The following is a 57,051-nucleotide window of genomic DNA, read 5'->3' on the forward strand; positions in this document are numbered from 1 at the left end:
GTTGACGGTGAGGATGCGCCCGTCGTGCGAGAGACGGGCGATGCCGGTGTCGACGCCGTTGAGGATCTCGTTGGTGCGGCGCTCCTGGTCGGAGCGCCGGGCGAGCGTGGCGGTGAGCCGGTTCGCCTGGCGGCGCAGCAGACGCCGGAGCGCCCGCGTCCGTCGCAGCGCGATGTGCGCGGTGATCCCGATGAAGGTCAGCGAGAGCAGGATCATGAACACGCGCAGGACGGAGGCGTTGCCCGGTACGAGGCTGGCGTCGACCAGCAGCACGGCGCCGACGGTCGCCAGCACGGCGGCCAGGGCGCGCGGGCTGAAGTGCATCCCGACCCACATGACGGGGAAGACCCAGAAGAAGCTGAAACGCGCTTCCGTGTTGGTCGCCATGACCCCGATCGCCAGGGTGTCGGCGAAGATCACCGCCAGAGGTGCCCAGGAGGGCAGTCGTGACCACGGCACCGCGAGCGTCACGATCGTGATGACGAGCAGGGCGAAGGCGCTCGCAAGGTACGTCCAGCGCGCGAAGAGCTGCGGCTGCAGGGCGAGCACCACCACGTTGATCGTGACGACGCTCGCGCCCAGCACGAGCTGGGTGAGCCAGATCGAGCGCGTCCGCGCATCGGGGGTCGGCACGTCGAGCACCGCTTCCACCGGGCCCCCGACTGCCATGGTGGGAGTCTATTGGGGTCGCGTCCCCGGTGCGGCGCGCCCGGACCGGCGGCGCGGCGCGCCCGCACGGGTCGGCGGAGCCTGCGGGTTGAGGGAGCCTTGCGCAAACCTTGCGGCGGTGTCCATCCGCTGCAGACGTCCTCTTGCGAGCGGTCGACGAGGCTTGTCCATGTCGCCGATCGGCGGCACCACCTGGTCCCAGAAGGCGACGACCGTGATCGATCCTGCAACGCTCCCGAGCATCGGCTGCGTCATCCCGGTGTGCGAGGCCCAGGACTCGATCTCACAGGTCATCGAGTCGCTCCTGCGGCAGTCGCGCGTGCCCGGTGTGATCCACGTCGTCGCGACCGGCGCATCGGATGCCACGGCGCGGGCCGCGTCGCGGTACGCCGGAGCGCACACGCCGGTGACGGAGCTCGGGGCGCAGCCGACCGAGGTGTTCGTGCATCACCTGAACGAGGACCCCGAGGAGAAGGCGGGCGCCCTCAACTACGGCTACGCCCTGGTCGAGGGCCACGACTTCCTCCTCCATGTCGACGGCGACACGACGGCAGCCGCCGATGCGGTGGAGCGACTCCGAGCGGATGCGGTCGCGGACCGGCTCATCGGCGTGGTCTCGTCGGTCGCCGCGACCCACGGTGCCGCCACCGCACCAGGCGGCTCGTTCGCGCTGTACTCGATGCGGGCGCTGCGCGACGTCATGGCGCAGAACCGCCGGACGACCCCGTGGCTCGCGGGCAGCGGAGACCAGAACGCGATGCGGGCGCAGATCGAGCACGCGGGCTACGCAGCCACGATCAATCCGTTCGTGCACGCCATGCACGCCGGTCACACTCCGCCGATGACCGTCGCATTCGGCGAGCGCGCCCGGAAGAGCTGGGGGGATGCCGGTCTGGGGAACCGGTAGAAGGAGGAGGCGAGGGCGCCCGTCGGGGAAGCGGGCGCCTTCGCATCCCGACCTCAGGTCTCTGACGTGAGGCGGTAGCCCACGCCGCGCACCGTTTCGATGTACCGGGGGCTGGCGGCGCTCTCGCCGAGTTTGCGTCGCAGGTTCGTCATGTGCGCCTCGACGGCGCGCTTGTCGGCGTCGCCGACGTAGTAGCTGGTCACGTACGACTCGCCGCGCAGCACGAGCGCGAGGTCGGCTTTGCTGCGCACCCGTCGCTGGGATTCCAGCAGTGTCGCCAGGAGGTCGAACTCGGTACGGGTCAGGTCCAGTTCCCGATCGCCCACCAGCGCGAGGCGGTTCTCCGCGTGCAGACGCAGGTCCCGGTGCGCGAGCCAGTCGCCGTCGACGCCCGGATCGTCGGGCGCGGCCGAGGGAGCAGCGCTCGGGACTGTCGGCGCCGCGACGGACGCGACGGCGGGCTCAGGCGTCGTCGTCGTCGCGGATGAGCCCTCCGGCGGTGCGCCGGCACGTGAGCGCCGCAGGAGCGCCTCGACCCGCGCGCGGAGCTCGCGCGGGCGGAACGGCTTGTTGAGGTACTCGTCGGCACCGGCTCCCAGGCCCGCGATGACGTCCGCCTCGTCGTTCGAGCCGGTCAGCATGACGATGAGCGTGTCCGACTGCGCGCGGATGCGCTTGGCCGTCTCGATGCCGTCGATTCCCGGCATGTTCACGTCGATCGTCGTCAGCTGCGGTGAGTACGCCTGCACGGCTCGCACGCCGTCGACGCCGTTGCCCACAGAGACGGTGGAGAAGCCGGCCGATTCGAGCACTTCGGCCAGGATGTGCCGGATCTCGGCGTCGTCTTCGATAATGACGGCGGTTCTGGGCTCGTCGGCCGGGGTGCTCATGCGGCGTTCGTCCTCCTCGGACGTCGATGGCTACGCCGGACCGCGACCCCAGAAAAGCGACCCCCGACGCAAGCGAATTCATCCCGATGCTACACAAGCGAACCGGCGGCACCGCGGGGCCGTCGTCGCCCGTATGTTGCTGTGAGTCAGCGACGCATCCACCCGGTGGTCGCCTCCACGACATCTGGCGCCCCTAGGCTGGGCGCGAAATGAAGGTCATCTCGTACAACCTGCGCAAGCATCGCGCTGCCGGCGAGCTCGTTCAGCTGGTGGACCGTCACGGCGCCGACGTGCTGTGTCTTCAGGAAGTCGACACGTCCGACATCCCGCCCGAGATCTCGGGCCTGCGCCTGGCGGAGTCCACCCAGCGCAACCGCCTCGGGCTGGCCGTCTACTATCGCGAGAACACCTACCGTGCGGTGGACGTGCGGGCGCTGGCGCTGAAGAAGTCCCTCCATGACAGGGTCCTCAAGCCGGCCGAGGAGAGGATGCTCGGGGTGAGACTCCACGACATCGATGCGAACCTCGACTTCATCGTGGCCTCCTTCCACGCGGCCCCGCTCACGGCGCTCAACTCCCTGCGCCGTCATCAGATCCGCACGGCCCTGGCTGAGCTCCAGCAGCTCGGCGAGGGACTGCCCCTGCTCATGGTCGGCGATTACAACTACCCCGTCTTCAAGGAGCATCTCGGCCAGCACGTGCGGGCGCAGGGATACGAGCTGAACCTCAGCGATTCCCGCACGTACACGCGCTACCGCTTCTTCCGCGGTCATTACGATTTCGCCACATCGGTCGGCTTCGAGATCGACCGGGTTCGCACGCTCCCGCAGGGACTGAGCGATCACCTCCCGATCCTGGTGACGGCGCATCCCGTGTCCGGCTCCCGGCGTGCGGAGGAGCCGGAGTCGGGCGTCGCCTGAGCCCCTCCCGGCGTCTCACGGCGCGGCGGCCGGCGAGGGGCGCCCGACCGGGAGCAGCGTCGGGTCCGCGTTGTTCCACTTCTCGACGCCCTGGACGACCCAGAACGCGAAGAACAGCGCCAGCGCGGCGGATTCGGCGACGAGCACGAGCGGGAAGCCCAGGTCGTCGGCGTGCGGCATCAGTGCGACGTACACGATGAGCACCATGATCAGCCCGGCGGCGATCGCGACGTAGAGCACGCGGTGCACCGGGGCCGGTGGCGGGCTGCGCCGCGGGAAGGCGTTCAGCACGGCGACCGCGGCGAACAGTGCGAAGAAGGCGACCGTCGCGACGACGTGCCCGTACTGCAGGAACTCCTCGCGCGCGAACGCCCATGTGAGGGCGACGGTTGCGAGCATCATCACCGTGACGGCGAGCGAGAAACCGATCGCCGCGAGCGACAGCTGTCTCAGCGCCGCCAGAAGGAGCGCGACCAGCACGACGAGCCCGCCGACGATGAGATACGTGAGCACGCCGCTTGCGGCATCCGGGATGTACTCCGACGGGAAGCATGACGGCTCGCACATCACCTCGACCTCGGGGACGGAGCCGGGCACCACCGTCGTGGGCACCAGGGCGATGAGCGGTGCGAAGAGGGCGGCGGCGTCCAGCAGAGCGCGATCGACGCCGCGTCCGGACAGCGCGATGAGCCCGAGCGATGCGGCGATGAGGGAACCGACGAAGGCGTTGCGGGCAGGCGTGTAGAAGTAGTCGCTCACCGAGGGAAGCCAGCCGACGGATGCCGCGGCCAGCCCGACTGCGACGAAGATGACGACGACCGACCCGGCCAAGCCGATCCGGAGATAGCGGTACGTGCGCTCGAGCGAGGTCGAGAGCGCATCGTCCACCATGCCTGTCACCCTATCGGCGAGTCCGAACACCCACGCGCCGCGCACGTCGCCGCGGCCGCACTTTCGGCCATCGCCGATGACGCGGCGGAGGTGGCTGGGCGGAGGGTGCCGCTCAGAACGGCGGTGGATCAGCGCTCGGGAGGAACACGACGCGCCGGGGCGGGTCGTCCATGTACCGCGCGCCCGCCGGGCTCGTCCACTCCAGGGTGCCGCCCGGCAGCTGCCGGACAGTCCAGTCGGTCGCGTGCTTGAGGGTGTGGTGCCGTCTGCAGAAGCACGCGAGATTGCCGATGGCGGTGCGGCCGCCCAACGCATGGTCATGGGTGTGATCGTGGTCGCACTGCCGGGCCGGTCTGCGGCACCCGGGGAAACGACAGTGCTGGTCTCGCGCACGCAGGAAGCGCCGCTGCTCGGCGCTCGGCTGGTACCGATCAACGGCCAGCACGAGGCCGGTGACCGGATGGGTCATGACCCGGTCCCACCCGGGAGCATCGCCTGCGAGACGGCGCGCGGTCTCCGGGTCGACCGGCGCCACTCCGTCGAGTTCGGCGCCTGCCGTCGTCGTGCCGGTCATCGTGGTCACGGGCACCGTGATCTGGACGGACGCACGGATCGCGCCCAGGCCGCCGGGTGACGAGTCGACGGTCGGGTCGATGGCGGGTGCGCCGGTGAGCAGCATGTCCGCCAGGAGGTCGGCGCGGACCTGGTCGATCGTGCGCTCGTCGACCCAGAGCTCGTCGGGGCCGGCACCCCTCGGTGCCTCACCGGCACCCGGATCGCGCTCGGCGCCGACATCCGGATCGCCCTCGGCGCCGGCATCCGTCGACGCGCCGCCGCCGCCGGGACCACGCTGCGCGGACGCGCGGGCGGCATCGTCGACGCGCTTGATGAGCTTGGCCTGTCGGGTCACACGATCGTGGATGCCGTGGGCGAGCGCTGCCGGCAGAAGCGCGCTCAGCACCGACATGCTGTCGCCGGCGTCCGTCACCCACACCCGTCGTCCCTGTGCGGCGAGCTCGTGTCGCTCCTGCAGCGGGCGCGGGTCGTGAAGATCGGCCTGCTGCTGCGCGAAGGATCGAGTTCGGGCCGATGTCGTGGACCGCGCGAACTCGAGCACGACACGCTCGTACGCGGCGCGGGCCTCGGCATCGTCGATGCCGGCGCCCGCGTCGAGGATCGCGCCCGCGTGCGCGCGAGAGATCGCACCGGACTCGAGTGCAGCGAGGGTCGTCGAGAAGTCCGTCACGAGCCGGTGCGCGTCCCACAGGTGCGACTGCATCGTGCGGTCGTTCATGCGCACCGCGAGGCCGAGTTCTGCGGCGAGTGAACGCAGCGGCATGTCGCGCTCGCGGGACCGCGCGGACGGGATGCGCGCCTTCTGCGTCTCGGCGAGTGCGAACGCCCCGGCCAGCACCCGCATCTTGCGAGCGTGCAGCGCCGCCTCCTCCGCTTGGATCCGCCGCAGCTCGTCGGCGAACGCACCGGCGCGCTGCGCCTCGGTGAGCTCTGCCTCTGCGTCGTCCACGATGTGCCCTTCCCGCCGTGCGGTGTGACGCACGGCTGTATCCCCCTCGGGGTACTCATCGACCCGGCGAACCGGAGGGCACTCGATGGCTTGTTGAGAACATCATCTCAGGGGCCTCCGACATCGCGCGCGAAGCGCCCAGGATCCAGCGGCCCGCGCGAACTCGCGGCCCGCGCGAACTCGCGGCCCGCGCGAACTCGCGGCCCGCGCGAACCCTCGACCCGCACCGGCCGAGCGGCCCGGACCGCGCGGAACGGACCCGCACGAAGCCCCCGGCGCCACAGGCACCGGGGGCTTCGTGACCCTGCGGATCAGGCCGCGTCGCGACCACTCACGCGTCGCCGACGCCGCCACTCGAGCAGCCACCCGAGCGCCGCCGCGGCCAGCGCGACACCGGCCGTCCACGCGATCGGGATCCCGTCGGCACCGGTCGCCGCGAGGTCGCCGTCCGAACCGCCCGGACCCGCACCGGCATCCGCCGAGCCGTCGCCGCCGTCCGAGCCGCCCGCACCATCGCCGTTGCCGGGTCCCCCCGGCTGTCCGGGCCCGCCGGGCTCACCCGGTCCTCCGGGCTCGCCGGGGCCGCCGGGCTCGCCCGGGGCAGCGACCACCGTCACCGATGCGGTCCGGGTGACGCCGTTCACCGTCACTGAAAGGGATGCCTCCCCGGGGGCGATCGCGGTCAGCTCCCCGGTCGCCGGGTTCAGTCGCAGCACGCCGGCCGCAGCCGCCTCGAGCCGGGCCGAGCCCCCGGTCGAGCCGGAAGCCGACACCACGTCGACCCCGTCTCCTGCCCAGTCGGCGCTGACCGGCCACCGCACGGGCACGACGCGACCGCCGTCCTGCTCGATGGACGCCGAGACCGGCACCGTCTCGCCGACCTCGAGCACCGTCGCCGTGGACAGGGCCAGCGAAGAGACCCGCGGCTTCGTCTCCGCCTGCATCCACCGCACCCGGTCCTCGACCACCGTCGGCGACGAACCGACCACGCCGGCACCGGGGTTCAGCCCGAGCATCGTCCAGCCGGTGAAGCCGCCGCCGTCCGGCGTGCCCGACGGGCCCTTGCCCGAGTTGCCGTTGATCAGGCGCGAGACACCGTCGTAGCTCGTGGCGTCGAAGACGCCGACGTGCCCGTTGATCATCGCCGCCGACTTGCCCGAGTCCGCGCGGAACTCCGTGAGGGTCGAGACGAACTGGGCTGCCTCGTACCGGTCGCTCAGCTGGCTGGCCTTGTTCGGCAGCGGGTCGTCGGCGGGGTGGTGCGAGAAGACGAGGACACCGGTCACCGAGGAGTCCGAAGCCGCGTCAGCCAGCTCCGACTCCAGGAATCGCAGCTGCTCCATGCCCGACGCGCGGAACGAGCCGGCCGAGCTGTTGAGCGTGATCATCCGCGTACCGCCCAGATCGACGGAGCGGTAGGTGTCGCCGAACGCGGCTTCGAAGTTCGAGATCGCCCCGCCCATGATCTCGTGGTTGCCCGGCACGTAGATGTACGGGATCCGCTCGCCCACTTCCTCTTCCAGCACACGCGCCGCGAGCTCGAAGTCGGCCTCGGATGCCTCGTCCACCAGGTCGCCGTTGATGACGAGGTAGTCCGGCTCGGCGGCGACGATCTCGCGCAGCGTCTCACGTGCGGCCGCGACCAGCTCGCTGTCGGGGTTGCGTGCGACGAACTGCGCGTCGCTCATCACGGCGATGCGCTGCGCGCGGCCTTCGACGGTGCCGTCGGTCACGATCACCGGGTCGAAGACCTTCGGCGCCACGGGCTGCTCGACGTCCGGCGCGACGACCGACTCGAGTGCCGCGAGCGTCACCTCGCCGTGATAGCTGACGGTGGAGCGCGTCTCCATCATGCGCACACGCTGGAACGTCAGGGGATAGGCCGTGCCTGCCGGCACGGTGAAGCGCGCCTGCCTCCAGCCGGTCCAATCGACCATCGGTCCGTCGAGGTTGATCGTGGTGCCCGCGCCGGTGCGCAGCTGCAGGCGCGGCCACGCCCCCGAGCCGTCGCCGTGCATCCACATGGTGAGCGCCTGCGGCTGGCCCTCGAGCACCCGCCCCGTCGTCGTCGAGACCTCCTCGGGGACGATCGCGTAGTACCCGCGTGTACCGGTCGAGGTCGTGAAGTCGTAGTTCAGCTTCAGCGCCGGCTCGCCGTTCGGCCCCGTCGCCGGCGCCATGCTGCCGGTCGCGCGGGCGACGCCCGCCTTCCAGGCCGAGGCATCCGCGAAGTCCGCGACGGTGAGCGTGCGATACCCGATCGTGACCGCCACGTCGACGCTGCGCCCGCCGGCGGTGAAGGTGACTGTGGCCGAGCCGCTCTCGGTCGTGGGCGTCACCGTGAACTCGCTGAGACCCGTGGGTTCCACCGTCACATCCGCACCGTGCGACACCGACACGTCGGCCGTCTCGACAGGAGCGGTGAAGCCGTCGGCGTCGAGACCCGTCAGGGTCAGCGTCGCCGTCTGGCCCGGCTGCGGAAGAGCCACCACCGTCGACGACGGCCGGATCCGTTCGAGAGGCCCGAGCACGCGCAGCTGCGTGGTGGACGTCTTGCCCTCCGCGGTGAAGGCCACCGTCGCGGTGCCCGGCTCCACCCCCTGGACGAGGGCGCTCGCGTTGCCGGACGGCACGACCGTGACCGCGGCATCCGCCGTGGTGAACTCGCCGGTCACGTCGACGCCGGTGAGGTTCGCGTCCAGGCCCGTGCCGACGACCGTGCGGTGCAGGCCCGGGAAGACGGCGTCGGCGTCGGCGACGTCGAGGGCAGGCGCGATCTGCACATCCTCGACGACCCCGACCGGAGCCGATGAGAAGAAGGCCAGGCTGTTGGCCACGACGCGCTCGGATCCGTCCGAGGGACGGTTGTGGATGGATGCCTCCGCCTCGCCCGGCTCGCGCACGGCGAGCATCGTCGAGCCGCCGCCGTCGAGGTTGACGGCGTTGTGCACGCCGAGGTCGAGCATCAGGTCGCCGAGCTCCTGGATCGTCATCCCGCGGCTGTCGCCGGCCCGCCCGTCGATCGTCACGACCGTGATCTCGGTGCCGTCGCGGTTGACGCCGATGGCGGTGCGGGATGCCTCGACCTGGTCGGCGTCGGTCTGCACGCCGTCGATGATCATCCGCTGCGACCCGCTGACGGCGAGGTCGACGTCGGCGGAGGCCGCGACCTCGATGTCGACGGTGTCGCCGACCTCGAGCGCCGCCAGAGTGGCGGCGCCGGCGTCGCGGCCGATGAGCACGCCCGTTCCGTCGACGATGGCGGTCTCGCCCGCGACGGACGCGGGATCGGTGGTGACCTCGGTGACGACGCCTTCCTGCACGGTGACCTTGGCGATCGAGGCGGCCAGGGCGTCGGGTCCGCCGAGGGGACGGCTGAGCGGGTGGGCGCCCCAGGCTGCGGTGTACCAGCCGATGCCGCCGGCGCCGACGGAGGGGCTGTTCACGGCGGCGACCCGGTGCTGGACTCCGTCGATCGTGACGGTGGCGGCCGAGCTGAGAGCCTGCACCGCGGCCAGGCCGTCGGTGATCGTGAACGCCTGACGCTCGCCGGGAGCTGCACTGCGCACGCCCTGCGTCGGCGACACGTTGGTGCCGACCGGTGCGGTCGAGAAGTTCATGTCGAAGTAGTCGCCGTTGACAGCCGCGACCGCGCCGGTGCCGGCGATCTGCTCGCTGAGCGTCGCACCACCCGACACGGTCCCTGCGTCGAGGACGTCGAGCGAGAGCGTCGGCGTCGTGAGGTCGGCGCGCATCACGTGCCCGGTCACCCAGCCGGCCGGCTGCAGGCGGCGGAAGTCGGTGAGCTCGAGACCCGGCGCCAGCGTCTGCGTGTCGGCGCTGAGCAGCGACGATCCACCGCCGCCGAGGTCCAGGCCACCGGTGTCGGGCGCGGCGATGGCCGGCGCGGCGCTCATCGCGCCGATGCCCACCGTGCCGGCCGCGACGACCGCGGCGAGCGTGGCGGCGATGCCGCGACGCGCCCGGCGAGAGGGATGGGGGAGACGTGTTGCAGACGCAGGCACGCGAAGACACCTTCCGGTTCGGGTCGGGGATGCCGGCTCACGGAACGGGGTGCGCCCGGCCGGCTCGGCGACCCTACGGACCTGCGGGTCGGCTTCGGTGATGGCTCGGTTGCGGGGCGATGGCATCGAGGTGAACCGGCGGTGACCCGGCGTGTCGCCCACGACAGGCCCACCAGCGCCCTCCGGCGGGGCAGCCGGCGCTCTGACACGTCGCGTTCGCTCGATCGTGATAGACCGAGGGCATGAATGCGCGTTTCGCGGATCCGCCCGTGGGGGGAACGATCGATCACATCATGTCGGTCCTTCCGTCCCTCAATCCCGGAGCGCAGCGAGCGGCGCTCATCTGCGTGGATCGGCCGGACGAGGTCGTGGAGATGTCGGGTGCCGACCTCGCCGAGGCGGCCGAGACCTCACCGGCGACCGTCAGCCGCATGAGCAAGGCTCTCGGCTTCCGCAGCTTCCAGCATCTGCGGCTGCTCCTCGTGCGCGATCTCGGCGCGGCCGCCCAGAGCGACTCTTCGACGCCGCAGGGCACTGCGGGGCGACTGCAGCAGCTCGCCGAGCGGGCGGGAAGCATGATCCAGAGTTCGCTGGCGTCCGTCGACGCCGATTCCTTCGAAGCGGCCGCCGACGCGATCGCCGCCACGCCGCGGCTGCTCGTGGTCGGCACCGGCGCCTCGGCGCCGCCCGCTCAGTCGGCAGCGCTCGCGTTCGTCATGAACGGACGTGCGTGTGAGGCACCGGCTGATGGAGTGGCTCAACAGCTGGCGGCGAGCACGCTGCGGCAGGGAGATGTCTGCCTCGTCGTCAGCTCCAGCGGCGCCAACGCGGTGACGCTGGCGGCGGCGACGGCAGCGGGGGATGCCGGGGCCACCGTCGTGGGGATCACGAGCTTCGCGAAGTCGCCGCTTGCCGATCGCGCCGATCTTCTGCTCGTCACGGGAGCGCGGTTCCGCGCGTGGGACCCCGGTGCCCTGGGCAGCAGCCTCGCGCAGACGCTCCTGGTATCAGCGCTGCAGATGGCGGTCGCCGATCGCATGGCCGACGTCGCCGAGCGGGCTCGCGCGGCGGTGCGCGATGAAGTCCTGGGGATCGTCACGGACGCCGACTCGGACACGGACCCGGATGAAGCCGAGAGCCCTGTGAGCGCCGAGCGTTCCCGTGGGCAGTGACCGCCGTTGACGATCCGTTAGCCCGCAATTTACTTTCGCCCTCTTACATTGCCGCGCAAGCAGCTTTCACGGGAAGGTCCCGTGACCTGCTGTTCGCGGGAGGCGACTCATGGGCACGATCCAGCTCTCCGGTATCGGTCGCTCGTTCAAGAGCACCGCTGCCGTCCGTGACATCGATCTGACCATCGGCGACGGGGAGTTCGTCGTCCTGCTCGGTCCGTCCGGCTGCGGCAAGACGACGCTGCTGCGCATGATCGCCGGCCTGCTCGAGCCGACGACCGGTCGCATCCTCCTCGACGGGGTCGACATCACCGAGCAGCCCTCGAAGAAGCGCGACCTCGCCATGGTGTTCCAGAGCTACGCCCTCTACCCGCACCTCAGCGTGCGCAGGAACCTCGCCTTCCCGCTGAAGGTGCAGAAGCTCGCGAAGCACGACATCGAGCGCCGGGTGCGCGAGGTGGCCGACGTGCTGGAGATCGGGCACCTCCTCGACCGCAAGCCGAGAGAGCTCTCTGGGGGTCAGCGCCAGCGCGTCGCGGTGGGACGCGCTCTGGTGCGCGATCCCAAGGCGTTCCTCATGGACGAACCGCTGTCCAATCTCGACGCGAAGCTGCGGACGCAGACCCGTCATGAACTCACGGCCCTGCACCGCCGACTCGGCGCGACGTTCGTCTACGTCACCCATGACCAGGTCGAGGCCATGACGATGGCGACCAAGATCGTGGTGCTCGATTCCGGCCGGATCGAGCAGGCCGGCACTCCTGAGGAGGTCTACGACCGGCCGGAGTCCGTCTTCGTCGCCGGCTTCCTCGGCAGCCCCGCCATGAACCTGCTCGACGCCACGGTCGTCGGCCTCGACGGCACGGTGGCCGTGACCGCCGACGGCGTCGCCGGAGACCTGTGGCGAGGCGACACGGATGACATCGACGTGGTCCTCGGTGTCCGCCCGGAGCAGCTCGTCGTCTCGGCGACCGCGCCGTCCGGAACCGGTGTCAACCTCCTCGGCCGCGTCGAGATCGTCGAGAACCTGGGCGGCGAGCAGATCGTCACCTGCCTCGTCGGTGCGAGCAGCGTGCACGTGCGGACGTCTCGCGACCTGCGCGTCTCGGCCGGCGACGACGTCGTGCTGCACGCCGAGCCCGACCACGTGCACCTGTTCGAGCGCGCGTCGGGGCGCCGTCTCGAATGGGTCGCCGACACCGAGATCGCGCACGCCGCGGCACCGACCTGCCGAGCGTCGAGCTCGCGCCCCGTCAGCGTCTGATTCGTCCGAACACCCCGAGCCAGCCCGAACACCCGAAACACCCGAAACAACAGGAGACTTCGATGAACACCCGTGCCCGTCTCGCCGGGATCGCCTCGCTGGCGGCCCTCGGCGTCGCCCTCGCCGGCTGCTCCGGCGCCGCGTCCGGATCGGATGCCACCGCTTCCGGCCGTCTGACCGAGCTCGCCGACGACCAGCAGGTCGAGATCGTCTTCGAGTCGTACAACCTCGCCAACGTCGGAACCTGGGCCGACGCGATCAACGGTCTGCTCGATGAGTTCATGGCCGAGCACCCCAACATCACCGTCGTCGGTCAGCCCAGCTCGTCGGCCGGCACGGCCGCGAGCGTGCAGCAGCAGGTTCTCGCCGGGGACCCGCCCGATGTCGCGCAGCTGACCTTCAACGAGCTCGACTTCGCCGCCACCACGCTCGGCGCCCAGAACCTCACCGACCTCGTCGGGCAGGACGGTCTCGACGAGCAGTTCGCCGGAGACTACCCGTATCACGAGCGTGCTCGGGTGCTCGCCGACTGGAACGATGCCACCTACGGTCTGCCCTATGTCTTCTCGACGCCGGTGCTGTGGGTGAACGAGACGGCGTTCGAGGCGGCCGGTCTGGACCCCGAGACCGTCGACCTGTCGACGTGGGACGCCGTCGCGGAGGCCGCCGCGCAGATCACGCGCTCCACCGGCAAGCCCTCGATGAGCATCTCGTGCATCATCACCGGCGGCAGCTGGTGCATGCAGGGCCTGTTCCGGTCCAACGGCGCGCAGGTCCTGAGCGATGACCGCACCACCATCGAGTTCGGCTCCGACGCCGCGGTCGAGACCGTCGAGACCTTCACCGCGATGTATGAGGACGGGCTGCTCACCAACGAGGACGCCACGTCGCAGTACGAGTCGTTCGCGCAGGGCGCCACCGCCATCCACGTCAACACGTCGGCGCTGCAGGGCGCCTTCATGATGGGCGCTGAGGCGGCGGGCTGGACGCTGGACGCCCACACCCTGCCGGCATTCGGCGACCAGGCGGTCGTGCCGACGAACTCCGGCTCGTTCCTGGCGATGTTCGCGTCCGAGCCCGAGAAGCAGGCGGCCGCATGGGAGCTGATGCAGTGGATGACGAGCCCCCGCGCGTACGAGGTCATCTCCACCCAGATCGGCTACCTGCCGCTGCGGAACACGATGACCGAGGAGGGCGGCCCGCTGTACGGGTGGGTGCAGCAGAACCCGCTGGTGACGCCGAACCTCGAGCAGCTCGATGCCCTCGAGCCGTGGGTGTCGTATCCCGGTGACAGCTACGCGCAGGTCGACCAGGTGCTGGCGACCGCGATCGAGGAGTCGATCTTCTACGGGGCCGACCCCGCCGCCGCGATGACAGAGGCCGCCGACCGTGCCCAGGGGCTGATCCGATGACGACCGATCTGACCGCCTCCGGCACTGCCGAGGCATCCGTCAGCCACGTCGAAGACCTCCCCGTGCGTCGTCACGTCGTGCCGGGTCTCTACAACCTGCGCGACACCGGCGGCTACCGGGCGGCGACCGGGACGTCGCGGTGGGGCAAGCTGTTCCGCTCCGACGCGCTGCACCGCATCGACGACACCGGGCGTGCGCGGCTCGCCGAGCTGGGCGTGACGCACGTGATCGACCTGCGAGGGTCCGGCGAGCGGCTCGCCGCCCCGAGCGCGCTGGAGGGGATCGACGCGACGGTCCATCACCTGCCCGTGTTCGACGATGCCTCGCCCGACGCGCAGGTCGCCAAGCTCACGGCGCTGGAACCGGTGTACGCCCACATGGTCGATGAGCGCGGTCCCCAGCTGGCTCGAGCGATCAAGGTCATCGCGGACGCGGGCGCCGACGATGCGGTGCTGGTGCACTGCACGGCGGGGAAGGACCGCACCGGACTGGTCGTCGCCTTCGCGCTGCGCGCAGCCGGTGTGGATCGTGACGAGGTGGTCGCCGACTATGCGGCCACCGCCGACAACCTGCGGGGCGAGTGGGCCGACGCCATGCTGCAAGGCCTCGTCGAGCGGGGCTACGAGCTGACGCCGGCCATGGTGGAGCTCATCGTCGACAGTCCTGCAGCGATCATCGAGGCGCTCCTGGGCCGCATCGACGCGGAGTACGGCTCCATGGCCGCATATCTGCAGGCGCAAGGGCTCACCGCATCCGATCTGGACCGGCTGACCGCCGCTCTCATCGCACCACATCCGACAACCCGCACAACGCAACCCGAGGAGTGACGCATGGCCCGCATCGAGGGGCAGTACCCCGCACCCGAGCACTTCATCCTGCACGTCTCCGACACCCACTTCGTGGGCGATGGACAGCTGCTGCACGACAGAATCGACTCCGACCGCAATCTCGCCGAGCTCTTCCAGGGCTTCGCGAAGGCGAACGCGCGTCCCGAGGCGATCGTGTTCACCGGCGACCTGGCCGACACCGGCCGCCCGGATGCCTACGAGCGCCTGCGGGCAATCGTCGAGCCGGCGGCCGAGAGGCTGGGCGCGCAGATCATCTGGGTGATGGGCAATCACGACGAGCGCACCGCGTTCCGCCGCGGTCTGCTCGACCAGGAGGGCGACCCCGCAGAGCCGATCGATCGCGTGTTCGACGTGAACGGCCTGCGCATCATCGCACTCGACTCCACGGTTCCCGGGCTGCACCACGGCGAACTCACCGACGCGCAGCTGGAATGGCTCGCGAACGAGCTCGCAGTGCCCGCGCCCGACGGCACGCTGCTGGCCCTGCATCACCCTCCGGTGCCGAGCCCGCTCGGCCTGCTCGCGCTGGTCGAGCTGAGGGATCAGGAGCGTCTGGCCGAGGTGATCCGCGGCACGGACGTGCGCGGCATCCTGGGCGGTCACCTGCACTACTCGACGAACACCACCTTCGCAGGCATCCCCGTCTCGGTCGCCTCGGCCACCTGCTACACGCAGGATCTCGCCGTCGCCTATCCCGCTGCGCGCGGCCAGGACGGCGGCCAGTCCTACAACCTCGTGCACGTGTACGGCGACCGGGTGCTGCACTCGGTCGTGCCGATCGGGCAGTTCCCCACCGTGTACGAGATGACGCCGGCGATGCTGGAGTCGTTCATGGCGATGAGCGCCGACGAGCAGCTCGCCGCGGTCAACGCGTCAGTGGGGGAGTAGTCCGCCGTGTTCGTCACCGTCTCGGCCTCCTCGGCGGCTCCGGCAGCCGCCGAGGAGGCTGCGGCGCCGAAGCCCCGGCGTCGCTTCCGATCCGGGATGCTCCCGCCCTACCTCTACGTGCTTCCGGGCGTCGCCTTCCTCATCGTGTGGACGTACAGTCCGCTCGTGCAGACCTTCGGTCTGTCGTTCTACGACTGGAACCTGCTGCCGACCAGCCCGCAGACGTTCGTCGGCTTCGACAACTACGCCGAGGTCGTCGCGCTGCCCGAGATGCACACGGCGCTGATCAACACCGTCGTCTACATCGCGGCCTTCTTCGTCTTCTCCCTGGTGCTGCCCGTCGCGATCGCGATCATGGCCCGGCAGGTACGCGGGAAGCTGCGGACCTTCTACCAGGCGATGATCTTCGTGCCGTTCCTGATCACGCCCGTGGCCACCAGTGCCGTATGGCGGTGGCTGTTCGCCGATCAGGGAGCGATCGCCGGCGTGCTCGCCGGTCTCGGGATCGATATGCCCAACGTCTTCCGCGACGCGGATCTGGCCATCTGGGCGGTGATCGTCATCGTCGGCTGGCAGATGCTCGGCTTCGGCGTACTGGTCGTCGCGGCCGGGTTCGCCGGCATCAGCCCGGAGTACGGTCAGGCGGCTGCGCTCGACGGCGCCGGCGACGGCCGCATCCTGAGGAGGATCACGCTGCCGCTGCTGTCGCCGACGATCGTGTTCCTGTCGCTCATGACGATCCTGCTCGCGGCGCAGTGGACGTACCCGATCATCGATCTGCTCACCCAGGGCGGGCCGACGAACTCGACGACGAACATCTACTACCTGCTCTACCAGTTCGGGTTCCAGAACTTCGACGCCGGCATCTCTTCGGCAGCCGGCGTGCTGTTCTTCCTCGGATTCGGCGTCATCGCCTTCATCTTCATCGAGCTGCAGGAGCGGCTCAGCTTCTACGACAACTGAGGTCGAGGATTCCCATGTCTTTCGTCACCGTCTCCGCTCCGGCCGTCGCCGCGGCCGCGCCCGAGCAGATCAGAGCGCGCGGCAAGGATGACGCCGCGGTCGCGTCGCGCACGCCTGCGGGCGTCACGGTCGGGCACATCGTGCTCATCCTGCTTGCGCTGTTCAGCGTGTTCCCCGTGTACTGGATGTTCGCGACCGCCCTGCGCGCACCGGAGAACGCGCTGGATCAGACCCTGCTTCCCTGGCCGCTGAGCTTCGAGAACTTCGCCTATGTGTGGGACACCATCCCGATCGGCGGCATGCTCCTGAACACGTTCGTCATGTCGCTGATCCTCGCCGTGGCGCAGCTGTTCATCGCGCTGCTCGCCGCGTACGGGTTCGCGGTGTGGAGCTTCGCGGGCCGCAGAGCGCTGATGTTCCTCTTCATCGGCTCGTGGCTCGTGCCCTTCCAGGTGACGATGATCCCCAACTACGTCCTCGTCTCGCAGCTCGGGCTGCTCGGCACGGTCGGCGGCGTGATCATCCCGCAGCTGGCCGGCGCCTTCGCGGTGCTGCTGATGGTGCAGCACATGCGCGCCTTCCCCCGCGAGCTGCTGGAAGCGGCAGAGCTCGACGGCCGGTCGAGCTGGTCGACGCTGTGGACGGTCGTGGTGCCGAACATGAAGCCGGCACTTGCCGCACTGGGCATCATGGCGTTCATCTCGGCGTGGAACGAGTACCTGTGGCCGACCCTCATCATGCGGCAGGGCGACGCGCTCATCCAGGTCGGCGTCCGCAGCTTCCTCTCGGCGGAGGGCAACAACTGGGGCGCCACGATGGCGGCCGCCGGCTTCGCGTGCATCCCCGTGCTGCTGATCTACATCTTCCTGCAGCGTTACGTCGTGGACGCGTTCGTGCGGTCAGGCCTGAAATAGCACCCGGCTGGAACACTCGACCGGCTACGACCCGAAGTACTCCCGCGCACGCGGCGTGTACAGCAGGATCAGGCCGATGATCGAGAGAGCCGATCCGAGGAGCGCCGACCACAGGGTCTCGCCGTTGAACATGCCGAGCACCTCGAGCGCGATGTTGATCACGAAGACGATCGTCGCGATCGTTCGTGCGGTGGGGTTGCCCCGCCACAGTCCGACTCCGACGGCCAGCACGACGGCCCCGATGATGAGGCTGATCCACCCGATGATGGCGTGACCGGTGACGACGGCGCCCGCCAGGATCACGATGAGCGAGCCGACGGTCTGGAGCAGGCCCGACAGCCAGGCGATGATCGCGACGAGGGTCACGCCGAGCGGACGTCGTGTCATGGTTGCCTCCACTCCGAGACGGCCGATGCCGGTCGCGTTCACCATAGCGAGACGGGCGGATGCCGCAACAGCACCTGGCCGTCCGGCTGCGAGCGGCGGGAGAGGCGCGAGGCTCGTGATCTGGTAGGCTTGACGTTTGGTGTCCGGCTCAGCTGACCCGGCATCGCGAACGTGAGCCCTCCACTGGCGTGTTCCTGACGTCTCGTCTCGCCTCGCTCGCTCGACGAGCCAGGCAGGAACCACCCCGGAGTGGGATTCACGAACCTCTCCGTTCGATACAGAAAGCAGCACTACTGTGACGCGCACGTACACCCCGAAGGCTGGCGAGACCCAGCGCGAGTGGCTGGTCATCGACGCGACCGACGTCGTCCTCGGCCGCCTCGCCTCCCACGCCGCCGCCCTCCTCCGCGGCAAGCACAAGGCTACCTTCGCCAACCACATCGACACCGGCGACTTCGTCATCATCGTCAACGCCGACAAGGTGGCTCTCACCGGTCAGAAGGCCCAGAAGAAGATGGCCTACCGCCACTCGGGCTACCCGGGCGGCCTGAAGGCGGTCACCTACGCCGAGCTCCTCGAGAAGAACCCCGTCCGCGCCGTGGAGAAGGCCGTGCGCGGCATGCTCCCGAAGAACACCCTGGGCCGCCAGCAGCTGTCGAAGCTGAAGGTGTACGCCGGTGGCGAGCACCCGCACGCCGCGCAGCAGCCCAAGACGTACACCCTCGACCAGGTCGCCCAGTAAGCGCCGCACAGGATTAAGGACACACTCGTGGCGAAGATCGAAGACACCACCAGCTACTCGACCGAGACCCAGGTCGACGAGACCGCCGCCGTCGCCGCCGAGCGCCCCGTGCTCTCGGTGCCCGGCTCGGCCGTCGGCCGCCGCAAGGAGGCCATCGCGCGCGTGCGCCTGGTCCCGGGCTCCGGCACCATCACCATCAACGGCCGCGCGTTCGAGGACTACTTCCCGAACAAGCTCCACCAGCAGCTCGTCACCGACCCGTTCACGGTGCTGAACCTCACGGGTGCGTACGACGTCATCGCGCGCATCCAGGGTGGCGGCCCCTCGGGCCAGGCCGGCGCGCTGCGTCTGGGCATCGCCCGCGCGCTCAACGAGATCGACGTCGAGAACAACCGCCCGGCCCTGAAGAAGGCCGGCTTCCTCTCGCGCGACGCTCGTGTGAAGGAGCGCAAGAAGGCCGGTCTCAAGAAGGCCCGCAAGGCGCCGCAGTACTCGAAGCGCTGATCGGCTTCTCGTCCGCATGCCGCTCTTTGGCACGGATGGCGTGAGGGGGCTGGCCAACGGTCCCCTCACCGCCGATCTCGCACTGTCCCTGGCCCAGGCCACCGCGGTGGTCCTGGGCCAGGGCCGTACGGCCGAGGCGCGCCGCGCCGCCGGCCGACGCCTCACCGCCGTGGTCGCCCGCGACCCGCGGGTGTCGGGCGAGTTCCTGTCCGCCGCAGTCGAGGCGGGACTCGCCTCCTCCGGCGTCGACGTCCTCGATGCGGGGGTCCTCCCCACTCCTGCGGCCGCGTTCCTGGTCGCCGACATGGATGCCGACTTCGGCGTCATGGTGTCGGCATCCCACAATCCCGCGCCGGACAACGGCATCAAGATCTTCGCCCGCGGCGGGGTCAAGCTCCCCGACATCGTGGAGCAGCGCATCGAAGCCGCCATGTCGGGCCCGAAGCTGCAGCCGACAGGAGCCGACGTCGGACGCATCCGCCGGTTCGCCGACGCCGAGGACCGCTACGTCGTGCACCTGCTCGGGTCGCTGCCTCACCGCCTGGACGGGCTGCACGTCGTCCTCGACTGCGCACACGGCGCGGCATCCGGCGTCTCGCCTGAGACGTTCCGGGATGCCGGTGCCCGCGTGACCGTCATCGGAGCGGACCCCGACGGGCTGAACATCAACGACGGGGTCGGCTCGACGCACCTCGATCAGCTGGCGCGCGCCGTGCTCGATGCCGGCGCCGACGTCGGCATCGCGCACGACGGCGACGCCGACCGCTGCCTGGCGGTGGATGCGGCGGGCCGCATCGTCGACGGCGATCAGATCATGGCGATCCTCGCCGTGGCGATGAAGAACCGTGGCGCGCTCGTGGACGACACCCTCGTGGCGACCGTCATGAGCAATCTGGGCCTGCATCGGGCGATGGAGCAGCACGGCATCCGGGTGGAGACGACCGCGGTCGGCGACCGCTACGTGCTCGAGCGGATGAACGAGCGCGGCTACTCGCTCGGCGGCGAGCAGTCCGGACACGTCATCATGAGCGACTACGCCACGACGGGCGACGGTCTCCTCACGGGACTGCACCTCGTCGCCGAGATGGCGCGCACCGGTCGGTCGCTGGCCGACCTCGCTTCGATCATGACCGTGTACCCGCAGGTGCTCGTCAACGTCAGGGACGTCGACCGCTCGCGGGCGGCGACGGACGGGGGAGTGGCAGAGGCCGTCGCCTCCGTCACGGCCGAGCTCGGGGCCACCGGCCGCGTGCTGCTGCGTCCGTCGGGCACCGAACCGCTCGTGCGGGTCATGGTGGAAGCCGCGTCCGAGGAGGATGCGCACCGGCACGCCGAGACGCTCGCCGCCGTCGTCCGGGAGCGCCTCGCGCTCTAGGTCCTCGGGAACGGGGCACGGCGAAGACGGCGCCGGTTCGTCTCGCACCACAGCGTGAACGCGCCGTAGACGACGAGTGCGACGACGATGAGGGCGACGAACATCGCCGTCATCGGCCGCTCCCACAGCAGGTCGTCGCGTCGCGCCAGAAGCGATATCGCGATCGCGGCAAGGCTCAGCAGCTGCGCCTGGAACAGGACCCGGAACGCGCTCCACCGGGCGTCCCACAGCAGCGCCACGCCGACGACGCCCGTGAGCGTCAGCACCGCGCCGGTCACGCGAGCGGTCAGCGGTGTCAGCGTCCACGCCCAGTGCTCGACGCCCAGCTGCGGCGCGACGAAGAGCCCCGCGCCGAAGACGAGCGCGGCCACGCCGATCAGCGCGACGGTCCACCGGGGACCTCTCGGCACCGACGGCTCCGCGGCGTCCGGCACGCGCGGGTCCTGCCGCGCCTGCACTCCCGCGAGCGCCGCGATGACGAACGGCGTCGTGGCGTAGAGGACGATCCACGTGAAGAACGACAGATTCTGCGAGAACCGGTCGAGGTGCAGCAGCGTCGCGGCCAGCAGCGCGGCGGCGAACACGACGACGGCGGGGAACCCGTGGCGGATGCGGTGCCACTGCCGGGCAGCGGCGACGGCGACGAAGTACCAGATGCCGCCCACGTAGGCGCTCGCGAGGAGGTACGCCGACAGCGGCGGGTCGATCGGCCAGGCGAAGAGCTCGCCGGTGCGGGTGGGGAAGACGTAGAGCAGGAACGCGGCGATCACCAGGAACGGCAGGATCGCGATCGCGACCACGCGTGTCGCGAGGAGGACGCGGTCGCCGCCGACCGCCGCCGGTGCGCGCGGCCGCTCACCGGGGGCGGCGTCGCGGTCACTCGCGGACGGCATCGAGCACCTCCGCGACCGACATCGTGGCGGCGCGCGCGGCGGCCTCGTCGAAGGCGTCACCGCCGCCGGCGTCGCGCAGGGCCGCGACAGCCGGGTCGTAGAGCGCGAACTGGGCGAGGTTGACGATCCCCGTCCGCCGGCGCAGGGTCGCCGCCGCTCCGAGCAGCAGCCCCGCCGCCGCGGCGCGTCCGCGCACGGCGGCCACGCCGCCGAGGCCCTCCAGCCCGTACGCGATGCCTTCGTCGTGCGCCATCGCGATCGAGGCGTCCAGGCCCTCCGAGAAGTCGGCGTCCGCGGGGTCCACCTCGCCCTGGAGCAGCCGTGCCCACCCGCGATGGTGCTGTGCGATGACCACAGCGAGCCGTTCATGCTGAGCACGCGCGTGGGCGAGGGCCTGCTCGAAGCGCTCGCGGGCGACGTCGACGGCTCCGAGCACGAGGTCCAGCCGCCCGCGGGTGACGAGCGCCATCGCCTGCCCCCAGTCGTCGCCCGCCGACCGGTATCCCTCGATCGCCGCATCGAGCGCGGCCGTCGCGCCGGGCACGTCGGGGCCCTCGGTGCGGGCGAGCATCGCGAGCGCGAGGGAGAGGCGCGTGAGCGCCGCCGCCGAGACATCGCCCTCGTCCTCGAAGAGGGCGGCGGCACGGCGAAGGCCCGGGACGACGTCGAGGTCGGGGTTCTGCCAGAACGAGATCGCGTTGGCGTAGTACAGCGCGACCGCCTCGGCGCGTGGGCGGATCTCGATCCGTTCCCGGTCGCGGGACTCGAGCAGGTCCGTCATCCAGGACTGCACGACGCCGAGGTATCCGTGCAGCCAGAGCGTCAGATACAGCGACCACGCGAAATCCGCCGCTTCGTCGAATCGGCGTGCGTCGAGCAGATGGCGCATGACCGCGACGATGTTCTCGGCCTGCGCATCCAGCAGCGCCAGCCACCACAGCTCCTCGGGGCCGCGGACGCCGGTGGCCGATTCCGCGCCCAGCCGGACGTAGTGCGCGATCCAGCGCTCGCGCGCGGCATCCGCCTGCTCCCGATCCAGTTGCGCGGTGCCGTAGGCGCGGACGAGGGCGAGCAGGGTGAACAGCTCGACGCCGCCGCGCTCTCGCAGCTGCAGGAGGCTCGTGTCGACGAGGGCGTCGATCGCGCGCTCGCGGTCGATGCCGGCGTCCTGCTCCGCACCGGACGCCACGTCGAGCACGTCCTCCGCGGCGTCCCGCGTGAAGGGCCCCGCGAACACGGACAGGACCGCGAGCGCTTCCCGCGCGGGCTCGTCGAGGAGGCGCGCGCTCCACTCGATCGTGCTGCGGATCGTCCGCTGCCGTGACGGCAGGTCGCGCGCCCCGTCCACGAGGACCGTCAAGGCCGAGCCGAGTCGCGCGAGCAGCTGCTGCGGCGTGTAGCTGCGGACCCGTGCGGCGGCCAGCTCGATGGCCAGCGGAACACCCTCGAGCGCGCGGCAGATCCCCACCACCGCGGCGGTGTTCTCGGCGGTGAGACGGAAACCCGGCCGGACGGCGGCGGCCCGTTCGACGAAGAGCCGGATCGCGGATGCCTCGGAGGAGGCGTGCGCCGAGTCATCGGTCCCGGGCACGCTCAGCGGCAGGACCGCGAAGGTGTGCTCCGCGCGCACCCGCAGCGGCGACCGGCTCGTCACGAGGATCGTCAGACGCGGTGACTGGGTCAGCAGGTCCACCAGGACGCCGACGGCGTCGATGATGTGCTCCATGTTGTCGACGATGAGGAGGTAGTCGCGGTCGGCGAACGCGGCGAGCACCGCCGACTCCAGCGGCACGTCGCCGGTGTCGCGCACCCCCACGCCGCGCGCGATCGCGGGAAGAACCTGCTCCGGTGAGTTCAGCGACTCCAGCAGGGCGAATCCGACATCGCCGCCGGCATCCGAGATCGCCTTTCCCACTTCGATCGCGAGCCGCGACTTGCCGATGCCGCCCGGGCCGAGGAGTGTGACCATCCGCACGTCGGGCCGCTGCAGCAGGCGCGAGACCTCCGCGACCTCCCTCTCGCGTCCGATGATGTCGGTGTACGGGGCCGGGTACCGCGTGGTGCCCGCCGGCCGCCGGGGGTCCGCGATGGCCGAGGCGGCGTCGAACCGGTCGGCGAGGAGCGTCGCGAGATCCGCCACGAGCAGGTCTCCGAGCTCTTCGGGCGTGCGGAAGGACTTGTACGACGTCCGGTCGTCGGCACGGACGTCGTCCAGCAGCGCATGCAGACGCTCCTCGCGGTGCGGGGCGGGCTCCTTGATGTAGATCAGCGACGGACGCCCGTCCGAGAGGCGGTACTCGTCCTCGAGTCCGGAGATTTCCTCGTCGGGCGCCACCCATCCGTAGCGCTCCCAGTACAGCCCCACGAAGATGTCGCTCTGCTCGAGGTAGGACCGGTACAGCGACCGAGGAGGATGCGGTCGTGCGCCGAGCTCGAACATCACCGGGGCCAGATGCAGCCGCTCGATCGCGGCGCGCGCCGCCCGACGCTCCGGCTCCAGCTCCTTCAGCGTGGAGCTGACGAAGACCCGGATGCGCTGGTCGGGTGTGCGGATCGGCGCGCGCGCCTCCATACGGAGAGTGTGGCGCACCCGTTCCCGCCGGTCTAGGTCACCCGAGCGGGCCTACCAGCCCATCTCCTCGATGTAGCGCAGGAGCACGCCCTCGCGCAGCGCCCAGGGCGACACCTCGAGCTCTCCGACGCCCAGAGCGCGCATCGCCTCGTCGAGGACGACGGCGCCGGCGACGATCTGGAAGGTGCGGTCCGCCGTGATGCCCGGCAGCTCCTGCCGTGCGGAGGCTGGGATGCGCGCGAGCCGCGGGATCCACGAGCTCAGCGCGGCGCGGGGGAGCAGCATCCGTTCGATGCCCGACCAGCCGGGCATCGGGTAGCCGACGAGCTTCGCGAGGGAGCGGATCGCCTTGGACGAGCCCACGACGTGATCCGGTCGCGGAAGCTCACGGAAGGTCGCCGCGACGGGCGCGATCGTCTCGCGCGCGTGAAGCCGCAGGCGCTCGACCGCATCCTCGCCGGGCGGGTCGTCGGGCAGGAAGCGCACCGTCATGCGGCCCGCCCCGAGGGGCACCGAGGCCGCGGCATCCGGCAGCTCGTCGGCGCCCGCCGCGATCTCGAGGGAGCCGCCGCCGATGTCGAACAGCAGGATCTGCCCGGCCGACCAGCCCAGCCAGCGGCGCACCGCCAGGAAGGTGTAGCGGGCCTCGCTCTCGCCGCCGAGAACCTGCAGCGGCTGGCCGAGGGCGTCTTCGATGCGCGCGATCACCTCCACGCCGTTGGCCGCCTCGCGCACCGCCGACGTCGCGGTCGCCAGCAGCTCCTCCACGTTCTCGGCAGCGGCCACCGCGCGGGCCTCGCTGACGGCGGACACCAGAGCGGCGACGCCCTCCTCGGTGATGGCGCCGTCGGGATCGAGGTACCGCATGAGACGCAGCACCGTCCGCCGGCTCGTCGTCGCCAGCGGCCTGCCCCCGGGGTGGACGTCGGCGATGAGCAGGTGGACGGTGTTCGAGCCGATGTCGAGGACTCCGAGACGCACTCGAAAAACAGTAGTGGCGCGCGAGGGTCGCTCCGGACCGGCGGGCCTGGTTCGGGCGACGTGTGGATACGATGAGCGGGATGTCCGCCGACGAAGCGACCGCCTACGAGGTAGGCACCGTCACGCCCGCCCTCTCGCTGTACCGCCGGATCGACCGTGCCGACTGGGCGCGTCTGGCGGCAGGCGTGACCCAGCCGCTCACCGAGACCGAGATCGTGCAGATCCGGGGCCTGGGCGACCGGCTCGACATGGCCGAGGTCGCAGAGGTCTATGTGCCGCTGTCGCGACTGCTCTCGCTCTACGCCGAATCGACCAAGCGGCTCGGCGCCGACACGTCGCACTTCCTCGGCGAGCCGGACTCCACGACGCCCTTCATCGTCGGCGTCGCCGGGTCGGTGGCGGTCGGCAAGTCCACGATCGCGCGTCTGCTGCGCGAGCTCACCAGTCGCTGGCCGAGCACGCCGCGCGTGGAGCTCGTCACGACCGACGGGTTCCTGTACCCCAACGCCGAGCTCGCGCGACGGGGTCTCATGGAGCGCAAGGGCTTCCCCGAGTCGTATGACCGCCGCGCGCTGGTGTCCTTCCTCACCGAGGTCAAGAGCGGGGCGCCCGAGGTCCGGGCGCCGTTCTACTCCCACATGCGGTACGACATCGTGCCGGATGCCGTCGTCACGGTGCGCCGGCCCGACATCGTCATCGTCGAAGGCCTGAACGTGCTGCAGCCGCCCCCCACGCCGAACGACGTGGCCGTGAGCGACCTGTTCGACTTCTCGATCTACGTCGACGCCGGCGCCGACGACATCGCGCAGTGGTACGTCGACCGGTTCCTGGCGCTCCGGCGCGCCGCGTTCAGCAACCCGAACTCGTTCTTCAACGTCTTCGCGCAGCTCAGCGACGAGGAGGCCGTCGAGCGGGCGCTGCACTACTGGAACACGATCAACCTGCCCAACCTCGAGGAGAACGTGCTGCCCACGCGGCACCGCGCGAACCTCGTGCTGCAGAAGGCGGCCGACCACACCGTCGAGACGGTTCTGCTGCGCAAGCTCTGACGCGTGCCGGTGCCCGGCGCGAGGCATCCGATTCCCTTGCTGACCGGGTGGTACGGGTTTCGTTCAGGGTCCTTGCGAAACCCCCGGCTTACCATTGACCGCATGTGTGGAATCGTCGGATACGTCGGCCCCCGGCAGAGCCAGGCCATCCTCATCTCGGGTCTGTCGCGCCTGGAGTACCGGGGCTACGACTCCGCCGGCATCGCGGTCATCGACGGCGACGGCGGCCTCGGCATGCGCAAGCGCGCGGGCAAGCTGAGCGTCCTGCGCGACGACCTCGCCGAGCACCCGCTGCCCGACGGCACCACCGGCATCGGGCACACGCGCTGGGCCACGCACGGCGGACCCACCGACGGCAACGCGCACCCGCACCTCGCCGACGACGACAAGCTCGCCGTGATCCACAACGGCATCATCGAGAACTTCGCCGAGCTCAAGGCCGAGCTGCTCGACGAGGGCTACACCTTCCGCAGCGAGACCGACACCGAGGTCGCCGCCGTTCTGCTGGGGCGCGAGTACCGGCGCGCCGGCGACCTCACGACCGCGTTCCGCAACGTCGTGTCGCGCCTCGAGGGCGCCTTCACGCTCCTGGCGATGCACGAGGAGCAGCCGGGGCTCGTCGTCGGCGCCCGTCGCAACTCGCCGCTGGTGATCGGACTGGGCGAGGGCGAGAACTTCCTCGGCTCCGACGTCGCCGCGTTCGTCGAGCACACCCGCAACGCGCTCGCCATCGGCCAGGACCAGATCGTCGCCATCACGCCCTCCGGCGTCGAGGTGACCGACTTCGGCGGCGCGCCTGTCGAGGTCGAGCCGTTCGAGGTCACCTGGGACGCCGCCGCCGCCGAGAAGGGCGGCTGGTCGTCGTTCATGGCCAAGGAGGTCTCCGAAGAGCCCGAGGCGGTCGCCAACACCCTGCGCGGCCGGGTGCGCGACGGGGAGGTCGTGATCCCCGAGCTCGACGGCATGGACGAGCTGTTCGCCGGCATCTCGCGCATCATCGTGATCGCGTGCGGCACGGCCGCGTACGCCGGCCAGGTCGGGAAGTACGCGATCGAGCAGTGGACCCGCATCCCGGTCGACGTCGAGCTCGCCCACGAGTTCCGCTACCGCGACCCGGTGATCGGGCCCGACACGCTCGTGGTGTCCATCAGCCAGTCCGGCGAGACCATGGACACGCTGATGGCGGTGAAGTACGCCCGCGAGCGCGGCGCGAAGACGCTGTCGATCTGCAACACGCAGGGCGCCACGATCCCGCGCGAGTCCGACGCGATCGTCTACACCCACGCCGGTCCCGAGGTCGCCGTGGCCTCGACGAAGGCTTTCGTCGCGCAGATCACCGCGCTGTACCTCATGGGCCTGCACATCGGCCGCGTCCGCGGAGCGGTGTCTCCCGCGGATGCTGCCGCGCACGTCGCCGAGCTCGAGGCCGTGCCCGAGAAGATCTCGCAGATCCTCGAGCGCGAGCAGCCGCGCATCGAGCAGCTCGCCCACTGGATGGCCGACACCCGCTCGGTGCTCTTCCTCGGCCGTCACGTCGGCTACCCGATCGCGCTGGAGGGCGCGCTCAAGCTCAAGGAGCTCGCGTACATCCACGCCGAGGGCTTCGCCGCCGGCGAGCTCAAGCACGGCCCCATCGCGCTCATCGAGCCCGGTCAGCCCGTGTTCGTGATCGTGCCCTCGCCGCGGGAGTCGGCCGAGATGCACAAGAAGGTCGTCTCGAGCATCGAAGAGATCCGAGCCCGCGGCGCCCGCGTCATCGCGATCGCCGAGGAGGGCGACGTCGCGGTGCTGCCGAAGGCTGACGAGGTGCTGCGCATCCCGCTCGCCGGGCCGTTCTTCGAGCCGCTGCTGGGCGTGGTCCCGCTGCACATCTTCGCGATGGGCCTCGCCACGGCGAAGGGCCTCGACGTCGACCAGCCCCGGAACCTCGCCAAGTCCGTCACGGTGGAGTGACCTCGACCGCCTCGCCGGGACGGTGTCTCCCCGCCCGGGTTCGCGCGAGCGGGGGAGGCTCAGAGCGGCGCGATAGGGTGACGGATGCCGCGCGCCGCGGCAGCGGGAGGGCACCATGATCGTGGGAATCGGCGTCGACCTCGTCGACATCGCACGGTTCGAGCGCACGATCGCGCGCACGCCGCGCCTGGTCGACCGGCTGTTCTCCGGCGGTGAGCGCGCACTCAAACCCCACTCGCTCGCGGCACGCTACGCCGCGAAGGAAGCGCTCATCAAGGCGCTCGGCGGCTCGGACGGCGTGCACTGGACCGAGATCGAGATCACCGCCGAGGCATCCGGCCGCCCCGTCTTCACCCTGACAGGCTCCACCGCGACGGTCGTCGCCGAGCGCGGGATCACGGGGCTGCACCTGTCGCTCTCGCACGACGCCGGTCTTGCGACCGCGTACGTCGTCGCCGAGGCGGCCGGAGATCCTGACGATGATGAGGTGACCCGATGACCCGGCTGCGTCCCGGCGTGCTGCGCGAGGCGACGGTCGATGTCGGCGCCATCGAGGACAACGTGCGCCACCTGCGCCGCCTCACCGAGTCCGAGGTCATCGCCGTGGTCAAGGCCGACGGCTACGGCCACGGCGCCGTCCGGTCGGCGGCGGCCGCCCTCGCCGGTGGAGCGACGCGCATCGGGGTGTCCGACATCACCGAGGCGCTCGCGCTGCGCCGCGGCGGCATCGACGCGCCGATCGTGGCGTGGCTGCACGCGCCGGGCGTCGACTTCACGGAGGCGGCCGCGCACGGCATCGAGCTCGGGATCTCCAGCTACGACCAGCTGCAGCGGGCGGCGGCCGCGGCGTCTGCGGACCGCCCGGTCGCCGTGCACCTCAAGCTCGAGACCGGGCTCTCGCGCAACGGCATCCCGCCGCAGGACTACCGGATGGTGTTCGCCGAAGCGGCGCGCCTCGAGCGCATCGGGCGGCTCCGGGTCATCGCGCTGTTCAGCCACCTGTCCAACGCCTCGGCCGACGACGACCGCGCGGCGCTGCGCGCCTTCGAGGACGGCGTCGCGGTCGCCGCCTCGGTCGGCCTCGCGCCGCCGCTGCGCCACCTCGCGGCGACGAACGCCGCGATCGACCTGCCCGAGACGCGTCTGGGATGCGTGCGCATCGGCATCGGGATCTACGGACTCTCGCCGTTCGACGACCGGTCCTCGGCCGACCTGGGGCTGCGGCCCGCGATGACGCTGCGCGGTGCGGTCGCCGCCGTCCGGCGCGTCCCGGCCGGCAAGGGCGTCTCGTACGGCTACGACTACCGCACCGACCGCGAGACGACCCTCGCGCTGATCCCGCTCGGATATGCGGACGGCGTGCCGCGCCAGGCATCCGGCGGCGGGCCGGTCACGATCAACGGTCGGCGCCACCGCGTCGTCGGGCGGATCGCGATGGATCAGTTCGTCGTCGACGTCGGCGACGCCCCCGTCTCGGTGGGAGACGAGGTGGTGCTGTTCGGCGATCCGACGCTCGGCGAGCCCTCGGCGACCGAATGGGCCGATGCCGCCGGCACGATCAACTACGAGATCGTCACTCGCGTCGGGCCTCGCGTTCCCCGCCGGCAGGTCTCGCAGTGAGCGGGAACGCGCCGGACGCCGGCGGCGTTGCATCTGACGTGGATACCAACGTGCACACGCCCTCCGCAGGCCTGGACCCGCTGATCGGGCGCCAGGAGATCGCCTCGCCGTCCGAGATGGAGGCGCTCGGCCGCAGGATCGGCGGGATGCTGCGCGCCGGCGACCTCGTCGTGCTGACGGGCCCCCTCGGGGCGGGCAAGACGACGCTGACGCGCGGCATCGCCGAGGGTCTCGGCGTCCGCGGCCCCGTGCAGAGCCCGACCTTCGTGATCGCCCGCACCCACCCGTCACTCGTCGGCGGCGCGCCCCTCGTGCATGTCGACGCATACCGCCTGGGGTCGCCCGCCGAGCTGGACGACCTCGACATCGACGTCGACGGCTCCGTCGTCATCGTCGAGTGGGGCCGCGGCATGGTCGAGGGCATCCGCGAGAGCTGGTGGGAGATCGAGCTGGAACGCGAGTGGCACGGTCACGGGGTGGACAACGCGTGCGGCACCACGGCGCGTGAGGCCGAACTCGACGCCGACGCACCGCGCCTCGTCACCATCTCGCGGCGGCCGTAGGGCCGGCCCGGTCGCGGGACGTCGAGGGCCAGGGGCCGGACCGCGCAGGAAAGCTGACGTGCCGCGACTACCCTGGAAGGCGTGATCCTCGGCATCGACACCTCGCTCGGCTCCGCGGTGGCGGTGATCGAGCCCGACGGCGTCGTCCGCTCCCAGGTCGACAGCGTCGATCCGCGTGGCCACGCAGAGGTCATCGGCACCCTCATCGAGCAGGCGCTCGCCGAGGCATCCGCGTCGCCCTCACAGGTGACGCACGTGGCCGCCGGCATGGGGCCCGGCCCCTTCACCGGGCTGCGGGTGGGCATCGCCGCGGCACGGGCGTTCGCGATGGGACGCGGCATCCCGGTGCTTCCGGTGGTCAGCCACGACGCCGTCGCGCTGGAGCTGCTGCTGCATGAGGCGCTCACCGGCGGGTACGAGGACGGGAGCCTCGAGACCTTCGCGGTCGTCACCGACGCCCGTCGTCGCGAGTTCGCCTACACCGTCTACCGCGGGCTCGACGACGACGGGCTGCCGGTCCGCGTCAGCGAGCCGGCGCTCGCGCCGCGTGACGAGCTGGAGGACGTGCTCGCCGGCGCGGGAGCCCGGCGCCGCGATGCCGAGCGCATCCCCGCGGCGCTCCTCGCGATCGCGGGCGCGCGGGCGCTCGCCGCACGGCGGGTCATCGGCCCCGCCGACGCGCTGTACCTGCGCTCGCCCGACGTGACCCTCCCGTCCGCACCGAAGCGGGTCGTCGCGTGACCGTGCGACGGGCGGCAGCCGAGGACCTCGACGCGATCATGCGCCTCGAGCGGACCTCCTTCCCGACCGACGCGTGGTCGGAGGCCATGATGCGCGAAGAGCTGTCCTCGCAGCACGGGTGGTACATCGTCGACGAGGAGGCCGGCCGCCTCGTCGGCTACGCGGGACTGCGAGCCGTCGCGGGAGCGGGGGATGCCGACGTGCAGACCATCACCGTCGCCGAGGGGTCGCGCGGCCACGGGCGAGGGCGCGGGCTGCTGCGCGCGCTCCTGGAGGAGGCGAACCGTCGCGCCGCGCACAGCGTGTTCCTGGAGGTGCGCGCGGACAACCCGGTCGCCCAGGCGCTGTACGCCTCGGAGGGCTTCATCGAGATCGGCCGCAAGCCGCGCTACTACCAGCCGGATGACGTGGACGCCGTCGTGATGAGACTCGACCTGCGCGGGTGGCAGGGCGCTCGCGCGGCCGAGCCGGAGGACGCGGGGGCCTGCACATGAACCGCACCGCACCGCTGGTGCTGGGCATCGAGACCAGCTGCGACGAGACCGGAGTGGGCATCGTCCGCGGACGGACGCTGCTGTCGAACACCATCGCCAGCTCGATGGACGACCACGCCCGCTACGGCGGTGTCGTCCCCGAGGTCGCGGCGCGCGCGCATCTGGAGGCGCTCGAGCCTGCCATCCGCGCCGCGCTCGACGAGTCCGGCGTGACGCTCGCCGACGTCGACGCCGTCGCCGTGACGTCCGGTCCCGGCCTCGCGGGTGCCCTCATGGTGGGCGTGGGTGCGGCCAAGGCGCTCGCCGTGTCGCTGCAGAAGCCGCTGTACGCCGTGAACCACCTCGTCGGGCACATCGCCGCCGACATCCTGGATGCCGACGCTCCGCCGCTGGAGTACCCGACCGTGGCGCTGCTGGTCAGCGGCGGCCACACGTCGCTGCTGCTGGTGCGGGATCTCACCGGCGACGTCGAGCTGCTCGGCGAGACGATGGACGATGCGGCGGGGGAGGCCTTCGACAAGGTCGCGCGCCTGCTGGGTCTTCCCTATCCCGGGGGGCCCGAGATCGATCGCGCCGCGGCATCCGGGGATCCGAACGCCATCGCGTTCCCCCGTGGACTCTCGAGAGCCTCCGACATGGCCGACCACCGATACGACTTCTCGTTCTCGGGCCTGAAGACGGCGGTCGCGCGCTGGACCGAGCAGCGCCAGGCCGCGGGCGAGCCGATCCCGGTCGCCGACGTGGCGGCGAGCTTCCGCGAGGCGGTCGTGGACGTGCTGGTGACCAAGGCGCTCGCGGCGTGCCGCGACCACGGGGTGCCGCGACTGCTGCTGGGCGGCGGGGTCATCGCCAACCGCCGGCTGCGGGATGTCGCCCTGGAGCGCGCGGCGGCCGAGGGGGTCACCGTGCGCATCCCTCCGCTGTCGCTGTGCACGGACAACGGGGCGATGATCGCGGCGCTCGCGTCGGAGCTCATCATGTCGGGGCGACCGGCGTCGACACTGCGGTTCGGAGCGGACTCCACCCTTCCGGTCACCGAGATCCAGGTCGCGGAGGAGGCATGAGCGAGGACCCGCGGATGCCTCGGCCGGCCGACGCCGTCCGCTCCGATGACCCGGGCGCGACGGGCGGGTCGACGCGGTCCGCCGCTGCTGCGAACGCGTCGCGACCTCCGGCGCCGGGTATGCCGATCATCGACCGTCCCACACCCGATGTCTCGCCCACGCAGGAGCCGTCGACGATCCCCGGTGCCCACCGTGGTGGCTTCCATCGCCTGCCCACCGGACCGGTCGATGTCACCGTCGAGTCGGCGCCCGCCGAACCGGGCACCGAGAACATCCCGCTCACGGAACGGTGGCAGCCGCAGGACGCATCGGCGCTCGCGCGCGCTCTGGGCGGGTGGGCGCTGGCCTTCGCGATCCTGGGCCTGCTCGTCTCGCTCTTCGTGGGATGGGGCTTCCCGATCGGCATCCTCGCGATCGTGGCGGCGATCTTCGCGCTGCGCCGTCCTGTCGCCAGCCGAGCGGTCGCGGTATGGGCGATCGCCATCGGCGGCGTCTCCCTGGTCTACAGCGCGGGGTGGCTGCTCTTCGCGGCGAGCCAGGCGAACCTGCTGCGCTGATCGAGCCGCCGCGGGCCCGTCGAGTCAGATCCTGTCGGCGAGGATCGCGGTGCGCCGTGTGCCGATGCGGGTGACGAAAAGCGTCGCCGATTCGCTGCCGGTGAGCTTCAGACGCGTGCGCAGCACGGCGGGGTCGATGTCGACACCGCGCTTCTTGATCTCGAGGCGCCCGATGCCGCGTTCGCGGAGCGCCTTCGACAGCGCCTTGACGTCGGCCGGCAGCACCTCGCGCACCCGGAACGACGACACGAAGGGCGAGGTGAGGGCGGCATCCGAGGTCAGGTAGGCGATGCGCTCGTCCAGCATCCCGGCCTCGAGCGCGCGGGCGACGTCGCCGATGAGCCGCGCCCGGATGACGGCGCCGTCGGGCTCGTGCAGGAACGCCCCCAGCGCCCGCACCGGCGCGTCGGCTGCGTCGGCATCGGCGGTCAGCTCGTGCGCGGCATCGCCGCGGATGACCAGCGCGGCCCGCCGGACACCGTCCCGCGCCAGCGACTTCGACCACAGCACGAGCTCGACCGTCGACCCGTCGGCGCTGACCCACTGGGCCTCCATGTCGGCGGGGATGAGGTCGCGGTCGAGGGCCGGCCCCAGCTTGACGCCGACCGGCATGCGCGCGGCGAGCTCGAACACCCAGTCCAGCGGCGGGGACCAGTCGGCGGGACGCGTGCGGGTGGTCTCGGTGTGGCCGGCGCTGCGACGTGCCGGGTCGAGCCACACCGCGTCGACGGCGGAGAGGTCGGCCTCTTCGGCGAGGCCCTGCCGCACCTCGACGTCGCGGCCGAACGGCGCGAGGTTGTACGCCGCGATGGCGGCGGTCACCTCGTCGGCGTCGACCGCGGTCACCTTCATGCCGAAGCCCGCGAGCCCCAGGGCGTCGCCTCCGATGCCGCACCCGAGGTCCGCCACGCGCGCGACGCCGGCGTCGCGGAAGCGCGCAGCATGTCGCGCGGCGATCGGCAGTCGCGTGGCCTGCTCGAGTCCCGCGCGTGTGAAGAGCATTCGCTCCGCGAGGTCGCCGAACTTCGCGCGACCGCGGGTGCGCAGACGCGCCTGCCCGACGACCGCCGAGACGAGGTCGGGGGAGTGCCCGGCGGCGCGGAGCGAGGTGACGGCGGTGGCAACGTCCGCGGCCGACTCCACCGGCGGCATCCCGTCGAGCAGGCGCAGCCCTTCCGAGGTCAGCAGCGCGGTCAGCTCGGCCATCTCCACCCGGCAAGCCTAGGTGCGATCCCTCTCGCCTCGGCACAGGGCCCCACCGAAACCCTAGGTGGACCGGCGAAGGCTCCGGGGGCATCCCCGATGCCGGCGGCATGCGGCTGCTCGCACACTGATGGAGCAGCCGCACCGGCATTCCATGACAGAAGGACAGGACCCATGCCTGACATCGAAGACAACGTGGTCGACAACGACGGAAACGTCATCGGCAACGACGACAACGCGATCGACAACGACGACAACGCGATCGACAACGACAACAACAACGTCGGCAGCGTCGTCGGGAACACCGACAACTCCGACAACTCGACCACCGACAACTCGGACAACTCGGTCACCGACAACTCCGACAACTCGGACAACTCCGACAACTCCGACAACTCCACGGATGTCGACGTCGATGTCGAGCTCGAGGACTCGTTCAACGACAACTCGGACAACTCGGACAACTCGGACAACTCCGACAACTCGGACAACTCGACGAATGACTCGTACAACGACAACTCGGACAACTCGGACAACTCCGACAACTCCGACAACTCGGTCAACGACTCGTACAACGACAACTCCGACAACTCGGTGCGCTTCACCGACTCGTTCAACACCCTGAACGACCACTCGGTCTCGGTCGGCGTGCGTCAGTACAACACCGGCGTGGGCGGCAACGTCGACTTCAGCGGCATGGCGGGCGCTGCCGGCGCGGCGGGCGCTGCGGGGGCTCTGCACATCGAGCTCGACAACCGCGCGCAGATCGTCGACCAGTCGGTCGCTCAGTCGTTCGGCGAGGTCGGAGGCGACGTCACGCAGGGCTTCGGGCAGTCGGCTGTCGCCAACTCGGGCGACTACGGCGCCGCGGCCGGCGGGGACGCCTTCGTCGACAACAGCGAGACGACGGTCACCATCGGCGACATCTCGATCGACAACGACACGTACACCACGACGATCACGGACTCGTTCAACGACGAGTCGGTGACCACCGAGTACGACATCGATGTGGACGTGGAGGACTCGTTCAACGACTACTCCGAGCACACCGACATCGACGTCGCCTTCGACGAGTCGTTCAACGAGGTCACCGAGATCGACAACACTCTCGAGTGGGAGAACAGCGGCAACTTCTTCAGCCCTGACGCCGTCGTCGTCGACGACATCGACCTCTGAGCCGAATCGACAAGGCGCTTGCCCGGCCACCCTTGGGGAGGTGGCCGGGCAAGACCATGTCGGCGGACGAGGACGAAGATCACCCCGCCCACGAGCGCCCGTCGTGGCGTAGCGTGTATCGGGGATGTGGCGATGGGGGACATTCGTGGCTGAAGGTGTTGCCGTAACGAAAGCCGGTGGGGGAGACGCCGACGCACCGTCGGAGTCGCCGGTGCAGCGTTCGACCAGTAAAGCGCTCGTGACGATGGTCGACAGTGTCGGCCAGCTCGCGGCGTCGACGGGTCGCGCTGACCTCGCGCAGCGACTCGAGCAGACGCAGAACCGGCTTCGGGATCCGAACGTCCGGGTCATCGTCGTCGGCGAGTTCAAGAAGGGCAAGAGCAAGCTCATCAACGCCCTCGTCAACGCGCCCGTCTGCCCGGTGGACGACGATGTGGCCACGAGCGTGCCGACGTCGGTCGGCTACGCGCCGGCGCCCGAGGCGTGGGTGACGATACAGACCGGCGATGACCAGCCGCCCGAGCGCAGGCGCATACCGCTCGAGGAGATCGCGCAGTTCGTCTCGGAGGGCGGCAATCCCGGCAACGAGCGCCGCGTCATGGCCGCCGAGGTCGTCCTGCCGCGTGAGCTTCTCAAAGGCGGGCTCCGTCTCGTGGACTCGCCGGGCGTGGGCGGGCTCGACTCGACGAACGCGCTCGCGACGCTCGCGGCGCTCTCGTCCGCGCACGCGGTGCTGCTGGTGTCGGATGCCTCGCAGGAGTACACCGAGCCCGAGGTGCAGTTCCTCAAGCACGCCATGCGCGTCTCGCCCAACGTCGCCGCAGTGCTCAGCAAGACCGATCTGTACCCGCACTGGCGCGACATCGAGCGGATCGACCGGCACCATCTGGGTGACATCGGCGACGTGCCGATCTTCTCCGTCTCCAGCGACCTGCGGCTCATGGCCGCCGAAGAGCGCGACCGGGACCTCAACGAGGAGTCCGGCTTCCCGGCGCTCGTCGCGCACCTCCGCCAGGAGGTGCTGGGACGGGCCGAGCTCATCCATTCCCGAAGCGCCGTCCACGACCTCACTTCGGTGGTCGACCAGCTGAAGATGTCGCTGGCCTCCGAGCTCGAGGCGATCCTGCATCCGGAGGCCACCCCGAGGCTTATCGCCCAGCTCGAGGATGCCAAGGCCCGTGCCGACGAGTTCCGGGGCCGGTCGTCCCGGTGGCAGATCACCCTCAACGACGGCGTGGCCGACCTCATCTCCGACATGGAGCACGACCTGCGCGACCGGCTGCGGAAGGTGCAGCGCGAGGCCGAGAGCGCGATCGACGAGGGGGATCCGGGACCGATCTGGGACCAGATCACCGAATGGCTCGATCAGCGCGTCTCGGCCGCCGTATCCGAGACCTTCGTCTGGACCGACGAGCGTTCCCGGTGGCTGTGCGAGGAGGTCGCGGAGCTGTTCATCGAGGGCGAGGGGCAGCTGCCCGTCATCCGCGTGGGCGACACCACGGGTGTCCTCGACGCGGTCGACACGATGTCGGATCTCGACCCGGGGCAGCTGGGCGCCGGCGAGAAGATCTACATCGGCGTCCGCGGATCATACGGCGGCGTGCTCATGGTGGGCCTCGCCACAGGACTGATCGGGCTCTCGCTCATCAACCCGCTCTCCCTCCTCGCGGGCGTCCTGGTCGGTCGTCGCGCGTATCGGGAGGACATGAGCGCGCGTCTGTCGCGCCGCCGCTTCGAGGCGAAGAACCTCGTCCGCCGGCACCTCGACGAGGTGCAATTCCAGGTCGGGAAGCAGCTGAAGGACCGGCTCCGGCTCGTGCAGCGCGCCGCGCGCGACCACTTCGGCGGCCTCGCCGACGAGCTGCATCGGTCCCTGGCCGATGCTGTGCTCGCGGCGAAGCAGGCAGCGGGGAGCTACGCGGGCGAGCGGGACCAGCGGGTCAAGGAGCTGCAGGGCAAGATCCAGCAGCTCGAGGCGCTGAGGGCGAGGATCCCCGCGCTCCCGCCCCTGCGGACGGTGGAGGCAGCGACGCAGTGAGGACGCCCATCCTCGATGACGCGGCCGCGCTCGTCCGCGACGCGTCCGAACTGTACGCCGACGACCCGGCGGCCCTCGAGGTGCTGTCGGACCTCGACCGGCGGCTGCGCGAGCCGCTGCGCCTGGCGGTGGCCGGCATGGTGAAGGCGGGGAAGTCCACGCTGCTGAACGCGATGCTCGGTGAGCAGCTTGCGCCCACGGATGCCGGCGAATGCACCCGTGTCGTCACGTGGTACCGCTACTCCGCCACACCGATGGTGACGATCCACCCCCACAGCGGACCCGCGCGACGGATGGCGATCCGGCGGGAGGACGGCCGGCTCGTCCTGGACCTCGGCGACACTCCCGCCGAGGAGGTCGCCTGGATCGACGTGGGCTGGCCGTCGACCGGGCTGCGCTCGCTGATCCTCATCGACACGCCGGGCATCGCGTCGCTCTCCCGCGACGTCTCGGCGCGCTCGACGAGCTTCCTCGTTCCCGACACGGAGCCGTCCTCTGCAGACGCCATCGTCTATCTCATGCGGCACCTGCACGCATCCGACGTGAAGTTCCTGGAGTCCTTCCGGGACACCGCCGCCGGGGGGTCTCAGACGGTCAACGCGGTGGCGGTCCTCTCGCGTGCCGACGAGATCGGGTCGGGGCGCATCGACTCCATGCTGTCGGCCGGCAAGGTGGCGCGCCGGTACGAGAGGGACGGCGAGCTCAACTCGCTGACGCTCGGCGTCGTCCCGGTCGCGGGGCTCCTCGCCGAGAGCGCGCGGACCCTCCGCGAGGACGAGTTCGCCTCGTTCCGCGAACTGGCGCATCTGGAGCGGCAGAGCCGGGAGCGTCTCATGGTGTCGGCCGACCGCTTCGTGCGACCCACCGAGCTCACGGCCCTGAGCGTGGAGGTGCGGCGACGGCTTCTGGCGCGGTTCGGGATCTTCGGCGTCCGCCTGGCCGCCGCTCTGATCCGAGGAGGGGCCACCGACTCCTCACAGCTGTCGGAGCGGCTCGTGGAGCAGAGCGGTCTGAACGACCTGCAGCAGTTCATCCGTCTGCAGTTCCGCTCGCGCGCCGGCGCGTTGAAGGTGCGCGGCGTCCTCGACGCGCTGCAGCGGCTCCTGCGCGACAAGCCGCGTCCCGGGACGGACGCGATCGCGGGCGGCATCGAGCGCATCTACGCCACGGCGCACACGCTTCGTGAGCTGTCGCTGCTCTCACGCGCCCGCGCGGGCGAGCTGCCCCTGTCGCAGGCCGACGCCGATGCCGCCGAGCGGATCATCGGCGGCGCAGGCACGTCCACGTCGGCGCGACTCGGGCTGCCCGACACCGCGTCGACCGCCGAGCAGCGCGAGCGCGCGGAGGAGCTGCTGGCGACGTGGCGGACCCTCAGCCAGTCGCCGCTGGCTGAACGCGCCACGGTCGACGTCGCCCGAACGGTGATCCGCAGCCTCGAGGAGGCGGCGTCAGAACTCGTTCCCGCCGTCGCCGCCGCCGGCTCGCCGGACGTCGTGCTTGCGGGCGGTCCACTGCAGCGCATTCCGGAACGCTCCGAACAGCAGAGCGAGCAGCGCGAGTCCCCACTGCGCCAGCAGAACCTGCCGGATGAGTGGGCCGTTCTCGCCCACCGCGACGATCTCCAGTGACAGCAGGAACAGCAGAATCTGCGCGATCACCGTTCCCAGCTGCCACCAGCGGACGTTGGGCTTGCGGTTGCTGAAGGACACCAGGAGCACGACCTGGATCAGTGTCAGTCCCACGGCGATGCCGAAGATGGACCAGTAGATGATGTCGGCCGCGGTGGTGTACGTCTCGTCGCTGCGTCCCTCCGCCACGGCGCGCACGGCGTCGGAGATGAGCGGAAGCTGGTCCTCGCGGATCACGAAGACGTACACCACGGCGATGGCGCCCGCCAGCAGGCTCAGCACCCACAGGAACTGGCTCAGCCGCACGGTGAACGGCGGTGGCACCTTGGTGAGCACCGGAGCCTTGTTGGGGCTCGCGAGCGGAGGCCGCTCGGGCGCTTCCCGCCGCGGCGCGGCTGCCTGAGGGGCGGCGTCGGGAGCGCTTCGTGGCGCCGAGGCGGGCGAGTAGGGCGGCGGCTGCGGGCCCCGGAGGGCGGGCGGCTGCGGGCGCCCGCTCGCGTGCCCTGGCTGGGCCAGGGCACGCGAGGGCGAGTCGTTCTGCCGGTCGGGCACGTCGGTACCTTAGGGCTGCTCCTCGTACTCCACCTCGGGCGGCGGCTCCTCGGCCATGACGGGCGCTGGCTCTGCGGCCGCCGTGTCCTCGAAGGCGTCGGCGGAGCCGTAGGCGACCGTGGAGTCGGTGACCGTGGAGTCCACGACCGTCGATTCGACCGTCGTGGTGTCGTTGAACGAGTCGTCGACCTCCACATCGACGGCGACGTCGGTGGAGTCGTCGTTGAAGGAGTCGTCGACGTCCACATCGGCGTCGGTGTCGGTGTGGGTGGATTCGTCGTCGAACGAGTCGGTGATGTTGGTGGTCGTGTCGTCGTTGCCGATCGCCACATCGCCCACGGTGACGTCGTCGTCGCTGTTGTCCACGTCGGCATCCCCGCCGGCGGCCGCGCCGTTGTCGCCGCTGTTGACGACGGCGCCCTGGTCGAAGATCTGGTTGACGTCGCCTTCGGCCCAGATGTTCTGGTTGACCGACTGGTCCACGATCGTGGCGCGGTTGTCGATCGAGAAGTTGTTGGCGATGTTCCAGATCTCCTTCTCGACGGTCGGCGGCGACGGCGGATTCGGATTCACGGGCACCACGTGCGCCGCGGGCGCCGGCTTGGGGTGGATGTCGGGGCGGTCGACCACGACGGGCGCCACAGCGCGCACGTCCTCGACGCAGGCGTCGCTCAGGCCGTTGCGGGCCAGCGTGCCCTGCGGGTCCGCCTCGAACTCCTCCGCCGTGGCCGGGTCGCGCAGCAGGCTGAGGATGAACTCGATCAATGCGTCGGCAATCGTTGCCAGCGGTGTTGTCATGACGCGGCTCCTGTCACTTCGAGACTGTTTCCTGAGAGTAGATGTTGTGCACTTCGTGCGAATCGGGGGTTTCCCCGGGATCGCTGGAAGACCCCTACGGGGTTCGGGAATGGCGCGCGGCGGCGCTTGGGAGTCGGCCTCATGAGGGGCGCTCCGAAGCCAGCGCGACCCGCAGCTTGGCGATGAGATCCGAACGCGAGGTGGCGCCCAGGCGGCGGCGGATGCTCGCGATGTGATGCTCCGCGGTGCGGGGTGAGATGAAGATCGCTTCGCCGATCTCGGCGTAGGTCTTGCCCTGCAGCACCAGCCGCGCGACGTCCGTCTCGCGCTCGCTGAGGACGGATCCGCTCGGCTGCGGGCGAGGCGTGTCGGCCTGCTGCTCCGCGGGGCGTTCGGCCGCCCGGGCGTTCTCGACGGGGTGCAGCTCGCGGGCGCGGGCGAGCAGGCGCGCCGCCACCTTGCGGTCCGTCGTCCTCCTCGCGCCGTGGCCGGCCAGCCGCGCGGCATCCCATCGCAGTCCGATCGCGGCGAGGGCCTGCGCCGCCGACTCCACCTCGTCGCTGTTCGCCGTCCCGGCGAGCACCGAGGTCCAGAGCCGCCCGGCCTTCGCCATGGTGGCCGCGACGTGACTGACCGGCGCGGCCTCGACGAGCGCGTGCGCGTGCGAGCTCAGCGACTCGGGGCGATTGAGCAGGATGCCCCGCTGAATGCCCGCCCACCGCAGGTGCGCGGACCACACGGCCGGAGACCCGAGCGCTTCGACGAGCTGCGCGGCGCGCGCGAACAGCGGTTCGGTGGTCGCGGCGTCGCCCGTCCGCGCGCCGGCCGTGACGAGCTCGGCGAGCGGCAGCAGGCTGTAGAGGTCGATGTCGACGTCCAGCAGGCTGTCACGGCCGCTCTTCCACGCCGCTGCGAGACCGGCCGCGTCCTCGTAGCGCCGTGCCAGCCCGATCCGCAGCGCCTGCAGCAGCAGACCGTCCCGCGGCGCCGGCTGCGGTGTGATGGCCAGGGAGGCCTCGAGGGCTTCTCGGGCCTGCGGCCCCTGCGCCTGCTGCATGGCGATCCAGGAACGCCACAGCAGCAGTCGGGAGAGCATCCACGGCGACCCCGAGTGACCGTCCACCGCGGCGTTCACCACCGCGCTCGCGGTCGCCAGATCACCGCTGCCGATCGCGACGACCGCCGCCAGCACGGCGGGGACCTCGGGCATCGGAGAGGTGCTGCGCGACGCGGTGTACAGGTGCGACGCTCGCACGAGATCGGCCAGGGCCGCTTCCGTCGGATGCGGACGCAGTGTCGCCTCCAGCCCCCGCCGCAGCAGATCCATCGCGACGCCCAGCGTCGACGGTGCGCGGGTGACGTCTTCGCGCTCCATCGATCCGGCAGCGGCGGCGTCACCGGCGCCCAGCCACGCGATCGTCGCGCGGACGGATGCCTCGGTCGTGGCGGGCGGGTAAGCGCGGTAGAACCCGCATCCGGTGGCCAGCATGCCGCGCATCGACCACGTGGCCGCCGCCACGTCGGCCAGACGGGACCCCACCGTGGTCGTCGGCTCGCCGGTGGCGAGCGTCTCGTCCACGAGCTGTGCCGCGCCGTCGATGTCACCGCACGCCCAGGCGGCTTCGGCCTGCTTGACCGTGAGTTCAGGGAAGGAGGCGCCGGTGTCGGCGGCGGCCCGGTACAGCTCACGAGCCCGCGCGGGGTCGGAGGACAGCAGATGATCGGCGCGGTCGATCAGCCCAGGGCTCAGGCGGGGGTCCCGCACGTCGGCGAGCAGTCCCGCATCCGCCGAGCCGGTGGGGTCCGCTCCCGGCAGGGCGGCGAAGAGCTCGACGAGGCGGCGGGCGGGAAGCGCGGCACGGACGGCCGTCCGCACGATCGGCACGGCGCGACCGTTGCGCAGCAGGAGACCCTCCGCGTAGGCCTGACCGATCATCGCGTCCGGATCGTCGTGGAGGTGCGATGGCGCCGCGGCGTCGTCGGGTGACGCGACGCTCACGGCCTCGATGATCCGGCGCACCTCGTCCTCGACGACGTCCAGCCGGTGCGCGACGCTCTGCTCGAGCACGTGCGCGAGCGCCGTGTGGGCGTTGTCGGCGACGCAGTCGCGCTCGTCATGTGCGGCCAGCGCGGCCGAGACCAGCCACGACACGCCGCCGGTGACGGTGAGGATGTGATCGAGGCACGCGGGAGCGAGCTGTCGCTTGTGGGCGGTGAGATAGTCGAGGACGTCGGAGCGCGTCACATGACCGAGCACCACCGCCGGCCCGCTCCGCTCCAGCTGCCGGGCGATGCTCGAGAGCTCGGGGGAGTGGGGCCATGGCCGGCTGGTCACCACCAGCGCGGCATCCGGGTCGGTCGCGCGCTCCGCGAGCCCGTCCAGCTGGGCGTCGGCGAGCAGATGAAGGTCGTCGACGAGCAGCACGCGCGTGGGCGGTACGGCGGACACATCCGTGTCGGGGCCCAGGATGCTCACCGGCGTCTCGCTGCGCACCAGGAACCTCTGCGCGTTGCGGAGGATGGTGGTCTTGCCCGACCCGGCCGTGCCGGAGATGTGGACGCGAGGCGGGGCGTCGCCGGCGGAGAGCGCGTCCACCACGGGACGAGCATGCCGCAGCCCGGTGAAGTTCGCCGCGTCGAAGAACGACGCGGGCATCACTGTCGAGGACATCGCCGGTCCCGGGGTCAAGCGGGGACGTCGGGCGAGGGGGTGGGCGACGGTGTCTCTGCCGGTGGAGGCGGCGCCGGAGTCTCCTGCGGCGGCGTAGTGGGCTCGGGGTCGGTGGTCCCGCCCCCGGTGTCGCCGCCGCCGGTGCCGGGGTCGGTGGTTCCGCCGCCGGTGTCGCCGCCGCCGGTGCCCGGGTCGGTGGTTCCGCCGCCGGTGTCGCCGCCGCCGGTGCCCGGGTCGGTGGTTCCGCCGCCGGTGCCGGGGTCGGTGGTTCCGCCGCCGGTGTCGCCGCCGCCGGTGCCGGGGTCTGGCGTGGTGCCGGGGTCCGGCGTGGTGCCGGGGTTGGGCGTGGTGCCCGGGTTCGGCGTGGTGCCCGGGTTCGGCGTGGTGCCCGGGTCCGGGGTCGTGTCAGGATCCGTCGTCGTCCCGCCGCCGGCCGGGGTCGAGCCGGGATTCGGCGTGGAGGTCGGCCGCGGCGCCGCCGTGACGGGCTGCGGGGCCTTGCTCGGGCGCGTCGAGGGCGAGGCCTGCGGTGCGCGCTTGGCGGGCGCGCTCGCTGCGCCCTTGCGCACGCCGCTGCGGGCGTCGGATCCCGCGCGAGGCGCCGACTGGTTCTCGGACGCAGGCGGCGCCGGTGCCGTCCCCGGAGGCGCCGGTGCCGCTTCGGCGGCGGGAGCGGTCGTGGCTTCCGGCGTCGGTGCGAGGAAGCCCGATCCGCCTCCCGAGCCGGCTGTCAGCGTGCTGCCGAAGACGATGGCCGCGGCGACCACGATCGCCCCGCCTGACAGCGCGGCGATGTGCCGCGCGCTCGCCTTGGACGGCTCGGCCACCGGACCGACGGGTGCGGGCGGGGTGCTCGCCGACACGACCTCCATCTCGCCGGCGAAGGCCGCCGACCCGAGCCCCGCGAAGATCGCGAGGTCCGTCGAGACGCCGAGCTGCTCGTCGGTGGCGCGGATCAGGGCGGTGCGCGCGGCTCCGAGGGCGATCGACGACTTCGGGTCGGCATCGATGGCGGTGGGCCGATCGAGCTGCTCGGAGAGTCGCTGCGTGACGAGCGGGATGCGCGAGGATCCCCCGATGAGGAGGATCGACTCCAGCTGTGCCGGCTCGAGTCCGGCGGCGTCGAGGGCGTCCTGCAGGGCGTCGATCGTCTGCGCGATGGAGCTGTCGATCATCGCCTCGAACTCGCCGCGCGTCAGCCGGACGCTCGACCGGCCGGCCGGCACGAGGACGGGGATCACGACGTCGGAGTCGAACGACAGCGCCTCCTTGGCGTCGATGCACTCGCGGCGCAGCTGGGACAGTGCGATGCGCGTGTCGGGGGAGCCGTCCTGCAGCACGTCCGCGGGGACCTCCGCGGAGCGCAGCACATGCCGGAGTACGGCATCGTCGAAATCGGCGCCGCCGAGGCTGTCCAGGCCCACGGGCTCGCCCACCGGGTGGAACGATCCGTCGGCCTTGCGCAGGATGACGCAGTCGAAGGTGCCGCCGCCGAGGTCGTACACCGCGAGCGTCTCGCCGTCTTCGAGGGCGCGCGAGGCCTCGTAGTGCCGCGCGGCGGCTTCGGGCTCGGTGATGAACTCCACATCGGTGACGCCGAGCTGCTCGAGCGCCGACCGGACCAGCCCGATGCGGTGCGGCCCCCACATGGCGGGGTGGGTCAGGATGACGCCGGTGGGGAAGGCCCCTTCACGTTCGGCCACCGCCTCCATCACGCCGACGACGGTGCGCGCGTAGAGCTGCTCGGCGCGGATGGCGCGGCCGCCGACGACGAGCGGGACCTCGTCGCCGATGCTGCGCTTGAACTCGCGCACCAGCCGGTCCGGCTGCGTGACCCCCCGACGTTCGGCGACGTCGCCGAGAAGGACTTCGCCGTCCTCGGCCACGAACGCCACCGTGGCGACGCTGTCGCTGCGGCGCCCCAGCGCGAAAGGCGCCGTGACGATGCTGCCGTCGGGCTGAAGTCTCGCCGTCGCCGCCCCCACGCGACTCGTCCCGACATCGACGGCGAGAAAATACGAATGACCCATCGAAATGCCCCCACATCCCTGTGCGAGCCTCCCCAGCTCGCGTCGCCCCCTCGATTCCCCACGAAGCGGTGGGCGACGGCTGCGATCGTACCTGCGCCCCAGGACGTCCTCAAGGGACAAGCGTGATCCGGATGCAAGTGTGCGGAAAGCGGTCCTTTCACGCGCATGACATCGTGTTGGCACTCACGTTGCATGAGTGCCAATCCCTTGCCTAGACTGGCGTTAGCACTCTCAGTGTGCGGGTGCTAACGAGTCTTCAGTCTCAAGAAAGAAGAGGTAGACCGTGTCGGTTTCCATCAAGCCGCTCGAGGACCGCATCGTCATCAAGCAGGTCGAGGCCGAGCAGACCACGTCTAGCGGTCTGGTCATCCCCGACACCGCCAAGGAGAAGCCCCAGGAGGGCGAAGTCGTGGCGGTGGGCCCCGGCCGTATCGACGACAACGGCAACCGTGTTCCGCTCGACGTCGCCGTCGGCGACCGCGTGATCTACAGCAAGTACGGCGGAACCGAGGTCAAGTTCGGCGCGGACGAGTTCCTCGTGCTCTCGGCCCGCGACGTCCTGGCGGTCGTCGTCCGCTGATTCTCCGCGCACCGCGCACTTCCGGAAGGGTCGGATGCTTCGGCATCCGGCCCTTCCGCCTCTCCGGAGGGCGGCGTCCGGCCCGCCGGCGGTCGTAGGCTGGGGCGGTGAGTCGCGAACCGTCGGAGCCCGCCCAGACCGGTGACCTGGCGGAGGCGGCGGCCTCGACCGCGGGCATCGCTCTGCCCCCGGCATCCGCATCGCGCGCTCCCGGAGCCGGGCGGACGGATGCCTCGCGCGAGCACCTGCTCGGTGGGGTGTACGCGTTCTCGGCTTACCTGCTGTGGGGCTTCCTGCCGCTGTACTTCGTGCTGCTCGTTCCCACCGGAGCGTTCGAGCTGGTGGCGTGGCGGATCGTGCTGTCGCTGGGCTTCTGCGCGATCCTGCTCACCGTCACGCGCTCGTGGGGGCGGCTCGTCGCGGTGATGCGACAGCCGCGGCTGCTGTGGCTGACGGCGCTGGCCGGCGTCCTGATCTACGTCAACTGGCAGGTGTTCATCCTCGGTGCGCTCAGCGGCCACGTGATCGAGACGAGCCTCGGCTACTTCATCAACCCCATCGTGACGGTCCTGCTCGGCGTCCTCGTGCTGCGCGAGCGCCTGCGCACCACCCAGTGGGTCGCGATCGGCGTCGCCGTCGCCGCCGTCCTCGTGATCGTCGTCGGCTACGGCTCGTTCCCGTGGATCGCGCTGACGCTCGCGGCATCCTTCGGGGTGTACGGCCTCGTGAAGAAGAAGGTCGGCCCGTCGGTGGACGCCGTGAGCGGCCTGACCCTGGAGACGCTCTGGCTCACGCCGATCGCCGTCGTCGTGCTGGTCGTGGTGGGGACGACCTCCGGCATCACGATGGGCGCGAACGGCTGGCATCACACCGTGCTGCTGAGCCTCGCCGGCATCGTCACGGCGGTGCCGCTGCTGCTGTTCGCGGCCGGCGCGCGCCGTACGACCCTGACGCTCGTCGGCCTGCTGCAGTTCGTCGCGCCGATCCTCCAGTTCCTCATCGGATGGCTGCTGCTAAGCGAGCCGATGCCCATCGAGCGCTGGATCGGCTTCGGGCTCGTGTGGGTGGCGCTCGCGGTGCTCACCGTCGACTCCGTGCTCCACGCGCGCCGCACCCGCCGCCTGGCGGTGTCCTGACCGGCGGAGCCGGCGGGAGGGTCAGCGCACCAGGCGCGCGATCGCCTGCGTCGCCTCGGTGATCTTGGCGTCCGCCTCCGCGCCGCCCAGCCGCGCGGCGTCCACGACGCAGTGACGGAGGTGGTCGTCGAGCAGCCCCACCGCCACAGCCTCGAGCGCCGAGGTCAGAGCGCTGATCTGGGTGAGGATGTCGATGCAGTACTTCTCGTCCTCGACCATCTTGTGGATGCCTCGCGCCTGTCCCTCGATGCGCTTGAGGCGGTTGAGGTACTTGTCCTTGTCGGTGATGTATCCATGGTGGCCGTGCTCGGTGGGCGCGGCGGCGGTATCGATGGTCATCGACCCTCCTTCTTCGGTGTGAATGCGGTGCGGAAACGGCGGAGCCGGAGGCTGTTGCCCACCACGAAGACGCTCGACAGCGCCATGGCGCCCCCGGCGATCATCGGGTTGAGCAGGCCGAGGGCGGCCAGCGGGATGGCGGCGACGTTGTAGGCGAACGCCCAGAACAGGTTGGTCTTGATCGTGCCGAGGGTGGACCGTGACAGGCGGATCGCGTCGGCGGCGCTGCGCAGATCGCCGCGGACCAGCGTGATGTCGGATGCCTCGATGGCCGCATCCGTCCCCGTTCCCATCGCCATGCCGAGGTCGGCCTGCGCGAGCGCTGCGGCGTCGTTCACGCCGTCGCCGACCATCGCCACCACATGCCCTTCGGCCTGGAGTGCTTTGATGACGTCGACCTTCTCGTGCGGGAGCACTTCGGCGGTGACGCGGTCGACGCCCACCTGCTCGGCGATCGCGTGCGCCGCGGCGGCGTTGTCGCCGGTCAGCAGCACCGGTGTGAGCCCCAGGCGGCGAAGACGGGTGATCGCCTCGCGGCTGGTCGGCTTCACCTGATCGGCGACGACCAGCAGTCCGCGCACGGCACCGTCCCACGCGACCAGCACCGCCGTCCGGCCGGATGCCTCGGCACGGCGCTTGGCGTCTGCGAGGTCTGCCGGCACGGTCAGCGCCCACTCGGTGAGCAGCGCCTCGCGGCCGGCGAGCACGGCGTGCCCGTCGACGACGCCCGAGACTCCCACGCCGGGGATGCTCTGGAACGACTCGACCGCGGGAAGCGAGCCCGTCTCCGCCTCGGCGGCGGCGGCGATGGCCCGTGCGATGGGGTGCTCCGACGCGTGTTCGAGGGCACCCGCGAGGCGCAGCAGCTCTGCGCGCGGCGAGGCGGTGCCCTGCTCGCGGATCGCGGCGGTCCCTTGCTCGCGGATTCGGAGATCCTCGCCGGATTCGGAGGCCTCGGCGCTGCCGGACCGAATCCGCGCGCCGTCTCCGAATCCGGGGTCGGGGTCGGAGGCGGGGGCGGATGCGACGTCGACGGGGTCGGATGCCTCGCCGGCGACCACGACGTCCACGAGCGCCATGCGGCCGGTGGTCACGGTGCCGGTCTTGTCGAGCACCACGGTGTCGACGGTGCGCGTGGACTCGAGCACCTCGGGGCCCTTGATGAGGATGCCCAGCTGCGCCCCGCGTCCGGTGCCGACGAGGAGGGCCGTCGGTGTGGCGAGGCCGAGCGCGCACGGGCACGCGATGATGAGCACGGCGACCGCCGCCGTGAACGCCATCGACGGGTCGGCGCCGGTGAGGAGCCATCCCACGAGGGTTCCGAGGGCGATGAGCAGCACGATGGGGACGAACACGCCCGAGATGCGGTCGGCGAGGCGCTGCACGTCGGCCTTGCCGGACTGCGCCTCCTCGACAAGGCGCGCCATCTGCGCCAGTTGCGTGTCGTCGCCCACGCGCGTCGCGCGGACGACGAGCCGGCCGCCCGCGTTCACGGTCGCGCCGATCACGCCGTCGCCCGGACCGACCTCGACGGGCACCGACTCGCCGGTGACCATGGATGCGTCCACGGCGGAGGTGCCCGAGACGATGACGCCGTCCGTGGCGATCTTCTCTCCGGGGCGGACGACGAACTCGTCGCCGGCACGAAGCTCGGCGATGGGGACCCGCACCTCCGCCGCACCGCCGTCGGCGGTCGGGCGCAGCACCGCGACGTCCTTCGCGCCGAGCTCGAGGAGGGCCCGCAGCGCGGCTCCGGCGCGGCGCTTGGAGCGCAGTTCGAAGTATCGCCCGGCGAGCACGAAGGTCGTCACGCCGGATGCCACCTCGAGGTAGATGTTGCCCGCACCATCGGTGGGCTGCACCGACCACTCGAAGGCGTCCATCATGCCCGGCATCCCGGCATCGCCGAGGAACAGCGCGTACAGCGACCAGAGGAACGCGGCCGAGACGCCGAGCGAGATGAGGGTGTCCATCGTGGCGGCGCCGTGACGCAGGTTCAGCCACGCGGCGCGGTGGAACGGCCAGGCACCCCACACCACGACCGGCGCGGCGAGTGTGAGGGAGGCCCACTGCCACGAGGTGAACTGGAGCGCGGGGATCATCGCGAGCAGGATCACCGGCAGCGACAGCAGCGCCGACCCGATGACCCGCCGCCGCAGCGTGGTCAGCTCGGTGTCGGCGGCGGGTGCCTCGGCGTCCGGCTCGACGGGAGGCGCCGGCAGCGTCGCGGTGTACCCGGTCTTGACGACCTCATCGATGAGCGCCTGGGGGTCGAACTCCGGCGGCACGTTCACGACCGCCTTCTCGGTGGCGTAGTTGACGGATGCCTCGACGCCGTCGAGGCGGTTCAGCCGCTTCTCGATCCGCGCGGCGCAGGACGCGCACGTCATGCCGCCGATCTCGAGTTCGACGCGCGCCGGGGCGGTCATCAGGCGCGCACGGCCGAGTAGCCGGCCTCGTCGACGGCGGCCAGGACGATCTCGTCGGCGATCTCGGTCGCGGAGGTCACCGTGAGAACGCCCGACGCGGCGCTGACCTGGACCTCCTGGACGCCGTCGATCTTCGTCACCTCGCTGCGGACGGATGCCTCGCAGTGTCCGCACGTCATGCCGGTCACCTGATACTGCGCTTGCGTCATGTCGATCTCCGTTTCGTTCCTGTGGATACCCCTGAGGGGTACCGAGGACAACTCTATACCCTGCTGGGGTATGAGGGGCCGCGAAGGCGCTGTTCGTGGGCCGCCGACTCCGTTACACATCGTTAACGAACGGCAACATTGGCGAGCCTTCGGCGCGATTAGGTTTAGGGCACTGGGTCGGCGCTGGAGCCGCGCCCGCGTTCATAACAGCAAGGAGCAACATGAGCGTCTTCACCCGCTCGCGCAAGTCCGCCCTCCTCGGCGGCATCGCGCTCGCCGGCGCCTCTGTCCTCGTGCTCGCCGGTTGTTCCGGTGGCACGGGCGGTGGCGACACGGAGCCGAGCGAATCGGCTGCTGGGCCCACCGAGGAGCTGAGCCTCAAGATCGGCACCGCCCTGCCGCAGACGGGCAACCTGGCCTTCCTCGGCCCGCCCGAAGAGGCCGGCGTGGCGTACGCCGCCTCCCAGATCAACGAAGCCAGCGCCGACACCGGCCTCGACGTCGAGGTCATCTTCGGCGACTCGGGCGACACCGACAACAAGGCGTACGAGGCCGAGGTGCCGCGACTGCTCGGCGAGGGCGTGTCCGCCATCATCGGTGCGGCCTCGTCCGGTGTGTCGCTGCAGTTCATCGACCAGGTCACCGGTGCCGGCGTCATCCAGTTCTCGCCCGCGAACACCTCGGACGCCTTCACGACGTACGACGACAACGGCCTGTACTTCCGCACGGCGCCGTCCGACGTCCTGCAGGGGGAGGTGCTCGGCAACCTGATCGCCGAGGACGGCCACCAGACGCTCGGCATGATCGTGCTGAACGACTCGTACGGCACGGGCCTGGCCAAGTACGTCACCGAGGCATTCGAGGCGGCCGGCGGCGAGGTCGTCGCCGCTCCCACCTACAACACCGGTGACACGAGCTTCGACGCGCAGATCAGCGAGGTCCTCGCGGCCGACCCGGACGCGATCGCGCTGATCACGTTCGAAGAGGTCAAGACGATCCTCCCGGGTCTGTTCGGACAGTTCCCCGCCGAGAACCTGTACTTCGTCGACGGCAACCTGGCCAACTTCGGGGACGAGTTCCCTCCGGGTTCGCTGACGGGTGCGAAGGGCACGTTCCCCGGGCTGTCGCTGGACACGATCACCGACTTCACCGACGCGCTGCAGGAGTTCAACGAGGGCGAGGGCAACCCGCCGCTCACGGAGTTCACGTACGCGGCCGAGTCGTATGACGCGACCATCCTTCTCGCGCTGGCTTCGCTGGCTGCGGGCTCGGCGGACGCGGCCGCGATCGCCGAGAAGCTGATCGAGGTCTCGGGCGGCTCCGGCGACGGTGAGAAGTGCGAGTCCTACGCCGAGTGCGCCGAGATCATCGTGGGCGGTGGCACCGCCGACTACGACGGCATCTCGGGTCCGATCACCTTCGACGAGGTCGGCGACCCGACGGAGGCGTCGATCGGCATCTACCAGTTCGGCGAGGACAACACCTACGCGGCCTACGAGGGCTGATCCTTCCGAGCGCACGGGCCCCGGATCTGCGGATCCGGGGCCCGTTCCCGTTGTGCACCGGCCGGGAGGCTCGCGTGCGGCGGCCCGACAAGGGAAAGAGGGCGGATGCCACGGCATCCGCCCTCTTCGTCTGCAGGGTGTCAGGTGCCCAGCGTGCCCAGGTAGAGCTCGGTGACCTTTGGGTCGCGAAGCAGCTCGCGACCGGTTCCGGTGTAGGCGTCGCGGCCCTGGTCGAGGACGTATCCGCGGTCGCAGATCTGCAGGCAGCGCCGCGCGTTCTGCTCGACCATGATGCACGTGACCCCGGCCTTGTTGATCTCGGAGACGCGGATGAACGCCTCGTCCTGACGCACGGGGGACAGGCCCGCCGACGGCTCGTCCAGGAGCAGCACCTTCGGGTCCATCATGAGCGCTCGGCTCATGGCGACCATCTGGCGCTCGCCGCCGGAGAGAGACCCGGCACGCTGCTTGAGGCGCTTGCCCAGCTCGCCGAAGATCCCCGTCACGAACTCTAGGCGCTCCTTGTAGATGCCGGGCCGCTGGTACAGCCCCATCTGCAGGTTCTCCTCGATGGTGAGGCTCGGGAAGACGTTGTTGTTCTGCGGGATCATGCCGACCCCTCGCGCGACCAGCTTGTTCGCGCGCAGACCGGTGATGTCCTCGCCTTCGAGCGAGATGGTGCCGCTGCGGACGTTGACCTGGCCGAAGATGGCCTTGAGCAGCGTCGACTTGCCGGCGCCGTTGGGGCCGATGATGCCGATCAGCTCGCCCTGGTGGGCCACGAGGCTGCAGCCGTTGAGGATGTTGACCCCGGGCAGGTATCCCGCGTGCACCTCGTCGATGGCGACGACAGGTGTCGCGGTGGCGGTGGAAGCGCTCACTTGCCTCCCTCCTGTTCTTCTTCAGCGATGCCCCGGTCGACGATGGCGTCGGCGTCCGCGGCGGCGGAGGCGGCCGCATCCGTCGTCGGGTCGGCCTGGACGACGTCGATGCGGCCGGTCACCACACCGAGGTCCAGCTCCTGGTGCGCGCCCAGGTAGGCGTCGACGACGGCCGGGTCCTTCATGACGGCCTCGGGAGCGCCCTCGGCGACGATCCTGCCCTCGGCCATCACGACCACCCAGTCGGCGATATGCCGGACCATGTGCATGTCGTGCTCGACGAACAGCACGGTCATGCCTTCGTCCTTGAGCCCCAGGATGTGGTCCAGCAGCGACTGCGTGAGGGCCGGGTTCACACCGGCCATCGGCTCGTCGAGCATCACCAGCGTCGGCTCGGTCATGAGCGATCGCGCCATCTCGAGGAGCTTTCGCTGACCGCCGGAGAGGCTGGCGGCGAAGTCGTCGGCCTTGGCGTCGAGCTTGAACTTCTTCAGCAGCTCCATCGCGCGGACTTCGAGGCCCTCGTCCTGCTTGCGCCACAGCGCCGGGATCATGCCGGCCCAGAACTTCTCGCCACGCTGATTCTTCGCGCCGAGCTTCATGTTCTCCATGACCGTGAGCAGTCCCAGCGCCTTGGTGAGCTGGAACGTGCGCACCAGGCCCATCCGCGCCACCTTGTACGCGGGCATGCCCGAGAGCGACGTGCCGTCGAAGGTCCAGGTGCCGTGGTCGGGCTTGTCGAACCCGGTGAGGAGGTTGAACAGGGTGGTCTTTCCCGCCCCGTTCGGGCCGATGAGCGCGGTGATGACGCCGCGCGGGATCTCGAGGTGCTCGACGTCGACCGCCGTGACGCCGCCGAAGGAGCGATGGACGCCGTCGGCGATGATGATCGGGTCGACCTTCGCGACGCCGGGGACTGCGTCGCCGACATGAAGACCCGTGGTCTTCGGCCGGGCGACCGGAGCGGAGCCGGTGACCGGCGGGGTTTCACTTGACAAAGGTCAGCTCCTTCTTGTTGCCCAGGAGCCCCTGCGGCATGAAGATCACGAGCAGCATGAGCGCGACGCCCACGAGGATGAAGCGCAGGGTGCCCGCCTGGATCTGCGTCAGGCCGGGGAGCAGCCCGGCCGCCGCCAGCGACGGCAGCACGTTGGCCAGCAGGGTCTGCAGCACCCAGAAGATGAGAGATCCCAGCAGCGGGCCGAACACCGTCGCCGCGCCGCCGAGGAGGAGCGCGGTCCACACGAAGAACGTCAGCGACGTCACGTAGACGCCGGGGCTGACGGCGGAGGGCAGCGCGTACACGATGCCGCCGGCCGCGGCCAGCACGCCGCCGAGGACGAGCGCCTGCATCTTGTACGAGAAGACGTTCTTGCCGAGCGAGCGCACGGCGTCCTCGTCCTCGCGGATGCCCTTCAGCGTCCGCCCCCACGGGCTGCGCACCAGCATCCACACCACGAGAGCCGCGATGCCGAGCGTGACCAGGCCCATGATGCGCACCCACCAGCCCGTCTCGTTATACGTCCACGGCCCGAAGCCGTACTGACCGTCGGGGATCGGGTTCGCGGAGCGGAAGCTTGCGTGGTACCCGCTGAGGCCGTCGGCCGAGCCCGTGACGGGGTCGAAGGCGGTGGTCAGGAACAGCAGGCGCACGACCTCGGCGGCGGCGATCGTCACGATCGCCAGGTAGTCGCCTCGCAGTCGCAGCGTCGGGATGCCGAGGATCAGGGCGAACACCGCGGCGGCGACGAGGCCGACGAGGGCGCCGAGCCACCAGGGGAAGCCGAAGGTGAGGATCGAGATGGCGTAGCCGTAGGCGCCGATCGCCATGAAGCCGGCGATGCCCATGTTGATCAGGCCGGAGTAGCCGAAGTGCACCGCCAGGCCCAGGGCGGCCAGTGCGTAGCCCATCGTGGCGGGGCTGAGGATCGACGAGGCCGTGTTCGAGAGAATCTGAATCCAGTCCATGGGTGGGTCCTAACCGATCCGCTCGCGTCGTCCGAGGATGCCCTGTGGTCGGAACAACAGGATGACGATGAGGATGAACAGTGCGCTGGCGTACTTGAGGTCGGCGGGGATCCACAGGCTCGACACCTCGACGAGGAGGCCGACGATGAGCGCGCCGATGAGGGCGCCGTAGGCCGTGCCCAGGCCGCCGAGCACCACGGCGGCGAACATCAGCAGCAGGATCTGCGCGCCCATGTCCCACTTGATGCCGGGACGGTAATACGCGTAGAGGATGCCCGCGAGTCCGGCGAGGGTGCCCGCGACGATCCAGACCACGCGGACGACGGCATCCACGTCGATGCCGGACGCTGCCGCCAGCGACGGGTTGTCCGAGATGGCGCGCGTGGCCTTGCCGAGTCGGGACCTCGTCAGCCAGAGGGCGAAGGCGATGATGACGACGATGGAGATCGCCAGTGACACCATGTCGATGACGCTCAGCTGCACGACGCCGAACAGCGGGATCTTGGTGCCGGACGATCCCGGCAACTGCAGCGTCCCGCCGCTGATGAAGAGCTGGAAGGTGTAGCGCAAAGCCAGGGAGAGGCCGATGCTCACGATCATCAGCTGCACCACGCCGACGCGGCGCCGGCGGAGCGGTCGCCACAGGATCATGTCGAGCACGAGCCCGAGCGCCGCGCTCAGCACGACGGCGATAGGGAAGCCCAGCCACCACGGGAGTGCGAGGCTCGCCGGTCCCACCAGGAACAGGCCTGCGATGGCGCCGAAGGTCACCATCTCGCCGTGCGCGAAGTTCGAGATGCCTGTCGTTCCGTAGACCAGCGACAACCCGATCGCGGCGAGGGCGAGCATCAGCCCGAAGCTGAGGCCCTGGATGATGCGCTGCACCAGCTGGTCGAAGAACCCGGTGACGTTGCGCTCGCCCTCGCCGATGAAGAAGTTGACGCTCACGCGCCCGCCGGGGCCGACGGTGACCTCCTTCTCGTTCGGCGAGTCGTCCTCGGGGTCGACCACGGCGATGCCCTCGGGCAGGGTCGACTCGTCGAGCGTGACGGTGTACTCGGCGTTGCGCTCGGGCACCGAGACCCGCCATTGGCCGTTCTCGTCCGTCTCCACCTCCTGCTCGCCGCCGGGGCCGTCGATCGTCAGCACGACGCCCTCCAGCGGCTCGCCGTCCAGCTGCACGTTGCCGCTGATGCGGTAGGGATCGCCTTCGGCCGCCGTCGCGGAGACGGTGCCGGCGAGGACGCCGAAGAGTGCGAGCAGCAGAGCAAGGAGCGACGTCGTCGTCCACGCTCGGGCTCGTCGGACCTCGTGGGTCGTGCGAGTCACGGAACCTCCAGTTCGGCGCCATAGCCGGTGTCGGGTCGCATCGGCCGTGATGAGACGGTACGAGCGTAATGTGTCGGTTCTGTTTCACCTACATGCCTGTGAAGGAACGTGACCCAATCGGAACGGGTTGTCCGATCGCGTTCCGGGAGCGGGAATGAATCGCCCGCCGCGCCGCTTAGAATCGAGTACGGAGCGTCACGAGCGCACCGGCCGTCGCCGTCCACCCCCGAGAACGCGCGCCGCGCGCGCAGGAGACCCCATGGAGCACAACGACCCCTTCGGCTTCGTCGGACTGACCTACGACGACGTGCTGCTGCTGCCCGGGCACACCGACGTCATCCCCAGCGAGGCCGACACGTCGTCACGCGTCACGCGCCGCATCACCGTCGCGACCCCGCTCATCTCGAGCGCCATGGACACCGTCACAGAGGCGCGGATGGCGATCGCCATCGCCCGCGAGGGCGGGCTCGGCATCATCCACCGGAATCTGTCCATCGAGGACCAGGCCGCGATGGTCGACCGCGTCAAGCGCAGCGAGTCCGGCATGATCACCGACCCGATCACCACGACGCCCGACGCCACGGTCGAGGAAGTCGACGCGCTCTGCGCGCAGTACCGGATCTCGGGGCTTCCGGTCGTCGACGCCGACGGACGCCTGGTGGGAATCATCACCAACCGCGACATGCGCTTCGTCTCGGGCTTCGAGCGCCAGACCACGAAGGTCCGCGACGTCATGACGAGCGAGAACCTCGTCACCGGTCGCGTCGGCATCAGTGCCGGCGAGGTCATCGCGCTGTTCGCCCAGCACCGCGTCGAGAAGCTCCCTCTCATCGACGACGAGGGCAAGCTCGCCGGTCTCATCACCATCAAGGACTTCGACAAGAGCGAGAAGTACCCCCTCGCCACGAAGGACGAGCACGGACGCCTGCGCGTGGGCGCCGCCATCGGCTTCTTCGGCGACGCCTGGCAGCGCGCCGAGGCGCTCCGCGACGCGGGTGTCGACGTGATCGTCGTCGACACCGCCAACGGCCAGTCCGCGGGCGTCATCGACATCGTCCGCCGACTCAAGGCCGACCCGAGCTTCGAGCACATCGACGTCATCGGCGGCAACGTCGCCACGCGCGAGGGCGCCCAGGCGCTCATCGATGCCGGCGTCGACGCCGTCAAGGTGGGGGTCGGGCCGGGCTCGATCTGCACCACCCGCGTCGTCGCGGGCGTCGGCGTGCCCCAGGTGACCGCCGTGTACGAGGCGTCCCTCGCCGCGCGCGAGGCGGGTGTGCCGGTGATCGCCGACGGCGGCCTCCAGTACTCCGGCGACATCGCCAAGGCGCTCGTCGCCGGTGCCGACACCGTGATGCTCGGCTCCCTGCTGGCCGGCACCGACGAGTCGCCGGGCGAGATCGTCTTCCAGGGCGGCAAGCAGTTCAAGCAGTACCGCGGCATGGGCTCGCTCGGGGCGCTGCAGACCCGCGGCAAGAAGACCTCCTACTCGAAGGACCGCTACTTCCAAGCGGACGTCCCCAGCGACGACAAGCTGATCCCCGAGGGCATCGAGGGTCAGGTCGCGTACCGCGGCCCGGTGTCGGCGGTGGCGTACCAGCTGGTGGGCGGACTGCGGCAGTCGATGTTCTACGTCGGCGCTCGCACGATCGAGGAGCTCAAGGCCAAGGGCAAGTTCGTCCGCATCACCCCCGCGGGTCTGAAGGAATCGCACCCGCACGACGTGCAGATCGTCGTCGAGGCGCCGAACTACAAGCGCTGACCTGGAGCGGATGCCGCGTCATTCCCCGCGGCGT

Annotated in this window: 48 protein-coding genes (1 of these 48 only partly in view); 28 read left to right on the top strand and 20 right to left on the bottom strand. The window is 70.7% G+C overall.

Annotation, left to right across the window (positions count from 1 at the left end; translation table 11 throughout):
- On the bottom strand, positions 1–669 hold the start of the coding sequence (locus tag AC5RVZ_RS01985; RefSeq protein WP_494064104.1) for a sensor histidine kinase. 993 nt of this gene lie to the left of the window's left edge; 669 of the gene's 1,662 nt are visible here — the first part of the coding sequence; its start codon is at positions 667–669; its stop codon lies beyond the left edge, outside the window.
- A 169-nt stretch (positions 670–838) separates the two neighbouring features.
- Between AC5RVZ_RS01985 and AC5RVZ_RS01990 the strand changes: the two genes are divergently transcribed.
- The gene (locus AC5RVZ_RS01990; RefSeq protein WP_494064105.1) at positions 839–1,576 is read left to right on the top strand and encodes a glycosyltransferase; all 738 of its coding nucleotides are present in this window, start codon (positions 839–841) and stop codon (positions 1,574–1,576) included.
- 53 nt (positions 1,577–1,629) lie between these two features.
- On the opposite strand, the gene AC5RVZ_RS01995 is transcribed toward AC5RVZ_RS01990, so the two are convergent.
- On the bottom strand, positions 1,630–2,466 hold the full coding sequence (locus tag AC5RVZ_RS01995) for a response regulator transcription factor (protein ID WP_494064106.1): 837 nt from the start codon (positions 2,464–2,466) through the stop codon (positions 1,630–1,632).
- A 209-nt stretch (positions 2,467–2,675) separates the two neighbouring features.
- Between AC5RVZ_RS01995 and AC5RVZ_RS02000 the strand changes: the two genes are divergently transcribed.
- A complete protein-coding gene (locus AC5RVZ_RS02000; RefSeq protein ID WP_494064107.1) occupies positions 2,676–3,386 on the top strand; it encodes an endonuclease/exonuclease/phosphatase family protein in 711 nt (236 codons plus the stop codon).
- 15 nt (positions 3,387–3,401) lie between these two features.
- On the opposite strand, the gene AC5RVZ_RS02005 is transcribed toward AC5RVZ_RS02000, so the two are convergent.
- The 3 genes from AC5RVZ_RS02005 to AC5RVZ_RS02015 all read right to left on the bottom strand — a co-directional run bounded on the left by AC5RVZ_RS02005 (position 3,402) and on the right by AC5RVZ_RS02015 (position 9,827).
- On the bottom strand, positions 3,402–4,277 hold the full coding sequence (locus AC5RVZ_RS02005; protein WP_494064108.1) for a hypothetical protein: 876 nt from the start codon (positions 4,275–4,277) through the stop codon (positions 3,402–3,404).
- 112 nt (positions 4,278–4,389) lie between these two features.
- On the bottom strand, positions 4,390–5,835 hold the full coding sequence (locus AC5RVZ_RS02010; protein WP_494064109.1) for an HNH endonuclease signature motif containing protein: 1,446 nt from the start codon (positions 5,833–5,835) through the stop codon (positions 4,390–4,392).
- A 278-nt stretch (positions 5,836–6,113) separates the two neighbouring features.
- Complete coding sequence (locus tag AC5RVZ_RS02015; protein WP_494064110.1) at positions 6,114–9,827, bottom strand: phosphodiester glycosidase family protein; 3,714 nt, start codon at positions 9,825–9,827, stop codon at positions 6,114–6,116.
- A 242-nt stretch (positions 9,828–10,069) separates the two neighbouring features.
- Here AC5RVZ_RS02015 and AC5RVZ_RS02020 point away from each other — a divergent pair, with 242 nt between their 5' ends.
- The 7 genes from AC5RVZ_RS02020 to AC5RVZ_RS02050 all read left to right on the top strand — a co-directional run bounded on the left by AC5RVZ_RS02020 (position 10,070) and on the right by AC5RVZ_RS02050 (position 17,288).
- Positions 10,070–10,999, top strand: a complete 930-nt coding sequence (locus tag AC5RVZ_RS02020) for a MurR/RpiR family transcriptional regulator (RefSeq protein ID WP_494064111.1) — start codon at positions 10,070–10,072, stop codon at positions 10,997–10,999.
- A 109-nt stretch (positions 11,000–11,108) separates the two neighbouring features.
- Positions 11,109–12,263: an ABC transporter ATP-binding protein gene (locus AC5RVZ_RS02025; protein ID WP_494064112.1), complete on the top strand. Its 1,155-nt coding sequence runs from the start codon at positions 11,109–11,111 to the stop codon at positions 12,261–12,263.
- 62 nt (positions 12,264–12,325) lie between these two features.
- Positions 12,326–13,675 carry an ABC transporter substrate-binding protein gene (locus AC5RVZ_RS02030; RefSeq protein WP_494064113.1) on the top strand — a complete coding sequence of 450 codons (1,350 nt, stop codon included), beginning with the start codon at positions 12,326–12,328 and terminating at the stop codon, positions 13,673–13,675.
- Complete coding sequence (locus AC5RVZ_RS02035) at positions 13,672–14,502, top strand: tyrosine-protein phosphatase (RefSeq protein ID WP_494064114.1); 831 nt, start codon at positions 13,672–13,674, stop codon at positions 14,500–14,502. Before AC5RVZ_RS02030 ends, AC5RVZ_RS02035 begins: the two co-directional genes overlap by 4 nt.
- 3 nt (positions 14,503–14,505) lie before the next feature.
- Complete coding sequence (locus AC5RVZ_RS02040) at positions 14,506–15,411, top strand: phosphodiesterase (RefSeq protein WP_494064115.1); 906 nt, start codon at positions 14,506–14,508, stop codon at positions 15,409–15,411.
- 6 nt (positions 15,412–15,417) lie between these two features.
- Complete coding sequence (locus tag AC5RVZ_RS02045) at positions 15,418–16,374, top strand: carbohydrate ABC transporter permease (RefSeq protein WP_494064116.1); 957 nt, start codon at positions 15,418–15,420, stop codon at positions 16,372–16,374.
- Positions 16,375–16,388: 14 nt separating this feature from the next.
- A complete protein-coding gene (locus AC5RVZ_RS02050) occupies positions 16,389–17,288 on the top strand; it encodes a carbohydrate ABC transporter permease (RefSeq protein ID WP_494064117.1) in 900 nt (299 codons plus the stop codon).
- Between the two features lie 24 nt (positions 17,289–17,312).
- Here the strand turns inward: AC5RVZ_RS02050 and AC5RVZ_RS02055 are convergent, their stop codons facing one another.
- A complete protein-coding gene (locus AC5RVZ_RS02055) occupies positions 17,313–17,675 on the bottom strand; it encodes a hypothetical protein (protein WP_494064118.1) in 363 nt (120 codons plus the stop codon).
- A gap of 295 nt (positions 17,676–17,970) precedes the next feature.
- On the opposite strand from AC5RVZ_RS02055, the gene rplM reads away from it, so the two are divergent.
- The 3 genes from rplM to glmM are packed head-to-tail and all read left to right on the top strand — an operon-like array spanning position 17,971 to position 20,296.
- Entirely contained in the window at positions 17,971–18,417 is a 447-nt protein-coding gene (rplM, locus tag AC5RVZ_RS02060; RefSeq protein WP_494064119.1) for a 50S ribosomal protein L13, read from the top strand.
- Positions 18,418–18,444: 27 nt separating this feature from the next.
- Positions 18,445–18,921 (top strand): 30S ribosomal protein S9, encoded by a 477-nt coding sequence (gene rpsI / locus AC5RVZ_RS02065; protein WP_494064120.1) that lies wholly within the window; start codon positions 18,445–18,447, stop codon positions 18,919–18,921.
- A gap of 16 nt (positions 18,922–18,937) precedes the next feature.
- A complete protein-coding gene (gene glmM, locus AC5RVZ_RS02070; RefSeq protein ID WP_494064121.1) occupies positions 18,938–20,296 on the top strand; it encodes a phosphoglucosamine mutase in 1,359 nt (452 codons plus the stop codon).
- Here the strand turns inward: glmM and AC5RVZ_RS02075 are convergent.
- Genes AC5RVZ_RS02075 through AC5RVZ_RS02085 form a run of 3 tightly spaced genes read right to left on the bottom strand, consistent with a single transcriptional unit; the run spans position 20,293 to position 24,742 of the window.
- Positions 20,293–21,189 carry a hypothetical protein gene (locus AC5RVZ_RS02075; RefSeq protein WP_494064122.1) on the bottom strand — a complete coding sequence of 299 codons (897 nt, stop codon included), beginning with the start codon at positions 21,187–21,189 and terminating at the stop codon, positions 20,293–20,295. The genes glmM and AC5RVZ_RS02075 overlap by 4 nt on opposite strands.
- A complete protein-coding gene (locus tag AC5RVZ_RS02080; RefSeq protein WP_494064123.1) occupies positions 21,173–23,761 on the bottom strand; it encodes a DUF4062 domain-containing protein in 2,589 nt (862 codons plus the stop codon). Before AC5RVZ_RS02080 ends, AC5RVZ_RS02075 begins: the two co-directional genes overlap by 17 nt.
- A gap of 51 nt (positions 23,762–23,812) precedes the next feature.
- The gene (locus AC5RVZ_RS02085; protein WP_494064124.1) at positions 23,813–24,742 is read right to left on the bottom strand and encodes a Ppx/GppA phosphatase family protein; all 930 of its coding nucleotides are present in this window, start codon (positions 24,740–24,742) and stop codon (positions 23,813–23,815) included.
- A gap of 80 nt (positions 24,743–24,822) precedes the next feature.
- Between AC5RVZ_RS02085 and coaA the strand changes: the two genes are divergently transcribed.
- The 9 genes from coaA (at position 24,823) to AC5RVZ_RS02130 (ending at position 32,783) form a co-directional block, all read left to right on the top strand.
- A complete protein-coding gene (coaA, locus tag AC5RVZ_RS02090; protein WP_494064125.1) occupies positions 24,823–25,791 on the top strand; it encodes a type I pantothenate kinase in 969 nt (322 codons plus the stop codon).
- A gap of 102 nt (positions 25,792–25,893) precedes the next feature.
- A complete protein-coding gene (glmS, locus tag AC5RVZ_RS02095; protein WP_494064126.1) occupies positions 25,894–27,744 on the top strand; it encodes a glutamine--fructose-6-phosphate transaminase (isomerizing) in 1,851 nt (616 codons plus the stop codon).
- A 115-nt stretch (positions 27,745–27,859) separates the two neighbouring features.
- Positions 27,860–28,243: a holo-ACP synthase gene (locus tag AC5RVZ_RS02100; RefSeq protein WP_494064127.1), complete on the top strand. Its 384-nt coding sequence runs from the start codon at positions 27,860–27,862 to the stop codon at positions 28,241–28,243.
- Positions 28,240–29,364 (top strand): alanine racemase, encoded by a 1,125-nt coding sequence (gene alr / locus AC5RVZ_RS02105; RefSeq protein ID WP_494064128.1) that lies wholly within the window; start codon positions 28,240–28,242, stop codon positions 29,362–29,364. The genes AC5RVZ_RS02100 and alr overlap by 4 nt, the downstream gene beginning before the upstream one ends.
- A gap of 116 nt (positions 29,365–29,480) precedes the next feature.
- Entirely contained in the window at positions 29,481–29,927 is a 447-nt protein-coding gene (gene tsaE / locus AC5RVZ_RS02110; RefSeq protein WP_494064709.1) for a tRNA (adenosine(37)-N6)-threonylcarbamoyltransferase complex ATPase subunit type 1 TsaE, read from the top strand.
- Between the two features lie 81 nt (positions 29,928–30,008).
- Positions 30,009–30,668, top strand: coding sequence for a tRNA (adenosine(37)-N6)-threonylcarbamoyltransferase complex dimerization subunit type 1 TsaB (gene tsaB / locus AC5RVZ_RS02115; protein ID WP_494064129.1), 660 nt, complete (start codon positions 30,009–30,011; stop codon positions 30,666–30,668).
- Complete coding sequence (rimI, locus tag AC5RVZ_RS02120; protein WP_494064130.1) at positions 30,665–31,162, top strand: ribosomal protein S18-alanine N-acetyltransferase; 498 nt, start codon at positions 30,665–30,667, stop codon at positions 31,160–31,162. Before tsaB ends, rimI begins: the two co-directional genes overlap by 4 nt.
- Positions 31,159–32,226, top strand: a complete 1,068-nt coding sequence (tsaD, locus tag AC5RVZ_RS02125) for a tRNA (adenosine(37)-N6)-threonylcarbamoyltransferase complex transferase subunit TsaD (RefSeq protein ID WP_494064131.1) — start codon at positions 31,159–31,161, stop codon at positions 32,224–32,226. Before rimI ends, tsaD begins: the two co-directional genes overlap by 4 nt.
- Positions 32,223–32,783, top strand: coding sequence for a hypothetical protein (locus tag AC5RVZ_RS02130; RefSeq protein ID WP_494064132.1), 561 nt, complete (start codon positions 32,223–32,225; stop codon positions 32,781–32,783). The genes tsaD and AC5RVZ_RS02130 overlap by 4 nt, the downstream gene beginning before the upstream one ends.
- Positions 32,784–32,807: 24 nt before the next feature.
- On the opposite strand, the gene AC5RVZ_RS02135 is transcribed toward AC5RVZ_RS02130, so the two are convergent.
- Entirely contained in the window at positions 32,808–33,995 is a 1,188-nt protein-coding gene (locus AC5RVZ_RS02135) for a THUMP-like domain-containing protein (RefSeq protein ID WP_494064133.1), read from the bottom strand.
- A gap of 165 nt (positions 33,996–34,160) precedes the next feature.
- On the opposite strand from AC5RVZ_RS02135, the gene AC5RVZ_RS02140 reads away from it, so the two are divergent.
- The 3 genes from AC5RVZ_RS02140 to AC5RVZ_RS02150 all read left to right on the top strand — a co-directional run bounded on the left by AC5RVZ_RS02140 (position 34,161) and on the right by AC5RVZ_RS02150 (position 38,828).
- On the top strand, positions 34,161–35,162 hold the full coding sequence (locus AC5RVZ_RS02140; RefSeq protein WP_494064134.1) for a hypothetical protein: 1,002 nt from the start codon (positions 34,161–34,163) through the stop codon (positions 35,160–35,162).
- Between the two features lie 244 nt (positions 35,163–35,406).
- Positions 35,407–37,200, top strand: coding sequence for a dynamin family protein (locus tag AC5RVZ_RS02145; protein ID WP_494064710.1), 1,794 nt, complete (start codon positions 35,407–35,409; stop codon positions 37,198–37,200).
- On the top strand, positions 37,197–38,828 hold the full coding sequence (locus tag AC5RVZ_RS02150; protein ID WP_494064135.1) for a dynamin family protein: 1,632 nt from the start codon (positions 37,197–37,199) through the stop codon (positions 38,826–38,828). Before AC5RVZ_RS02145 ends, AC5RVZ_RS02150 begins: the two co-directional genes overlap by 4 nt.
- A gap of 561 nt (positions 38,829–39,389) precedes the next feature.
- Here AC5RVZ_RS02150 and AC5RVZ_RS02155 read toward each other — a convergent pair.
- The 3 genes from AC5RVZ_RS02155 to AC5RVZ_RS02165 all read right to left on the bottom strand — a co-directional run bounded on the left by AC5RVZ_RS02155 (position 39,390) and on the right by AC5RVZ_RS02165 (position 44,879).
- Positions 39,390–40,178, bottom strand: coding sequence for an IniB N-terminal domain-containing protein (locus AC5RVZ_RS02155; protein ID WP_494064136.1), 789 nt, complete (start codon positions 40,176–40,178; stop codon positions 39,390–39,392).
- 139 nt (positions 40,179–40,317) lie between these two features.
- Complete coding sequence (locus AC5RVZ_RS02160) at positions 40,318–42,849, bottom strand: LuxR C-terminal-related transcriptional regulator (protein WP_494064137.1); 2,532 nt, start codon at positions 42,847–42,849, stop codon at positions 40,318–40,320.
- Positions 42,850–42,863: 14 nt separating this feature from the next.
- Entirely contained in the window at positions 42,864–44,879 is a 2,016-nt protein-coding gene (locus AC5RVZ_RS02165; RefSeq protein ID WP_494064138.1) for an Hsp70 family protein, read from the bottom strand.
- 283 nt (positions 44,880–45,162) lie between these two features.
- Here AC5RVZ_RS02165 and groES point away from each other — a divergent pair, with 283 nt between their 5' ends.
- A complete protein-coding gene (gene groES / locus AC5RVZ_RS02170) occupies positions 45,163–45,459 on the top strand; it encodes a co-chaperone GroES (RefSeq protein WP_053548534.1) in 297 nt (98 codons plus the stop codon).
- A gap of 182 nt (positions 45,460–45,641) precedes the next feature.
- On the top strand, positions 45,642–46,595 hold the full coding sequence (rarD, locus tag AC5RVZ_RS02175) for an EamA family transporter RarD (RefSeq protein WP_494064711.1): 954 nt from the start codon (positions 45,642–45,644) through the stop codon (positions 46,593–46,595).
- Between the two features lie 21 nt (positions 46,596–46,616).
- Here the strand turns inward: rarD and AC5RVZ_RS02180 are convergent, their stop codons facing one another.
- Genes AC5RVZ_RS02180 through AC5RVZ_RS02190 form a run of 3 tightly spaced genes read right to left on the bottom strand, consistent with a single transcriptional unit; the run spans position 46,617 to position 49,572 of the window.
- Positions 46,617–46,934, bottom strand: coding sequence for a metal-sensitive transcriptional regulator (locus tag AC5RVZ_RS02180; protein ID WP_494064139.1), 318 nt, complete (start codon positions 46,932–46,934; stop codon positions 46,617–46,619).
- Complete coding sequence (locus AC5RVZ_RS02185) at positions 46,931–49,363, bottom strand: heavy metal translocating P-type ATPase (RefSeq protein ID WP_494064140.1); 2,433 nt, start codon at positions 49,361–49,363, stop codon at positions 46,931–46,933. Before AC5RVZ_RS02185 ends, AC5RVZ_RS02180 begins: the two co-directional genes overlap by 4 nt.
- Positions 49,363–49,572 carry a heavy-metal-associated domain-containing protein gene (locus AC5RVZ_RS02190; RefSeq protein ID WP_494064141.1) on the bottom strand — a complete coding sequence of 70 codons (210 nt, stop codon included), beginning with the start codon at positions 49,570–49,572 and terminating at the stop codon, positions 49,363–49,365. Before AC5RVZ_RS02190 ends, AC5RVZ_RS02185 begins: the two co-directional genes overlap by 1 nt.
- Positions 49,573–49,793: 221 nt before the next feature.
- Here AC5RVZ_RS02190 and AC5RVZ_RS02195 point away from each other — a divergent pair, with 221 nt between their 5' ends.
- Positions 49,794–51,077, top strand: a complete 1,284-nt coding sequence (locus AC5RVZ_RS02195; RefSeq protein ID WP_494064142.1) for an ABC transporter substrate-binding protein — start codon at positions 49,794–49,796, stop codon at positions 51,075–51,077.
- A gap of 140 nt (positions 51,078–51,217) precedes the next feature.
- Here the strand turns inward: AC5RVZ_RS02195 and AC5RVZ_RS02200 are convergent, their stop codons facing one another.
- The 4 genes from AC5RVZ_RS02200 to AC5RVZ_RS02215 are packed head-to-tail and all read right to left on the bottom strand — an operon-like array spanning position 51,218 to position 55,255.
- Positions 51,218–51,958: an ABC transporter ATP-binding protein gene (locus AC5RVZ_RS02200; protein WP_494064143.1), complete on the bottom strand. Its 741-nt coding sequence runs from the start codon at positions 51,956–51,958 to the stop codon at positions 51,218–51,220.
- Positions 51,955–52,956: an ABC transporter ATP-binding protein gene (locus AC5RVZ_RS02205; RefSeq protein ID WP_494064144.1), complete on the bottom strand. Its 1,002-nt coding sequence runs from the start codon at positions 52,954–52,956 to the stop codon at positions 51,955–51,957. Before AC5RVZ_RS02205 ends, AC5RVZ_RS02200 begins: the two co-directional genes overlap by 4 nt.
- The gene (locus AC5RVZ_RS02210; RefSeq protein ID WP_494064145.1) at positions 52,946–53,926 is read right to left on the bottom strand and encodes a branched-chain amino acid ABC transporter permease; all 981 of its coding nucleotides are present in this window, start codon (positions 53,924–53,926) and stop codon (positions 52,946–52,948) included. The genes AC5RVZ_RS02205 and AC5RVZ_RS02210 overlap by 11 nt, the downstream gene beginning before the upstream one ends.
- A 9-nt stretch (positions 53,927–53,935) precedes the next feature.
- On the bottom strand, positions 53,936–55,255 hold the full coding sequence (locus tag AC5RVZ_RS02215) for an ABC transporter permease subunit (RefSeq protein ID WP_494064146.1): 1,320 nt from the start codon (positions 55,253–55,255) through the stop codon (positions 53,936–53,938).
- Positions 55,256–55,514: 259 nt separating this feature from the next.
- On the opposite strand from AC5RVZ_RS02215, the gene guaB reads away from it, so the two are divergent.
- Positions 55,515–57,017 carry an IMP dehydrogenase gene (guaB, locus tag AC5RVZ_RS02220; RefSeq protein WP_494064147.1) on the top strand — a complete coding sequence of 501 codons (1,503 nt, stop codon included), beginning with the start codon at positions 55,515–55,517 and terminating at the stop codon, positions 57,015–57,017.
- Positions 57,018–57,051 lie beyond the last annotated feature (34 nt).

The organism is Arthrobacter sp. Cza30, from assembly GCF_059090765.1.

What these genes read in the sequence shown, in the direction of transcription:
- AC5RVZ_RS01990 (WP_494064105.1), top strand. Translation starts at nt 839, where the DNA reads ATGTCGCCGATCGGCGGCACCACCTGGTCCCAGAAGGCGACGACCGTG.
- AC5RVZ_RS01995 (WP_494064106.1), bottom strand. Translation starts at nt 2,466, where the DNA reads ATGAGCACCCCGGCCGACGAGCCCAGAACCGCCGTCATTATCGAAGAC.
- AC5RVZ_RS02000 (WP_494064107.1), top strand. Translation starts at nt 2,676, where the DNA reads ATGAAGGTCATCTCGTACAACCTGCGCAAGCATCGCGCTGCCGGCGAG.
- AC5RVZ_RS02005 (WP_494064108.1), bottom strand. Translation starts at nt 4,277, where the DNA reads ATGGTGGACGATGCGCTCTCGACCTCGCTCGAGCGCACGTACCGCTAT.
- AC5RVZ_RS02020 (WP_494064111.1), top strand. Translation starts at nt 10,070, where the DNA reads ATGAATGCGCGTTTCGCGGATCCGCCCGTGGGGGGAACGATCGATCAC.
- AC5RVZ_RS02025 (WP_494064112.1), top strand. Translation starts at nt 11,109, where the DNA reads ATGGGCACGATCCAGCTCTCCGGTATCGGTCGCTCGTTCAAGAGCACC.
- AC5RVZ_RS02030 (WP_494064113.1), top strand. Translation starts at nt 12,326, where the DNA reads ATGAACACCCGTGCCCGTCTCGCCGGGATCGCCTCGCTGGCGGCCCTC.
- AC5RVZ_RS02035 (WP_494064114.1), top strand. Translation starts at nt 13,672, where the DNA reads ATGACGACCGATCTGACCGCCTCCGGCACTGCCGAGGCATCCGTCAGC.
- AC5RVZ_RS02040 (WP_494064115.1), top strand. Translation starts at nt 14,506, where the DNA reads ATGGCCCGCATCGAGGGGCAGTACCCCGCACCCGAGCACTTCATCCTG.
- AC5RVZ_RS02050 (WP_494064117.1), top strand. Translation starts at nt 16,389, where the DNA reads ATGTCTTTCGTCACCGTCTCCGCTCCGGCCGTCGCCGCGGCCGCGCCC.
- AC5RVZ_RS02055 (WP_494064118.1), bottom strand. Translation starts at nt 17,675, where the DNA reads ATGACACGACGTCCGCTCGGCGTGACCCTCGTCGCGATCATCGCCTGG.
- glmM (WP_494064121.1), top strand. Translation starts at nt 18,938, where the DNA reads ATGCCGCTCTTTGGCACGGATGGCGTGAGGGGGCTGGCCAACGGTCCC.
- AC5RVZ_RS02075 (WP_494064122.1), bottom strand. Translation starts at nt 21,189, where the DNA reads ATGCCGTCCGCGAGTGACCGCGACGCCGCCCCCGGTGAGCGGCCGCGC.
- AC5RVZ_RS02080 (WP_494064123.1), bottom strand. Translation starts at nt 23,761, where the DNA reads ATGGAGGCGCGCGCGCCGATCCGCACACCCGACCAGCGCATCCGGGTC.
- coaA (WP_494064125.1), top strand. Translation starts at nt 24,823, where the DNA reads ATGTCCGCCGACGAAGCGACCGCCTACGAGGTAGGCACCGTCACGCCC.
- glmS (WP_494064126.1), top strand. Translation starts at nt 25,894, where the DNA reads ATGTGTGGAATCGTCGGATACGTCGGCCCCCGGCAGAGCCAGGCCATC.
- AC5RVZ_RS02100 (WP_494064127.1), top strand. Translation starts at nt 27,860, where the DNA reads ATGATCGTGGGAATCGGCGTCGACCTCGTCGACATCGCACGGTTCGAG.
- alr (WP_494064128.1), top strand. Translation starts at nt 28,240, where the DNA reads ATGACCCGGCTGCGTCCCGGCGTGCTGCGCGAGGCGACGGTCGATGTC.
- tsaE (WP_494064709.1), top strand. Translation starts at nt 29,481, where the DNA reads ATGGAGGCGCTCGGCCGCAGGATCGGCGGGATGCTGCGCGCCGGCGAC.
- tsaD (WP_494064131.1), top strand. Translation starts at nt 31,159, where the DNA reads ATGAACCGCACCGCACCGCTGGTGCTGGGCATCGAGACCAGCTGCGAC.
- AC5RVZ_RS02130 (WP_494064132.1), top strand. Translation starts at nt 32,223, where the DNA reads ATGAGCGAGGACCCGCGGATGCCTCGGCCGGCCGACGCCGTCCGCTCC.
- AC5RVZ_RS02140 (WP_494064134.1), top strand. Translation starts at nt 34,161, where the DNA reads ATGCCTGACATCGAAGACAACGTGGTCGACAACGACGGAAACGTCATC.
- AC5RVZ_RS02145 (WP_494064710.1), top strand. Translation starts at nt 35,407, where the DNA reads ATGGTCGACAGTGTCGGCCAGCTCGCGGCGTCGACGGGTCGCGCTGAC.
- AC5RVZ_RS02155 (WP_494064136.1), bottom strand. Translation starts at nt 40,178, where the DNA reads ATGACAACACCGCTGGCAACGATTGCCGACGCATTGATCGAGTTCATC.
- AC5RVZ_RS02160 (WP_494064137.1), bottom strand. Translation starts at nt 42,849, where the DNA reads ATGTCCTCGACAGTGATGCCCGCGTCGTTCTTCGACGCGGCGAACTTC.
- AC5RVZ_RS02165 (WP_494064138.1), bottom strand. Translation starts at nt 44,879, where the DNA reads ATGGGTCATTCGTATTTTCTCGCCGTCGATGTCGGGACGAGTCGCGTG.
- AC5RVZ_RS02180 (WP_494064139.1), bottom strand. Translation starts at nt 46,934, where the DNA reads ATGACCATCGATACCGCCGCCGCGCCCACCGAGCACGGCCACCATGGA.
- AC5RVZ_RS02185 (WP_494064140.1), bottom strand. Translation starts at nt 49,363, where the DNA reads ATGACCGCCCCGGCGCGCGTCGAACTCGAGATCGGCGGCATGACGTGC.
- AC5RVZ_RS02190 (WP_494064141.1), bottom strand. Translation starts at nt 49,572, where the DNA reads ATGACGCAAGCGCAGTATCAGGTGACCGGCATGACGTGCGGACACTGC.
- AC5RVZ_RS02195 (WP_494064142.1), top strand. Translation starts at nt 49,794, where the DNA reads ATGAGCGTCTTCACCCGCTCGCGCAAGTCCGCCCTCCTCGGCGGCATC.
- AC5RVZ_RS02210 (WP_494064145.1), bottom strand. Translation starts at nt 53,926, where the DNA reads ATGGACTGGATTCAGATTCTCTCGAACACGGCCTCGTCGATCCTCAGC.
- guaB (WP_494064147.1), top strand. Translation starts at nt 55,515, where the DNA reads ATGGAGCACAACGACCCCTTCGGCTTCGTCGGACTGACCTACGACGAC.